The organism is Mesorhizobium sp. ES1-6 (genome assembly GCF_020164775.1).
Lineage (GTDB): Bacteria > Pseudomonadota > Alphaproteobacteria > Rhizobiales > Rhizobiaceae > Mesorhizobium.
Window position 1 is genome coordinate 1 of sequence record NZ_JAIUGU010000009.1, and the last position, 55,931, is coordinate 55,931.

Consider the following 55,931-nt stretch of genomic DNA (forward strand, 5'->3'; position numbering starts at 1 on the left):
CCCCTACTCCCCTACTCCCCTACTCCCCTACTCCCCTCCCTCCGAGCGGCCTCCCGCAGATCGGCAATAACCGCGCGCCGGTCCTGCCGCCGCCAGGCAAGGTGGATGGAAACCGTGCGCCCGAACCATGGCATGTCGCGGAACATGATCGAGGGCGGCGCGGCCGTGCGTAGGCTCGCCTGCACGGTGGCCAGACCAAGGCCGGCGCTGACAAGCCCGAGCGAGGTCAGCGGATCCGCCGTCTCGTAAGCGATGTCGGGCACGAAGCCAGCCTCGGCGCAAGCGGCGAGGAACTGGCCACGATTGGTATCGTCTGGCTGGCGCACCACTGTGATCCAGACGCGGCCATCGAGATGGCGCGGCTGGATGTCGGGCACACCGGCCAGCGGATCATCCTCGGGAATGGCTAGCACCAGCGGCTCGTGGCGCAGCGGCGTGCTGGCGATATCGGGATCATCGGCCGCCGCGGGCGCATAGACCAAACCCAGATCGAGCGAGCGCTGCCGAAGCGCCTCCATCTGCGCCGCCGAGCGCAGGCTTCTCAACTGCAGATGAAAATTCGGTCGGTCGCGGCGGAACTGGCGCAGCATGCCGGCGACAAGCCCGGCATGGACCGCACCCTCGACATAGCCGATGGCAAGGCGCCCGACAGAACCGCTGGCCAGGTTGCGGCCAAGCTCCTCTAACCGACGCGCATTCGACAGCAAGGCGCGGGCCTCGGTCAGGAAGGCGCGGCCCTCGGCATTGAGATGAACGCGCTGCTTTGCCCGCTCGAACAGGGCGACGCCAAGCTGTTGCTCCAACTGAATGATCTGCCGGCTGAGCGGCGACTGCGAGATATGCAGCAGTTCGGCGGCACGACCGACGCTGCCGGTTTCGGCGACGGTGACGAAATATCTGATCTGGCGCAGGTCGAACATTTTTTTCTCCTCGACACCAAGTCCTTCCAGGTCTTAACTTTAGCCTAATCAGTCTTGGACTGTCTGACCACCTGGCGCGATATCTCCTGTCATCAACCGCTGACAACAGGAGACCGAAAATGCAGTTCCTTGCCCTTCTCACCCGCAATACGGAAAAGTTCACCGATGCCGATTTCGCACCCGTTCTGCCTGGCGAGGCCGAGCAGCGCCGCACCCTTTATGCCGAAGGCGCGGTGCGCCAGATCTGGAATCGCGGTGACATTCCCGGCAGCGGCCTGATGTTCGAAGCCGGCAGCGATGCCGATGTGCGCGGCCATCTCGCCACTCTGCCGCTGGTCAAGGCCGGCATGATGGACATTGCGGCGATCGTGCCGCTCAACCCCTATCCAGGGTTTGGCCCGAAGCGCTGAGGCTGACGGAACCCGAGGCGCCATGGTGACAAGCGCCTTGCATGTCATCAAGCCATTCGGCAGGCTGGTGCCGCCGCTCGCGGAGGCTAGACCAGCCTTTCGCGCTGGCGAGCGACAAATCGCCAGCGATGAAGGTGCAAATTGCATTCGACTGACTATCTCGGCCGCCTGTTCGGCCTCGAAGGCAAGCATGCCTTCATCACCGGCGCCAGCCGCGGCCTGGGCCTTGCCTTCGCGGAGGCGCTTGCGAGCGCCGGCGCGCGCGTCACCATCGGCGGCCGCAAGGCCGACGAACTCAAAGCCGCCGGCGAGCGCCTGCGCGCCGAAGGTCACACCGTGGCTGAAGCGATGATCGACGTCACCGACACCCAGTCGGTCGACAAGGCGATCGCGGCGGCCGAAATCGGCACCGGACCGATCGACATCCTGGTCAACAATGCCGGCATCCAGCGACGGGCGCCGCTGGAGAGCTTTAGCGACGCCGACTGGGACGCACTGATGGCTACCAATCTGGACGGCGTGTTCAAGGTGAGCCGGGCCGTCGTCAAGAGCATGATCGCGCGCCAAAGGGGGTCGATCATCAATGTCTCCTCGGTGCAGAGCGTGCTCGCTCGCCCCTCGATCGCGCCTTACGCGGCAAGCAAGGGCGCCATCACCATGCTCACCAAGTCGATGGCCGGCGAATGGGGCCAGCACGGTGTGCGCGTCAACGCCATCGCGCCGGGCTATTTCAAGACCGAGCTCAACGACGCACTGGTCGCCGACGAGACATTCTCCGCCTGGCTGACCGGCCGCACGCCGATGCGGCGCTGGGGCGAGGTGCGGGAACTCGCGGGCGCCGCCGTATTCCTGGCGTCCGACGCCGCCAGCTTCGTGAGCGGACAGACCCTGCTGGTGGATGGCGGGATTACCAGCGTCCTGTAGAGACCCGTGCCCGCGATGCACATCGTCACGAAACAGTCACACTAAATCGGGGATGCCATGTTAGGAATCGCAGCTGGCCGCCCCAGCGACCCCGACCGCATCAGAGACCGGCGAAGCCGCCATGAACATCGCCCTCCCCGCCGAAGGCACCGACCTGTCGCCTTACCTGCCCGATGAGCACGGGTTGTTCTTCATCTACCACTTCACCACCGAAGGGGTGCGCACCAGGGATTCCGGTGCGGCGCACTGGACGTGGCGCAGCTACCAGCTTTCCGACATGCGCGCCCGCCACGAGATCGGAGCCGACCAGGCCTTGCCGGCGCCGGTGCGCGAAGCCTTCCTGACCGCCAGCCATGGCTGCCATATCGACCTCGAGGATGACTGGCTCTATGGCGATCTGCCGGACCTGCGCCATGACTATTCGGCGGAAGCCGGCGGGCTTGGCCATTTCCGCTTCGCCCTCAACGATACGATGCTGGTCGGCGCCCGCAAGCAGCCGCTGCAATCGGTCGACAACATCCGCAAGGCGATCGAGAACGGATCGCGCAAATTCCGTTCGCCGGCCGAGCTGATCGAGGCCGTCGTCGGACAGTCGTTCGACGGAATGGCGGCGGAACTGGCGACCCTCAGCGACAGTCTCGACGGTATCGAGGACCGTATCGTCTGCGACGCATGGCACAATGAGCGGCAGGCGCTGGTCGATGCGCGCCGGCACCTGGTGGTCATCCATCGGCAGATGGCGACGCTGACCAATCTGTTTCGCCATCTCGACCATTCGCATCGCAACGACCTGCCGGATTCGATCAACGACATGGCGGCGCGGCTCTCGCACCGCGCCCAGACGCTGCACTATGACGGCGAGCAGTTGCAGGCGCGCACGCGGCTGCTGCAGGACGAACTGATGGCCAAGCTGACGACGCAGTCGAACCGGCTGCTCTATGTGCTGTCGGTGATGACGGCGGTGCTGTTGCCGATGACCATCATCTCGGGCCTGTTCGGCATGAATGTCGGCGGCCTGCCGCTGGTCAACACGCCCATGGGCTTCTGGGTGGTGACGGCGGTATCCCTGCTGATCGCGGGCGTGACCTATCTTTTCGTCAGGCGGCTCGGACAGATGTAGCCCGGCGCCGTCGCCAGCATGGACCAGGAATAGACCGCGAGAGCCGCCCAGATCAGGGCAAAGGCGATGGCCTGCGTGGTGCCGAATGGCTCGTCGAAGATCAGCACGGCAATCAGGAACACCATGGTCGGCGCTATGTACTGCATGATGCCGATGGTGGAGAGGCGCAGCAGCTTGGCACCGAAGGCGAACAGCAGCAGCGGCACGGACGTCACCGGCCCGCAGCCGATGAGCAGCGCGGTGTCGGTGCCATTGCTGGAGACGAAATGGTCCTGCCCGGTGGCGATCAGGAAAATGATGTAGCCCAGCGCCGGCACCGACAGCAAAAGCACTTCGAGCAGGAAACCCTGGCTGGGGCCGATCGGCAGCGTCTTGCGGAAGAAGGCGTAGGCGGCGAAGGAAAAGGCCAGCGCCAGCGACACCCAGGGTAGTTTGCCGCCATCGATCGTCAGCACGGCGACGGCAACCGCGGCAAGCACCACCGCCGCGATCTGCAGCCGGTCGAGCCGTTCGCCAAGCAGCAGCGCGCCGACCACGACGTTGACGAGCGGATTGATGTAATAGCCCAGCGCTGTCTCGACGGTGCGGTCGACGGCGATCGCCCAGACATAGATGCCCCAGTTGACCGAGATCAGCGCCGCCGTCAGCGCGGCCATGGCGATGGTGCGGGGCGAGCGGATCGCCGCCTTGAAGTCCGCCGTGCGACCGGCCCAGATCAGGACCGCGGCTGCGATCGGCACCGACCAGACGATGCGGTGTGCAATCACCTCGGCAAGTGGCAAATGCGCCACCGCCTTCATGTAGAAAGGCAGCAAACCCCACAAGAGATAGGCACCCAGCGCCAGCAGGAAGCCGCGGCGGGCTTTTGAATCTGTGTCGGAGGCAATTGCTTCAGCGGCCATGGGCCAACGCTATGGCCCAGTAACCTTGGCAAGACCATCGCAAAGTTCTGATGGATCAATGGACTTTCGCTGATGGTTCAAACTTACTCCGCCGCCACCAGCCCCGCCATCTCGCGGTTCTTCATCAGCTTGTAGACGATCGAATCCATCAGCGCCTGGAAGGACGCGTCGATGATGTTTTCGGACACGCCGACCGTCCACCAGCGGGCGCCGGTGCCGTCATGCGATTCGATTAGCACGCGGGTGATGGCCTCGGTGCCGCCATTGAGGATACGCACCTTGAAGTCGGCAAGCTCGAGATCGGCGATCTCGTTCTGGTATCTGCCGAGATCCTTGCGCAGCGCGATGTCGAGCGCGTTGACCGGACCATGGCCCTCGGCCACCGACATCTTCTCCTCGCCCTCGACCAGCACCTTGACCACCGCTTCCGACACCGTCTTCAACTGGCCATTGGCATCGAAGCGCCGCTCGATCATGCAGCGGAACGAGGTGACGTGAAAGAATTCGGGCAGGCCGTGTAGCATCTTGCGCGCCAGGAGTTCGAAGGAGGCGTCGGCGCCCTCATAGGCATAGCCCGAGGCCTCACGCTCCTTGACCACCGATATCAGGGCGTCGAGGCGGTGATCGTCCTTCGGTACATCGATGCCGCGCCGCTTCAACTCGGCGAGGAAATTGGCCTTGCCGCCCTGGTCGGAGACCATGACGCGGCGGCGGTTGCCGACCGATTCCGGCGGCACATGCTCATAGGTCGCCGGCTCCTTGGCGAGCGCCGAGGCATGAATGCCGGCCTTGGTGGCAAAGGCGGACGAACCGACATAGGGCGCCTGCGCTTCCGGGGCGCGGTTCAACAATTCGTCGAACGCGCGAGACAAGCGCGAAATGCCGGTGAGCGCCTCGTATGAAATGCCGGTCTCGAAACGGTCGGCGAAAGCCGGCTTCAGCGCCAGTGTCGGCACGATCGAGATCAGATTGGCGTTGCCGCAACGTTCGCCGATCCCGTTCAGCGTGCCCTGGATCTGGCGCACGCCGGCCTCGACGGCGGCCAACGAATTGGCCACCGCCTGGCCGGTGTCGTCATGGGCGTGGATGCCGAGATGCGCGCCCGGAATGCCCGCGGCAATGACTTTTTCAACGATTGCCCGCACTTCCGAGGGCTGCGTGCCGCCATTGGTGTCGCAAAGCACCACCCAGCGCGCGCCGGCTTCATAGGCCGTCCTCGCGCAGGCCAGCGCGTAGTCCGGATTGGCCTTGAAGCCGTCGAAGAAATGCTCGCAATCGACCATCGCTTCCTTGCCCGAAGCGACTGATGCCTCGACCGAAGCCTTAATGGCGTCGAGGTTCTCCTCGTTTGTACAGCCGAGCGCGACGCGGACATGGTAGTCCCAGCTCTTGGCGACGAAGCAGATGGCGTCCGATTTCGACTGTACAAGTGCCGCCAGCCCCGGGTCGTTGGAGGCCGACACCCCAACCCGCTTGGTCATGCCGAAGGCGACGAATTTGGCGCGTGCCGTGCGCTTCTGCTGGAAGAAGGCCGTGTCGGTCGGGTTGGCACCGGGATAACCACCTTCGACATAGTCGAAGCCGAACTCGTCGAGCAGTTCGGCAATCGCGATCTTGTCCTCGACCGAAAAGTCGATGCCCGGCGTCTGCTGGCCGTCGCGGAGCGTGGTGTCGAAGAGGTAAAGGCGTTGTTTTGTCATGGCCATAGCTCGAAAAATCGTCGCGGAGCGCAAGCAGGAAAGGCTATTTTCCTGCAAACTTGTCCGTCGCCCGGATCAACTGATCGAGGATGCCCGGCTCGGAATAGGCATGGCCGGCGCCTTCGATCAGATGAAAGTCCGCCTTCGGCCAGGCCTTGTGCAACGCCCAGGCGTAGCGCGCCGGGCACGGCATGTCGTAGCGGCCGTGGACGATGGTGCCGGGGATATCCTTGAGCTTATGCGCGTCGCGCAGAAGCTGCCCTTCCTCCAGCCAACCGGCATGGACGAAATAATGGTTCTCGATGCGGGCAAAGGCGACGGCGTAGTCGTCCTGCCCAAACGGGCCGCTGGTTTCAGGCTCCGGCAGCAGCGTGATCGTCTCGCCTTCCCACAGGCTCCAGGCGCGGGCGGCCTCGATTTGCGCCTTGCGGTCGGACCCGACCAGCCGCTTGCGGTAAGCGCCCATCATGTCGCCGCGCTCGGCCTGCGGGATCGGTGCCAGGAAACGCTCCCACTTGTCGGGGAACATTTCCGAGACGCCGAACTGATAATACCATTCGAGTTCCGCGCGGGTCAGCGTGTAGATGCCACGCACCACCAGTTCGCTGACGCGGTTCGGGTGTGTCTCGGCATAGGCGAGCGCTAGCGTCGAGCCCCAGGAGCCACCGAACACCAGCCATTTGTCGAAGCCGGCCATTTCGCGCAGGCGCTCGATGTCGGCGACCAGATGCCAGGTCGTGTTGGCCTCCAGCGAGGCGTTGGGCGTCGACTTGCCGCAACCGCGCTGGTCGAACAGGATGACGTCGTAGAGCTTCGGGTCGAACAGCCGCCGGTGTTTTGGCGAAATGGTGCCGCCCGGCCCGCCGTGCAGGAAGACCGCCGGCTTGGCGCCCTTGGTGCCCGAACGCTCCCAATAGACCTGATGGCCGTCGCCGACATCGAGCATGCCGGAGTCAAACGGTTCGATTTCCGGATAGAGGGTGCGCAAGCTCATAGTTTCAGGCCCTGTTGCGGCCAGTTGGCCGTTTCGTGATCGGGATGCTGGAAGGAGATGATCTGCTCCTGCCTTGTGTAGAAATCGGGGTCGTCGTGGACAGGCTGGTCGAAGATCGTCTCCACCCAGGGCAGCCGCGCGGCGTAGTTGACCTGGATTTGCGGCGCCAGATCGGAGCGGTCGTCGAAGGCGCCGATGGCGATCTCGAGCCCGCCGGGCTGGCGATAGGTCAGCGGTGTGCCGCAGCGCGCGCAGAAGCCGCGATCGATGTTGACCGACGACTGGAAATAGCTCGGCTCCTCATGGGTCCATTCGACACCATCCTTGGGCACCGTCACCAGCGCGCCGAAGAATGAACCAAACTGCTTCTGGCACATCCGGCAATGGCAAATGGACGGGCGTCCCAGCGCGCCTTTGACGCGGAAGCGCACGGCGCCGCACTGGCAGCCGCCGGTTCGGACTTGATCGGTCATGGTCTTTCCTCCGGCGGCCATTGCTCGGTGTCGTGATCGGGATGCTGATAGGAGACAAGTTCGGCGAGATAGGGGGCCGAGCCCATATCCGCCATCGTGTCCTCGCCCGGCAATCGCGGAATGGAATCCACATAGGGCAGTTTCGCCTCCGTGCCCCATTGAATGGTCGGCGCGATGCCAGCCGGATCATCGAAGGCGGCGATCGCCAGAGCCATGCCGTCAGGCGCCTCGAAGGTCAGCGGCGTGCCGCATTCGGCGCAGAAGCCGCGCCAGGCGGCACTGGAGGACCGGAAACGCTTGGGCTCGCCGCGCGTCCAGTCGACCTTGGCGCCGCGCACCGAGACCAGCGGCAGGTAGAAATTGCCGCTCGCCTTCTGGCACATGCGGCAGTGGCAGATCGAGGCGTCGCCGAGCGTGCCTTCGACACGGAAGCGCACCGCGCCGCACTGGCAGCCACCCGAGTAGACCGGCCGGTTGTCGAGGCTCATGACCGCTCACTCCGGCGCATGGCAGACGGCCTCGACATTGTTGCCGTCGGGATCGAAGACGAAGGCGCCGTAATAGTTGGCGTGATAGTGCGGACGCAGGCCCGGCCCGCCATTGTCCTTGCCGCCGGCGGCAAGGGCCGCGGCATGGAAGGCCTCGACCTCGGCACGGTTGCGCGCGGTGAAGGCGACGTGCTGATGAGCCTTCTGGCCATCCTTGCCTTCCTGTAGCCAGAACACCGGGCGGTCGCGGCCATAACCGCCAACCTTGGCGCCACCGGTGTATTCCAGCGGCACCATGTAAAGCAGCGAGGCTCCCAGCGGCGCCATCGCCTTGTCATAGAAAGCCTTGGAGGCGTCGAAATCGGAAACGTCGATGCCGAGGTGGTCGATCATGGGACGAGTTCCTCCCTTGCTGGTTGCGGCACTTCGGCGTTGGCCAGGCCGGCCGAAATGACGATGTGCTGGCAGACATTGTCGATATCGCGGATCACGTCATCGTTCCAGAAGCGCAGGATGGTCCAGCCGAGCGCTTCGAGCTTCGCGGTTCGCACTGCATCCAATTCCGAGCCTTCGGCTGTTGCGTGTTGGGAGCCGTCGATTTCTATGATTAGTTTTTTGGTCGGACATACAAAGTCGACGATGTAGCCCGCTATGGGCATCTGCCGCCGAAAAGATAGCCCCATCAGCCTATGTGCACGTATCTCATTCCAGAGCTTCAGCTCGGCATCGGTCATTTGCTTGCGCATCTTGCGCGCATTGCCGCGACTGAGAGGAGATACGAGATGATGGGTCATCGCGAGGCGCCCCCCTCTGTCCTGCCGGACATCTCCCCCTCTAGGGGGGAGATCGGCCGTTTTGCCGCTTGCGCCCGATCTTCAACGGCGGAGATTAGCGAAGGCTGAAATGGCTTCCAATCTCCCCCCTTGAGGGGGAGATGCCCGGCAGGGCAGAGGGGGGCGCCTCGCACCAACCTCTCCACTCCGGTCATATGAGCGGCCATCCTCACCGCTTGATCTCCCACGTCGTCATGCGCTCGCCGGTGAGCGGGTCCTTGCCGTCCTTCAGCTGTACGCCTTGCGCCAGGAGTTCGTCGCGGACACGGTCGGCTTCGGCCCAGTTCTTGGCGGCGATCAGTTCCAGGCGGTGGGCGATAGCCTTGGCCACCGCCACCTCATCCACCTTGGCCGCGTCTACGTCGAAGCCGAGGAAGGCGAGTGCCGTTTTCAGCGAAGCAGCAGCAGCGTTCTCTCCGTCGCCGTCAAAGTCGGTCGCCTCGCCGGCTAGCTGGGTCAGTTGCTGGAAGGCCGCGTAGGTCGCGAGATCATCCGACAGCGCCTCCACGACCTCCGCCGGCAACCGGCCTCCCGCGACCGGCGCCAGGTCCGCCGCGCGCTTCCATTTGCGCAGCGTGTTTTCCGCCTCCTCCAGCTTGCGCACGGAAAAGTCGATCGGTTCGCGGTAATGCGTCATCAGCATTGCCAGCCGCAGCACGTCGCCCGGCCATTTGCGGCCACCGAAAGTGTCGGTCTCCAGCAATTCGTGGATCGAGTAGAAATTGCCGTGGCTCTTCGACATCTTCTGGCCCTCGACCTGCAGGAAGCCGTTGTGCATCCACACATTGGCCATGACATCGGTGCCGTGGGCGCAGCGCGACTGGGCAATCTCGTTCTCATGGTGCGGGAAGATCAGGTCGAGGCCGCCGCCATGGATATCGAAGACCTCGCCGAGATAGGCGGCCGACATGGCCGAGCATTCGATGTGCCAGCCGGGCCGTCCCCTGCCCCACGGGCTTTGCCAGCCGGGCTCCTCCGGCGACGACAGTTTCCACAGCACGAAATCGCCGGGATTCTTCTTATGGGCGTCGACGGCGATGCGGGCGCCGGCCTGCTGCTCGTCGAGATTGCGTTTCGACAACTGCCCATAGTCCGGCATCGACGCCGTATCGAACAGAACTTCACCCGCCGCGACATAGGCATGGCTGCGTCCGATCAAGCTTTGAATCAAGGTGATCATGTCGGCCTTGCCGTCGGCGCGGGGCTCGACGAATTCGGTGGCGCGCGGCTCGACCGTCGGCTCCAGGCAGCCAAGCGTGGCGACATCGCCGTGGAACTGGTCGGCCGTTTTTTCGGTAACCCGCCGTATCGCTTCGTTGAGCGACAGTGTGCCGGCTGATATCTCGCCGCCGAAATCGCGCAGCGCGCGCGCGTTGATCTTGTCGTCGACGTCGGTGATGTTGCGCACATAGGTGACATGCGTCTCGCCATAGAGATGGCGCAGCAGACGGAACAGCACGTCGAAGACGATCACCGGCCTGGCATTGCCGATATGGGCGAAATCGTAGACGGTCGGTCCGCAGACATACATGCGCACGTTCTGCGGATCGATCGGGACAAAATCCTCCTTCGTGCGCGTCAGCGTGTTGTAGAGGCGCAGACCCTGTGATGCGTCAGACATTCCCTGCCTTCCCGGTTTTCAGAACTTCTTGTCGGATGGAGCCAGCCAGCGCCGAGGCGCAAATCAAGCTCCAGCCTGCTGGCCGGGGCGTTTGTCCAATCTGGGGAAAGATGAGGCGAAAACGTCCGGACCAGCGCGAGGCTAGCCAATAATGCAAATGCCACAAATGGCGAAAGACGTTTTCATGGGCGGCTTTATCGCCCTGACCAGTGTTGCCGTCAAGTCGCTCATGCCGGGAAAAACATCGCCAAGACGGGCAAACGCATCGCCCGATGACGCGGAATCAGTCAGTGAAACATTTTATTAAACATGTCGGCACAGTCATGAAACATTCGCCGGCTAGATCACCACGCGTCACGATTTGGTCGGAATCAACCATCAAACGCAGACACGGAAATGTTACCAGGGAAGAGAAACATGCCTCGAAGCAAGCAGGAAGCCAACCGCGCGAAGCAACCGGCGCTGGCCAGCCACTATCGCGCGATCGGCCCGGCCGCCATCGTCGCCGCCCTTCTTCACACCGCCAAGAAGAACAAGCCGGCGCAGAAGATCGTATCGCCCCGCGCCGCCTGAAGCGGCGCCCCGGCCGACGCAATCGCCGGCACAGAGGGCGAACGGCGCCCTGGACATGAAGACCTCGACAGGCTTCGCTAGAACAGCGTCATCTGACTGTCGTCCGCGCCGGACTTCTGGCGCCTGACTTTCTCGGGCTCCGGCCCGATCTCACCCTTCTCTTGAATCTCCGGTCCAGTGTTGGCGACCTTGTTGACGAGGTCGGAGACAGGGATCGCCTCGAAGAAATCGGGCTGCGCCGGCCGCAGCAAATCGTCGACATCGCGCGGTTCGAGCGTGCGGCAATCCAGCCAACGAGCGAAATCCCTGGGGTCGATGACCACCGGCATCCGGTCATGGATGTGAGCGATGTCGGCATTGGCGTTGACTGTCAGGATCGCGCCGGTATCCATTTCCGAACCGCCCGGCTCGGCATACGTTTCGATCAGGCCGGCAAAGGCGATCAGTCGGCCATGCCTTGGCCGTATCCAATAAGGTTGCCCCTTCTTGCCGCCGGTCTGCCGCCATTCATAGAAGCCCGATGCCGGTACCAGCGCGCGGCGATGGCGCATGGCGGCCTTGAACGAGGCCTTCTCGATCGCCCCTTCCGAACGCGCGTTGAACAGCAGCGGAAACTCCCTGGTGTCCTTAACCCAGGCGGGAATGAGACCCCAGCGCACCAGCATTGCCTGCCGGTCCGGAAGATTGGAGCCCGGAGCTCGCGGCGCGCCCGATATCGCCATCAGGACCGGCTGTGTCGGCGCGATGTTATAGCGGGCCGGGAAATCCTCGAGCTCGGCAAGACCCAGCAAGGCCGCGGTCTGGTCCGGCGTGGCGGTCAGGGCGAAGCGTCCGCACATGATCGATCGTGTCTTTCGAATCGTTCGATGTTGAAAGTGGCGATCGAACCGGCGTTGCGCAACTGTTAAAGCTTGCCCATGCTGCCGGTCCACAAAAGACCTGCCTCAAATGAGTTGACTGGGCATCGATGAACACAACACGCAAGACACTCCCGGCGGTCTCTGTGGCCGTTGTGCGTGATGACACCGTACTCCTGGTCAAGCGGGCGCGCTCGCCGTCACAAGGGCTCTACGCATTTCCCGGCGGCAAGGTCGAAGCCGGCGAGACGCTGGAGGACGCGGCACGGCGCGAGCTGCTGGAAGAGACCGGCTTGCACGCTACGGGATTTCGCCCGCTTCGGGAGATCCACATCGACGGCAGGGACGACAGTCATCCGGTCGATTACCACCTCACCGTCTTCGGCGCCGCTTACGCCGGCGGCGAGGCGGTGGCCAGCGACGATGCCGAGACGGCCGCCTTCTACACACTGGAAGACATGACCCTGTTGCCGCTTGCCGGTTCGGTGTTCGAAGTCGCCGAAGAACTGCTAGTCCCGATTCGAATACGCTGACGCAGCACTGAAAAATCGCCTTGCAGGTGACAAATTGTTTCGCCACAAGGCTCATGTTGTCTCGCCAGCCGCGACGTTTGAGGCCGTTAGGCAGACCATAAAGGCTGAAGTCGTCAGGCAGAGCAGGCTTATGAACCGTCCGTCGATACTCCTCGCCATTTGCCTTGCCGTCAGCATGATCATCCCGGCTCGGCCTGCGTTCAGTGCCGACTCGCCGTTCGAGCCGGGACTGATGCGGCTGGCGGAGGTTCTGGGGTCACTGCATTTCTTGCGCAATCTGTGCGGGGAAAAGGGCGACCAGTGGCGGGGCGAGATGGAAAAGCTGCTCGATTCGGAAAATCCCGACCCGGAACGCCGCGCCCGCTTCATTGCCAGCTTCAACCGCGGCTATCGTTCCTTCGGCGGCACCTACACCCAGTGCACCGCTTCGGCTACCGAAGCCATCAGCCGCTATATGAAGGAAGGTGAGACGCTGTCGCGCGACATCGCCTCGCGTTATGGCAACTGAGCATCAATCAACAGATATTAGACCCAACGGCAGAGACTATCGCCATATCCGGCTTGTGCCTGTCTTTGTCTTGGTGCAATCCTGATGTTGCGCTTTTGCAACAGCGTTAATCAAACGTTACCGCACGAATGCGGAATTAACTCAAACTGAAGGTTTTCACCCCGCAGGCAGTCCTAATCGGCTAAGTTTGATCCGGGTTGAAACGCAGCTTCGCCAACACAGTTGCCCCCTGTAAATGACGATCAAAAAAATGTCGTATTTACAGATACTTACTTGGAGCCGCGTGTGAACGGAACAGATCAGGCCTGATCCACACTGATGGGTTGCCGCTTGAAAGGGTGGACATCGCTTATGGAACATGCTGCCAACGACATCGACGCGCTGGTCAGGGAAGAAAAGCGGCTGACGGCGGTTGAGAGCCACAGCGAAGCCTGGGCGGAAGGCCTTTCGGCCGGCATCGAGCCCGACATCATTGCCGAAGCGGCCCTCGAAACGGCATTCGGCGAGATGCTGCGCGCCAATGGCGAGACCTCGGCCCTTGCCCTGCTCGACCGCATGCGCGAGAAGGTCATTGCTGGCGCCTTCGAACCCGAGCGGCTGCGGCACTGAACCGGTATCCGGTTCTTTGACGGCGGAATACCGTTCGGGCGTCATGCCCGAAGCAAGGAGAAACGGGCAGTGAATTTTCCGATGTCAGGCGGGCCGAAGGTCTTGGTCCTCTACATCCGCCTCGCTGCTTGCTACGCCGCGATTTCCTTGGTGACGTGCCTGTCCAGCAGCCCGGCCTATGCGCTGAGTGAGATCAAACGCGAAGAGCTCCCCGCGCCAACCACACCGTCGACGGATGACGACACCTCGTCGCCTGGGAACACGATCCCCATGCCCGATCCGGTGGGAACACCGCCTTCAACTAGCCAGCCAGCCGCCCCGGACGCGGCCGAGCCGGACAAGTCGCCGGACGGCGGGAGCAACAGGCCGCGTGTCGATCCGGAGGCCCCCCTACCGGAGGTCGTCTACGACCTTGGCAGGCTGCCCGAGCCCGTGCGGCGCATGCATGACCTGATCATCGAAGCCTGCAAGAGCGGCGACATCGAGAAGCTCAGACCCTTAATCGGCAAGGGCGACAGCATGACCCAGCTGTCGCTGGCCGACATAGACGGCGATGCCATCGCCTTCCTCAAAGGGCTGTCCGGCGACCCTGACGGCCAAGAGATCCTGGCCATTCTCGAGGAGGTGCTTTCCGCCGGCTACGTCCATGTCGACGCAGGCACGCCGCAGGAACTCTATGTCTGGCCGTATTTCTTCGCGCTGCCGCTCGACAAGCTCGACGCCAAGCAGCGGGTCGAGCTGTTCAAGATCGTCACCGCCGGCGATTTCGACGACATGAAACAGTTCGGCGCCTACATCTTCTATCGCGTCGGCATCACCCCCGCCGGACAATGGACCTTCTTCGTCGCCGGCGACTGAAGCTGCCGCCTTCGCCTTGCGGGTCTAGACAAGCGCCTCGGAAAACTCCACCGCCCTGCCCTGGCCTGGCGTCGCGATCTCGCCTTCCCACATGACGCGCTGACCGCGAATGACGGTGCCGACAGGCCAGCCGGTCACTTGCTTGCCGTCATAAGGCGTCCAGCCCGCCTTCGAGCCGGCCTGCGCATTGGTGATGGTCTCGCGCCGCTTCATGTCGACAATGGTGAAGTCGGCGTCATAACCGGCTGCGATGCGGCCTTTCCCAGCCATGCCGAAGATGCGCTGCGGGCCATGGCTGGAGAGATCGACAAAGCGCTGCAGGGTCAACCGGCCGGCATTGACGTGGTCGAGCATGATCGGCACCAGAGTCTGCACGCCGGTCATGCCCGAGGGCGAGGCCGGATAGGATTTTGCTTTCTCGGCCAATGTGTGCGGCGCGTGGTCGGAGCCGAGCACGTCGACAATGCCCTGCGCAATGCCGTGCCAGACGCCGTCGCGGTGGCGCTTGTCGCGCACCGGCGGGTTCATCTGGATCAGCGTGCCGAGCCGCGCATAGTCGTCGGCGGTCAGCGTCAGATGGTGCGGCGTCGCCTCGCAGGTCGCGACATCCTTGTGCTGTTCGAGGAACAGGATTTCCTCCGCGGTCGAGATGTGCAGGACATGGATGCGGGCGCGGACGTCGCGCGCGATGCGGACCAGCCTTTCGGTGCAGCGCAAAGCGGCGATCTCGTCACGCCAGACCGGATGCGATGACGGATCGCCTTCGATGCGCTCGCCCAGGCGCTCGCGCAACCGGAACTCGTCCTCCGAATGAAAAGCGGCGCGGCGGCGGGTGTTTCGCAGGATCGAGGCGACACCTTCGTCGTCCTCGACCAGCAGATCGCCGGTGGACGAACCCATGAAGACCTTTATTCCCGCGGCGCCTGGCAGCCGCTCAAGTTCGCCTACATCCCTGGCGTTGTCGCGAGTACCGCCGACCCAAAAAGCAAAATCGCAATGCATGCGGCCGCTGCCGCGCCGGACCTTGTCGGCAAGCGTTGCCTCGCTTGTGGTCAGCGGGTTGGTGTTGGGCATTTCGAACACGGCGGTGACACCGCCCAGAACCGCCGCCCGCGAACCCGTTTCCAAATCTTCCTTGTGCTCCAGTCCGGGCTCGCGGAAATGCACCTGGCTGTCGACGACGCCCGGCAGGATATGCAGGCCCCGGCAGTCGATCGTCTCGCCGGCCGAGGCCTGGCGCAGATCGCCGATGGCGGCGATGCGCCCGCCCCTCACGCCGACGTCGCGCAGCCCCTCGCCGTCATGATTGACCACTGTGCCGCCTGTCAGGATGAGGTCGTAGGTCATGGTGATGCTCTCTTGCGGGGGGAGTGTCAGCGGCTTACGTAATGGCCAACCGTTTTGCAAGATCAGGCTTTTATACGCTCCATGCCCTTTGCCCCGCTGAAAGACCGCGCGCTCATCTCCGTCTCCGGCCCGGATGCCGAACACTTTCTGCAAAACATCCTGACCATCGATCTCGATGCGCTTGGCAACGGTGAGGCCAAGCCGGGCGCGCTGTTGACACCGCAAGGCAAGATCCTGTTCGACTTCCTGATCTCACGAGCGGGAGAAAACGCCTTCCGCATCGAATGCCATGCCGATGTTTCAGATGATTTCGTTCGCCGGCTGATGCTCTACAAGCTTCGCGCCAAGGTCGAGATTGCCAAGCCGGAACAGACGCTTGTCACTGTCGCCTGGGGAAAAGAGTCAATCGCCTCAGAAAGTGATTCAACCGCGGTCGCCGACAGGCGTTTTGGCGACGAAGGCGTCACGCGCTTCTATGCCGACACCGCGGATACCGGCGACGTCGCCGCGTGGCAGGCCTTTCGCATCGCCCATGGCGTCGCGGAGAGCGGTGCCGATTATGCGTTGGGCGACGCTTTCCCGCACGACGTGCTTCTCGACGAGATGGGCGGTGTCGGCTTCAGGAAGGGCTGTTATGTCGGCCAGGAGGTCGTCTCGCGCATGCAGCATCGGGGCACCGCCCGGCGGCGCGTGCTGATTGTCGAGGCCAATCTTGCCCTGCCCACCTCAGGCACCGAACTCACCGTCGAGGGGCGGCCGGTCGGCGTGCTCGGCTCGACCGCCACCCTGACCGGACTCGCCATCGCCCGCATCGACAGGGTTAAGGCGGCGCTCGATGCCGGCCAGCCGATCCTGGCAGGCGACGTACCGGTGACGCTCACTATCCCCAGCTGGGCCAAATTCAGTTTCCCGCAGGAAACCGTCGGCGCTGAGGAAGCCTGATGGCGGCGGACCGCACCGGCGCGCCATCACGAGCCTGGCAGCGCATGCTGTCCGGCCGCAGGCTCGACCTGCTCGACCCCTCGCCGCTCGACATCGAGATTTCGGACATTGCGCATGGGCTTGCCCGCGTCGCACGCTGGAACGGCCAGACCAGCGGCGAGCATGCCTTTTCGGTCGCCCAGCATTCACTGCTGGTCGAAGCGCTGTTCAATGAGCTGGTGCCCCAGGCTTCCGCCGACGACCAGTTGGCGGCACTGCTGCACGACGCGCCCGAATATGTCATCGGTGACATGATCTCGCCATTCAAGTCGGTGATGGGCGGCAGCTACAAGGATTGCGAATTGCGCCTGCAGCGCGCCATCCATCTGCGTTTCTCGCTGCCTCCCGAATCGACTGCCATCCTGCGCAGGGAGATCAAGCGCGCCGACCAGATCGCCGCCTATTTCGAAGCAACACTGCTTGCCGGCTTTTCGACCGCCGAGGCGACCGAGTTCTTCGGCCGCCCGCGCGGTTTTTCCGCCGGGCGTTTCGACTTCACGCCACGCTCGGTGACCTGGGCACAGGATGCGTTCCTGAAGCGGTTTTCGGCGATCGAGACGTCAAGACGCCACGTTGCGACATCCACGCTAGGGTAGAGAACGCTAAATTAACCGGAAGCGTCAACAGTGTGGTGTTCGATCAAGCACCGCAGGGGCGCCTCATGCCCGTCGTGGATGTCAAGGATGGTTCGGTCGTCCCGAAACGGGCGGCCGAAGGCATGGAACGCTCTCGCCGCATGCAAGATGAGCTGCGCGAACAAAACGAGCGCTTTTCGGCCGCCGTCGAGAACATGTCGCACGGCTTGTGCATGTTCGACGCCGACGAACGCATGATCATCTGCAACCGCAACTACATCGACATATTCCATCTCGACGCCACGGTGATGCGGCCTGGCATCGGCTTCATCGACATCCTGCGGCACAGCGTCGACCTCGGCGTCGCCTCGCAGAGCGCCGACGAGCTCTACGCCATCCGCAGGCCCTATATCGACCAGGCGAAACCTTCGACCTACGAAGAAATCCTGTCGGACGGCCATATCATTCTTATCTCGCACCGGCCGCTGGCTTCGGGCGGCTGGGTCTCGATCTACGAGGACATCACCGAACAGCGGCGCGCCGAGCAGGATCTCAAGGAGCAGCATCGCCGCTTCGACGCAGCGCTCGCCAACATGTCGCAAGGCCTGCTGATGTATGACGCCGACGGCAAGATGATCGTGCGCAACGGGCGTTTTCTGGAACTGTACAATGTCACGGCGGCCGACTTCCCGCTTGGAACGACACACCGCGAGGCGCTCGAACGATTGCTGGAACTCGGCATCTACACGAAGATCGACGTCGACAGCGAGGTCGCCAGGACCGAAGCCTGCCGGCGGGCGGGGAAAATGCACTCGACGTACCGCCATCTTGCCGACGGCAGGACGATCCTGGTCGTGCGCCAGCCGATGAGCGGCGGCGGTTGGGTGGCGACGTTCGACGACGTGACGGAACGCCGTCTGGCCGAAGAGCGCATGACCCATCTTGCGCATCACGACACGCTGACCGGGCTGCCCAACCGATCTATGTTTCGCGAACGGCTCGACCTCGCGCTGGAGGATGTGGGAGCCACGCCGCTGGCGATCTTCTCGCTCGACCTCGATCGCTTCAAGGCGGTCAACGACACCTGGGGACATCCCGCCGGTGACTGGCTGTTGAAGAGCGTGGCCGAACGACTTCAGCGTTGCCTGCGCAATGATGCGGACATGATCGCCCGTTTCGGCGGCGATGAGTTCGTCATCATCCAGTCGAACTTCAAGGGGATTGCCGATGCCGAGAAACTGGCGAAGCGCATCGTCGAAGCCATCGCAAAACCATTTCGCGACAAGAGCCGCGAGATGCATGTCGGCGTCAGCCTGGGCATCGCCGTTTTCCCCGCCGATGGCCGTGACGCCGACACGCTGCTGAAGAACGCCGACACGGCGCTCTACCGGGCGAAGAGCGAAGGGCGAAACCTCTATCGCTTCTTCGAACCTGGAATGGACGCCGTCGTGCAGGCCCGCAGAGCGCTTGAAGTCGACCTGGAGGCCGCGCTACGGCGCCACGAGTTCGATCTCGATTTCCAGCCCATCATGAACATCGCTTCGGGCGAGATCATCGGCGCGGAGGCCTTGATGCGCTGGCATTCCCCGGCGCGCGGTACTGTCGGGCCGGACAACTTCATTCCGGTCGCCGAAGAAACCGGGCTTATCGTGCCGCTTGGCGAGTGGGCACTGAGGAAAGCCTGTACGGCGGCGGCAAGCTGGCCGCCCGGTTTACGCATCGCCGTCAATGTTTCGGCGGTGCAGCTCAAAAGCAGCGGGTTTGCCCGCGACGTGATCTCGGCACTGGCTTTTTCCGGCGTGCCGGCAGGACAGCTGGAACTGGAGATCACCGAAACCGTACTGATGGACGAGAGCAAGGCCGTGCTGAAAACGCTGCGCCAGTTGCGTGAGCTCGGCATCCGCATCGCGCTTGACGATTTCGGTACCGGCTATTCCTCGCTCGGCTACCTCAGGCGTTTTCCAGTCGACAAGATCAAGATCGACCGATCATTCATTCGCGACATGGGCAACCGCGACACGGCGGCGATCGTCCGCTCCATCATCGGTCTTGCCAGCGAGCTTGGCATCGTCGTCACGGCCGAGGGTGTCGAGACCGAGAGGCAACTCGACATGCTGCGCGACAATGGCTGTGTCGAGGCGCAAGGCTATCTGATCGGCGTGCCGTCGAAGGCAGCGGATATCCAGCGCCTGTTGAAAGCGCGTGCGCCGCGCAGCCAGACCGGCTGACAGCATCGGAGCGAACTCAGTTCAGCGTTTCCAGGTATTTCTCGTGGAAGCTGACATAGCCGGGTTCGACCACCTTCAGGTGCCGCTCGATCAGCGCGTGAAACCGCGGCAGTTGATGAAAAGGCACGCCGGGATAGGCATGATGCTCGGCATGGAACGGCATGTTCCAGGCCAGCTTGCGCACCGCCCAGTTGGTCAGCGTCGTCCTGGTGTTTTCCAGCATGTTGGCGACGAACGGACAGCGGCCGTGCTCGGCAAGCAGATAGAGGCGCAGGAATGGCTGTCCCAACAGAGCGGGAATGATCCAGACATGGAGCAGCACCGTTGCGTGAAAACACACGGCAAGCGCCAGGATCACGACATAGAACGCGATCATCGCACGCGCCTCGGCGCGCACTTTGGGCAGGCCTTTTGGCGGCACATAGCTATCGTGGCAGTCCCCACGCGCGTTGATGTATAGCGTCTTGAAATGCCCCCACCACACCGGCAGGCCCGAGACGTGGACAATGTATTGCCGCAAGGTCTCAGGCTTCGGGAAGGCAAGCTCGGGGTCGTTTTCCGGATCCTGCGTGTACCGGTGGTGGGCGAAGTGGAAGTAACGGAACCAGTCGGCGGGCAGCGCGATGGCCAGGCTGCACAGCCGCGCCACGCCGTCGTTCAGCCGCTGCGTATTGAAAGCCGTGCGGTGAACCGTCTCGTGCAGCAGTGTGAACAGGAACACGATCAGGATGCCTTGCGGCAGCATCAGCAATGGCCAGAACGGCACCTTGGCCGCGATCAGCGATCCAATGATGACAATCGCGCCCAAGTGAGCGCCGAACTGGAACAGGCCCGCGACATCGGATTTGGCCGTCAGGCGATTGCGCTCTTCTGACGTCAGTGACGCGATGATGTCGCGATGGTCCATCGGCTTCGATCCAGGCTAGACAATGATGAAGATCACTCTAGTCCACGAAAAAGCTTTCCAAAAACGACGATACCTGCGATTTGGATAAGCTAAGCTTGTCTATCTGGCGATCATGGTCACATCCCCATCCCTGAAAGGCCTTCAGGCTTTCGAAGCCGCCGCACGTACGGGCAGCTTTGTCGCGGCGGCGGAAGAACTTTCGGTCTCGGCTGCCGCCGTCAGCCAGCTTATCCGCACCTTGGAGGAGCAGATGGGCCGCAAGCTGTTTCAGCGGGTCAACCGGCGCGTTGTCCTCACCGAGGCCGGCGTGGAAATGTTGCCGCGGCTGACCGTGGCTTTCCAGGAGATCGGCAGCGTCTCGCGCGAGCTGGGCGGCGATGCATTCCGCCCGCGCCTGGTGGTTTCGGTGCCGCCATCCATGGCCATGGGCTGGCTTTCGCAGCGTCTGGCCGGCTTCGTCGAAAGCCATGGCGCTGCTGACATATCGCTGCGTGGCGATGACGACCCGGTGCCTTTCGACCGCGAACTGATCGACATCAGGCTCTCCTACGGCCCGCACTATCGTGAACATCCGACCGAGGACATTGCCAGGGACGCCGTCTATCCGGTCTGCGCGCCAAAGCTTGTCGGCACCAACAAGGTAGACGGCGAGCCGCTCGCCGCCCTGCCGCTGATCCACACGGATTGGGGACCGACCGGCGCTTCGTTTCCGTCCTGGCGCAACTGGTTGGAGGCGACGAATGCCCAATCTGGCCGGGCAGTGCGGCGCGGCCTGTCGGCCAATTCATCGCGCGCGGCACTCGACCTGGCCATTTCCGGATTGGGCGTGACGCTGGCGCAAGGGATCTATTGCGCCGAAGCGGTGGAGGACGGCAGGCTGGTCCGGCCCGCCGCCGGGGCGATCGCGCTACGCCAGCCCTATTGCCTGACCATCCCGGAGCGCAGCGCCAAGCGCGATGTGGTGACCGCGTTTCGCGATTGGCTTATCGGCGAATGCCGGCGCGCTGTGGGTTCGCCGGCGCTGCGCTGACCTGTCAGCTCCCGTTTGTCAGAGGTGGCCGCTCAAGGCCGCCACCATGTCCTTGTTCGTCGCCACCGGCACGATCTCGAACTCGACCAGATCAGCCCATTCGATGACCCATCGCTGCAGCAGCGTGACGTCATCCGTCTCCACCAACAGGAAGCAGCGACTCATATCCGCCGCGATCCAGCTGTGGTGAACGACAAGCTCGTCCGGCTTCAGACGGCCTCGATCATGGAAGCGGCGGTAGATATCCTTGCGGTCGCAGCCGGTGAAATCCTCGATCACGATGAACTGCATCTTTGCCCTCGGTTGAATTACCGTCCCGGCCGGTCCAGCCGCTCCAGGAACCACTGCGTCAGCCGTACCCAGACCTCGTCCTTCTCGCCGGAATCCTCCCAGCCATGGTCGAGATTGGGGTTGTCGTTGACCTCGATGACGAACACGCCGTCCTTGGTCTCCTTGAGGTCGACGCCATAGAGGCCGTCGCCGATGCAGCGCGCCGCCTTGACAGCGGTTTCGACGACATGGGCCGGCGTCTCCTTCAGCGTGAAGGTCTTGATGCCGCCCTGGTCGGGCTTGCCATTGGCCTTGTGGTTGACGATCTGCCAGTGCTTCTTGGCCATCAGATAGTGTACGGCAAACAGTGGCTGGCCGCCGAGCACGCCGACACGCCAGTCATATTCGGTCGGAATGAATTTCTGCGCGATCAGGAGGTCGGAATCCTCCAGCCATTCGGTGGCAAGCGTCTTCAGCTCCTCGAAATTGGCGCATTTCTTGACGCCGCGCGAGAACGAGGAATCCGGGATCTTCAACACCAGCGGAAAACCCAGCGTCTGCGCCGCGAGCTCCAGATCCGAGGTGCCGGCGATCATCACCGTCGGCGGCACCGGCACCTTGTTGTAGGCCATCAGTTCGTTGAGATAGACCTTATTGGTGCAGCGGATCATCGACAGCGGGTCGTCGATGACCGGCATGCCTTCCTGCTGGGCGCGGCGGGCGAAACGGTAGGTGTGATTGGAGATCGAAGTGGTCTCGCGGATGAACAGCGCATCGTAGTTCGCCAGCTTGGCGAGGTCCTTCTTGGTGATGGGTTCGATTTCGACCCCCATCTTCTCGGCGATCTTGGCCCAGTAGCGCAGCGAGGAGATTTCCGAGGGCGGCAATTCCTCATGCGGATCGACCAGCGTGGCGAAGGTGTAGCGCGCCGGCGTGCGGCCCTTGGTGTCGCGCCACTCGCGGTTGGTGTAGGTCTCCAGGCACTGGATGAAGCTCTTTTCCTCGTCCTCGGTCATGCGCGCCAGCGGATGGAAGCCGATCTTGCGGATCGAAGCCCATTCGGCGCTGTCCTTGATGTGGACTTCGAGCGCCGGCGCCCGGAACCAGTCGAACAACAGCTTGGCAAAACGGTCCCAGACCTTGGACGGGCCGATGCCGAAGAAGATGCAGACCTTCGCCGGAAAGGTGCCGCCGAGATCCTTGCGGCATTTGTTGAGCGCCAGTTCCAGTTCCGGCAAGGCATGCTCGTAGAGCTTGCGCTCCGACAGGTCGATCATCGTCTCGACGGTCGGGATGACCTTGTGTCCGCGCGAACTCGCCAGCAGCGAGGCGTAATAGCCGCGGCTCTGGTAGCCGTAATTGTTCGACAGGTTGATAACCTTCGGCCGCTGTCCGCGGAACAGCGAGGGATGCGCGAGATAGTCGCGATTGGTGATGATCTTGTGCGGTGTCGCCACCTGGTCGAGATCGCTCTGCCTGCCGGTAAGAATGACCCAGGTCATTATCTCTTTCCCAAAGTGATGGCGGCGCGCAGTCCGTCGCGGCCGAACTGCGCCATGTTCATGAAGATGCCGTAAGGCACGGGAATGTTGGCGGCATCAAGGATGGTTTCCTGCCTTTCATCCTCGACCCACGGATCGTGGATCAGAATATGGTCGCCATCATCGCCGATGGCGAGCACCCAGTGCGGCACCTTCTTGCCGAACATCAGGAAGCCGCTGATCAGCACCAGCACCAGTTTTCCTCCGGCGAGAGCCGCCCTGATATCATCTATGGTGAACGGACGGTAATTCACCGGGATACCGTAAAGTTCCGCGCGGCGGCGAAAGTCGACCTGGGCGAGTTCCATGACCCGGCGTTTGTCCGCGCTGCGTACCGATTGCAGGAACAGCGCGCCGTAGAAGGAAACGTAGATCTCCGCCGCAAGCCCGCTTTCATAGCCCGAGACAGCCAGGCCGAATGGTTCGCAGCCGCCCGGTCCCGACATCATGAAGACGGTCGTCGCCTCGCGCCAGAGTCGGATTTCCATCACCGGGTCGGGTACGAAGCCACCATCGAAATTGGCCATGGCCATCATCAGGCAGCATGGCCCGCAGGTGAACTCGCAGGTCTGCTGGTAGAACGGCACCCTGGTGGCGACCGGAAGGTCGCCGCGCAGGGTTTTTTCGTAGCGCAGCGCCGTCGCACCGTCCTCGTAGTAACCCGGCTCGCGGCCAATCTTGCGGTAGCCGGCCTGCTCGTAGATGCGGATGGCACGGCCATTGTCCTCGCGCACTTCGAGACGCAGCATCATGCGGTCATGTTCGAAGGCGGCTTCTTCCGCCGCCGACAGCAATTGACGGCCTATGCCGAGCCTGCCGAAAAACGGGCCGACGGCTATGGAATAAAGCCGCGCCACACCACTGCCCTTGCGAAACAGCACGATCGCGTAACCGCCGACGCGGCCGTCGATTTCGGCGGCTAGCGTCTCGGCGGTCTCGCGCTCGATGAACTGACGGAAAGAGCGGCGGGAGATACGGTCGCTCGAGAACACAGCCTTCTCGATGGCGGCGAGATCATCGACGTCGGACGCGCGGGCCGTGCGGATCTCGGCAGGCATGCGGCTTGAGAAAACCTCGATTGCGTTGCGGAAACGGCCCCGGTCAAAAGCGTCGCGAACACCGGCCGAAACGCCGGCATTCATCAAGCGCTATCGCTCCTTGATTAGGGCCGAATTGTGACAGTTTCCCCGGCGGCAAGGAAGCCGGCAAGCTTTGCACGCAATCGCTGTTCTTCAAGCCAGCCGGCCGCGCAAGATCGCAACGTCTCAGCCGGCGAGACCGGCCAGAAGCTGGCCATAGGCATTCCTGGCCACGACCGCCAATTGCTCGCGCGGCAGCGAACCGACGACGGCGCAGCCATAGCCCTTGTCCAGCCAGTAGACGGCCTGCGGGCCGTCCTGCGCCGAGGCGTAGGTACCCTTGGCATTCTCGGCCGATTCCGCCGTCACGAAGAGGGATATACGCTCGCCCTTGTCGTCTTCGTAGAGCAGCATCGCCGCCTTGCTTTCACCGGCCGGCAGCAACCGGCCGCCGATCAGCTGAAAGCCGTTAGCGCTCAGATCCGGCGCCACCAGCTTCAGGCCGACCCGGTTGGACAGCCAGGTCTGCAAATGATCCTTGTCGCTGGCCGGCACTTCCACCGCATGCCGCTTCTCGGCGGCGTAGATGACATGGGCGGCGATCGCCTGTTCGGCCAGTTGATCCTCCGCCGGATCCTCCTGCCCGAAGCCGTCGATGCCGGCAAAGTAACCGCCAAATCCGCCCGTGGCGAGAAGCACGGCCGCAGCGGCGGCAAGCCACCAGCGTGAGCGTGGCACGACTGTCTTAACAGGCGCTTCGCCGAGCACCACCTTGCGCAAGCGCGCGGGAACAGGCTCATCCGGCACGCCAGCGAAGGCGGCACGCAATGCCTCGCGGTCGGCGGTGAAGCGGACGCTCCTCGCCTTCATCTCCGGATTGGCATCGAGCCATGCATCATAGGCGGCCCGCTCATCGGCCGGCAGTTCGCCGTCGAGCGCCATGTGGATGTCCCGTTCGGAAAAATCGCGGCGGATCATTTCTCGACGATCCTTATGGCGCGGCGGCGAGCCGTGTCGTCCAGCAGCCCGCGCAGTTCCTCACGCCCACGCGCGATGCGTGACATCAGCGTGCCCGCGGGCACACCCAGAATGTTGGCGGCTTCGGCATAGGAAAAGCCCTCGATGGCGACCATGACCAGGGCCGCGCGGCGATCAGGGCTGATCGCTTGCAATGCGTCGATGATCTCGCGCGAAGCAATGCCCTCCAACTGTTCGGCCGGCTGGGCAACCGCCTCGCCCGCCTCCAGCGGCAGCATCGCGGCTTCGCCGCGACGGTTCACCTTGCGCATCTGGTCGATGAACAAATGATGCATGATCGTAAACAGCCACCTCCTGGGGCTTTCTCCCGTCTGCCAGTTGTCAAGCCGCAACAGTGCACGCTCGAGGCAGTCCTGAACGAGGTCGTCGGCAGAATCACGGTCGCGCAGGAGCGAGCGTGCGTAGCGGCGCAGGCGCGGTATTTCGCCTAGGATTGCTGCCTTCTTTTCGTCCATGACCGCTGGTTCTGAGGTCGCCCTTGTTGATCCCGATAGAACGCGCCTTCCCGGCACGGCGCAAGCAGCCAGCGCGAAGCGGTCCACCGCTCCGGTCACCCAAGCAAGGAGATAACGCCGGCGGGTGCCGGTTTATTCCCGCCCGGCGATAAAACCAATGATTCGCCGGCGATTACCCTTTTTCCTTCGCCGCCCGCGTCAAAAGCCGCTGATAGAACAGGCCGATGCCGATGAGCACCGCGCCCAGGCCTATGAAGGACAGCGCCCTGAGCACGCCTTCCAGTTCCGACATGTCGAACAGGAAGACCTTCAGCACGGCAATCGCGATCAGCGCGGCCGAGGCAATGCGCAGCACCTGCGATTTCAGCCAGACGCCAGCCGTGAGCAGCGCCACGCCGATCGCCAGCCAGAGCGCCGAATAGGTATAGGTTTCCAGCTGGCCAAGGCCGCTCCACAAGCCGATGAACTCGCCCTTGAACAAGCGCCTCACCGAGAGCGTGGCATAGGCGAAGGCAAGCAACGCCGCCACCAGCGCCAGCATCGCCGAATACCATTTCGGCCGCTTGCCCCTGCTGTAGAGCGCCAGACCAGCGGCGGCGACCGCCGGCAGGAGATAGGCCAGGAACAACAGGTTGAGTACCGGGATCCGGCCGGTCGATTCGTCCGTGAACAACGGATTGAGCACCAGGAAATGCTGGATGGCGACGAAGGCGACCGAGACCACGCCCACGGCCATCGAACCATAGCGCAGCACCGAGCTTGGCGAGCGCCTGTCGATGGCGATCAGGATGGCGCCGGCGCCGAAGGCGATCAGCGTGTAGATCGCCTGTTCGGCGAGCGTCGGCGCATCGCTGTTGATGACGCCGCCATGCATGGCGTGGCGCACCAGCATGGCGAGCGTCAGCAGCGCAAACAGCGCGGCCGCCGCTTCCATGGCGAGGCGCGGCCGGCCACTGGTGGTGCGAGCGAGTTGCCAGGCCGCGAAGCCGAAGGCGAGCGCCGGCACGCCATAGCCCGGCAGCAACCAGTTGAAGACCGGGGTCGTCGATAGAAACTCGGCGCCGACGATCGTCGGGTCGAAGGCGACGCGGCCCAGCACCGCGACGACGGCGGCGACTGAAATCCAGCCGAGCACGGGATAAGAGCGCCAGCGCGTGGCGAGCGCCGGCACGATTGCGGCGGCACCGAGCAGGATGGTGGTCCAGCCAGAATCAAAAGCCATGTGCAACATCAGGAGGCCTGCGACCGCCGCGCCGCCCAGGGCGAACGACACCGCCATGCCGCCCTTGAGCGGCGGCTCCTCGGCGCGCGCGATCCACTCGCCACCGGCGGCAAAGACCACGACCGGCAGGGCCGCGACGGCGGCATAGGCAAAGTCGCGGTCGAGATTGCCGTAGGTGAACCAGAGCGCCAGCAGGATGACCAGCGGCGCGACGATACCCCACGCGGCCCAACATGCGGCGCGGATCCGCGCCGATGCGGCGAAGCGGCGCGCGGCCCACAAACCGGCGGCGATGAAGACAAGGCCGAGCCCAATACCGATGCGCAGCGTCAAGGCGTTTCCGGTCGCCACCGGCAGACCGTCAAAGCCCAAATTGCCTTGCGACAAATCGGAGCCAATGGTGGTGGGTGGAATGATGCCGAGATGGATCATCACGGTCACCAGCCCGGCGGCGTGCAGCAGCGGCACCGCGCGCGGCCGGTAGAGTGCGGTGGCCACAAGGGCGACGAGAAGCAAGGCGCCCGGCAAGGCATAGCCGGCGGCGACGAAGGTCGAGTCGACCGACAGGCCGAGCGCCGAAAACGCGACGAAAGCGCCCGGCACGATCGATGGCCAGTCGAAGCCATCTTTCGCAATCTCGCCTCGACTCCCCAGCCAGACAAAAGCGAGCACGGCCAGCGTGACGACGTCGATGAACAGGATAGCGGACAGGTTCGCGCCCGGTGCGTCGGTCATGTAGAGGATGGTCCAGATGCCGGTGCCGAAAAAGGCGGCCGCCATCAATGCTTTCCAGTCGCGCATGCGGGCGATGACGCCGGTGGCGGCGAGCACGATGGCGAGGTAGCCGAACAGCGCCCAGACATTTGGCGCGGTCGAGGCAACCAGCGCCGGCGTTGCCATGGCGCCGACGAGGCCGATGCCGGCAAGGGCCTGGCCGTGGACAAGAGCGGCGGCGAGCGTCGCGACGCCGATGGCGCCAAGCAGCGTGAAAGCGAGTGCTGGCCCGATGAAGCCGTAAATGCCATGTGCGGCATAGACGGTCCCGAACAGGATGAAGGCACCGGCCGCCGTCAGGATCGCCGGAATATAGGCGCCGGCAACACCTTGCACGGGCACCTTGAAGCCGGTGCGACGAATGAACTCGCCGCCGGCGACGAGCACAAGCCCGAGCACCGCCGCCATGGTGAGGCGCACGCCGGGCCCGAAAATGCCGGCCTCGATGGTGTAGCGGATGAGGAACAAGCCGCCCAATGCCAGCGCAATGCCGCCGACCCAGACCGCCCAACGTGTGCCCAGCGCGGTTTCGACGTCGGACTGGCGAGCGGCCTTGGCGACCGCAGCCGGCGCGGCCTCTGGCGTTGCCTCGGCTGCGCTCCATGGACCGGGCACACTCTCCTCGGCCGGAATTTGCGCCTCCGTGGCCTGTATCAGCGCGGGTACCGGCTCGCTGGTTGCAGGCTCGCTGACTACCGGTGGGGCAATATCGGCCGCAGGCGCCGTCACCGGCGTCGTGTCGGCCTTGCCCTCGGCCGCATCCTGTTCCGACTTGACCGTGGGCGGCATCGCGCCCGAAAGCACGAGACTGCGCAGCGCGCCAAGCTCGCGCTCGATCAGGCCGATGCGGCTCTGCTGACGCGAAATGATGACGAACAAGGCGATGATGGCGACAAGGCCGATCAGGCTTTCAAACATGGCGGTTCCCCCAAACCAGGCCATTTTTCACTGACGTTTCGTCTCACTGACATTCAAATGCGGCGGCCAAACGGCTGAAACTCAACGTGCCGCCAGATTGGCGGCTGGAAATATCGAACATGTCTCGGTGCCGAAAGCCAGCAGTTTGCCGCCGGTATCCTTCAGCGTTGCTTCCGAAACGGCAAGCGTGCGGCCCTTGTGGACCACCTTGCCTTCGCAAACGACTTCGCCGGTCCCGGGTGTGATCGGCCGCGTGAGGTTCACCTTGAACTCGGCCGTCGTGTAGGCCTCGCCCTTTTCGAGCAACGTCTGCACGGCGCAGGCCAAGGCCGAATCGAGCAGCGTCGCGGCCCAGCCGCCATGCACGCCCCCCAACGGGTTGAGATGACGTTCGTTGGGCATACCCCGGAACACGGCGCGGCCTTCCGATACTTCGGTCAGCGCGAAGCTGAGCTGGAAGGAGATCGGCGGTGCCGGATATTTGCCGTCGATGAGTCGCTGCAGCAATTCCAGGCCGGTGTATTCCAGGATGTCGGCATGAGGAATGGTGCCAAGACCGAGCGGCGAGACCCGGCCCGGATAGAGTTCGACCTCGCTCATCGGACGATTTCCCTGGCCGCGTCCTCCACGGCGATGGGCTGGTGTGTCGCGTGGTGCTTGCGCAGCGCCGCAAGAAAGCCGGCGCGGGCGTCGGGCTGCTCGATGCCGCGCGGCTCGTAGACGTGGCGGGTGAAGAAAAACCCGGTCAACCGGAAGGCGTCGGCGATCGCCGCCCGATCCGCGCGCAGGCCGGAGCCGCGCTGCAGGAAGGCCGGCAGCGCCAGCATCTTGTCGTGCCACGGCGCCCCGGCTTCACGCGACACCGCGCGTCCCGACTTCGGCGAGACGTAGGCCAAATCCTGTTTGGTGCCGGTCGCCGCGCATTGGCTGAGATCGAGGCCAAAGCCGAGTTCATCGAGAATCAGGAGTTCGAAACGTGCCACCAGTTCGCCGGCGGCGTCGGCATCGTCGAGATGGACGATCATCACCGAAAGCGCTTCGTAGAGGCCGCCATGGGCGTCGCGCTCGGGCAGCAGGCGCAGATGGGCCGCCATCGTCTGAAGGCCGTAGACGGCGACGGCACTTTCCATCAGCCGGGCGGCATTCATCTCGATCGCTTCGGCCTGGAAGGTGCCCAGATGCTCGTCAAGCCGCGCCCGCCACAAGAGATCGACGCGATTGCCGGGCTGGAGAACGGGCTGCTGCTTGCGCGAACGGCCACCGCGCACGAGGCCGAGATGGCGGCCATGGGCGCGCGTCATCACCTCGAGAATGGCGCTGGTTTCGCCATGCTTGCGGGTGCCGAGAATGATTCCCTCGTCGCGCCATTCCATGCCCAGAGCTTTTCACCGATCGGGTGGCGAAATCAAGGTATGGGCGGGCGCCCGTGCCAGCTCTCGCAACCACGCATAAAAAACCGCCCGCAGCCAATACGCTGCGGGCGGCCTGGTAGGGTCAGTCGATCGATTAGAAGTTGCGCTGGAAGCGGACGATGCCGCCCACGCTGTCCTTCTTGTCGGCCTTGGACCAGTTGCCGTAGACGGACGGGTTGCCGTAGTTGCCGTAGTGATCCCAGTCGACTTCGGTCGTGATCGTGAAGCCCGGGACGATGGTGTAGGCGACGTTCGCGGCAAGAGCGTAGTTCTTGTCGTCGTCAGCGGAAGCCTGGACGTTGAACGACGTCTTCTCGTTGAACTTGTAGGTACCGCCACCCCAGACGGCCCAGTTGCCGCCCCACGGCTTGTACTGGCTACGGCCCTTCGCGTTGATAGCATTTGTCGGGTCGGTGAGGTTGTCGTCGGTGCCATAGCCGCCCATGATGAACAGCGACAGTTCCTTGCTGACATTGACGTCGAGGCGAACCTTGCCGGCCACTTCCTCGTAGTTGCTGTCGTAGGCAACGACGCCGGTGATCGCACCCCAGTCGCCCTTGTACTTCAAGCCGCCGACGACATGCGGAACATAGCTGTCGATCGTGTTGGCACCAGTGCCTTCTTCGAGCGAGACCACACCCGTGAAGCCGCTGCCAGCGTCGAAATAGTACTGGACGACGTTGGTGTCCTTGATGCCGTACGGGATGATCGTGTCCTGGATGACGTTGCCGGCATAACCGATGAACTGGTCGTATGCCGTTTCATCCTTACCGACGCGCAGGCCACCGAGCTGGATCCAGGCGAAGTTGAGGCTGGTGTTCTTGTTTCCGGCCTGGTAGCCAGTGCCGCTATTGGCGACCGAATAGTCGGCTGAGGAGTTGCCGAACTGGAAGCGGGTCTCGGTGAAGGTCTTCAACGTGCCGAGTTCAGTTTCCTGGCCGGTATAGGTCCTCAGCGTGAAGCGCATGTTCTTGTAGTAGGTGTCGTGGTTGTCGCCGTTCATGTGGTCTGGAACGTTGTTGACACCATCTAGCGTGCCGGAATCGCCGACGCCGATGTCATAGCGGAGGTAGCCGCCGATGCGCAGGCAGGTCTCGGTGCCCGGGATGTAGAAGTAGCCAGCGCCGTAGACGTCGCAGATCTTGACGTATTCGGCCGGTTCCGGTTCGGCGACGACGACCGCGTCCGCGGCGCGCGCGCCGGACACCGCGATCAAAGCCGCGGCTGAGCCGAGAAGGAGGCTCTTGATGTTCATTTTCTGACCTCTCCAGTCAAGTTTGAAAAATGGCTTCTGAATTGTGGCTGGCGGATATGTTTTCCCGCCTCACCCCCACAATGAAAAAAGGCTCGCACCGCGTCCCGTTTTCGCGGCGAACATACCCACCAATCTTCCGCCTTCAATGACAATTCCACAAATATTCCGGATTCCGACCACAGATTAAATCCGTGTTGCACAAATAACACTAGCCTTACCTCCCTACCCGTCAAGCTGGCACAAATGGCACATCGTCATTTTTATGTAGCAATTTCAATGTTATTATACGAATTTTCTACAATAGTGTGATTTATTCTTGTATTTTAAAGCAATTATCGCGAAAATACCTGACATATTCCAGGAATTTGCTTATTCGTACATAAGATCTCTAAGATAAATACGGACGACCCTCGGCGGTCAACGCACCCCAGCGGGATCCCCAAAGGATTGCACCCAGCAGCAACTCTTGATCCGTCCGGAACTCAGCCCAATGCGGGCGGCGAACGCTTTGCCTCACGCCTCGCGCTCGATCAGCACCGCATCGATCACTCGTCACGCTTCCGCGGTCTCGGCTGGCGCGATCTCTATCTGTCCGGCGGCGGTGATCAGTGCCTTCCACAGCGCCCAGCCGCGTCCGCGCGCCCAGATCGCTCGATCTGCCGCCATGCTGGCGCGAAAAATGTTTCGGCTTTCGCCGTCGGACAGCGTCCAGGCAATTGCCAGGTCGCGGGAGGGATCACCGACACCGCAGGTGCCAAAATCGATCACCGCGCTCAACCTGCCTTTTCGTCCAAAAGGGTTGCCCTGGCTGACATCGCCATGGAACCAGACGGACGGACCTTTCCAAGCGGCGGCAAGGGCCGCCTCCCGGACCGCGGTGGCGGCGTCGGCATCGATGCGGTTGCCGAGTGTCGAGATCGCTTGCCTGGTCTCGCCGTCTTAGACGGTGAGCGGCCCGCCGCGAAAGAAATTGTGCTGCCCTGGCGCCGGCCCGTCTGTCGCGTCCATGCATTTCAACGCAACCAGGAACCGCGCCAGGTCCGCCGCGAATTCCGACAGATTTGCGATTCGTTCCCGTTTCGCGGTCTCGCCCTCGATCCAGCCATACACGGACCATTGCCAGGGATAGCCCTCGGCCGGAACGCCCATCGCCAGCGGTACCGGAATGGGCAATGGCAACAGCGGCGCCAATTTCGGCAGCCAGCGGTGTTCCTTTTCCACTTGCAGGGATAAGCAGCGGCGCTCGGCAACCGCACGGTCATCTCGTCGCCGAGATGAAAGGTCCTGTTGTCCCAGCCGCCAAAATCAACCGGCCTGACCGCAAGATTCTTCCAATGCGGGAATTGCGCGGCAATCAGGCGGCGCACCAAGGCGACATCAATCGCGACCTCAAGCATGATCTTTCCCGAAAACAGACCCTCTTGCTCGGGATCATGCCCTAATGCGGAAACTCCAGACCCATCTCGCGGTAGCGTTCGGGATCGTCACCCCAGTTCTCGCGCACTTTCACGAACAGGAACAGATGCACTTTCTGCTCCAATATGCCTGATATCTCCATCCGCGCCGCCTGGCCGATGGCACGGATGGTCTCGCCCTTGTGGCCGAGCACGATCTTTTTCTGGCTGTCGCGCTCGACATAGATGGTCTGGTCGATGCGCACCGAGCCGTCCTTCTTCTCTTCCCATTTCTCGGTCTCGATATGCGAGGAATAGGGCAATTCCTGATGCAGCCTGAGATAGAGTTTTTCGCGGGTGATTTCGGCCGCCAACTGGCGCATCGGCAGGTCGGAAATCTGGTCTTCCGGGTAATACCAGGGGCCGGCCGGCAGGGCCTGGGCCAGATAGTCGAGGAGATCCTTGCAGCCGGAACCGGTCAGCGCCGAGACCATGAAGGTGCGTTTGAACGGCACTTTCTCGTTGGCGGCCGCGGCCAGGGCCAGCAACGCCTCGTGCTTGACCCGATCGACCTTGTTGAGGATCAGCGCCATCGGCTGGCGCACGTCCTTCAGCCGTTCGAGGATGGCGTCGGCGTCGCCACGGATGCCGCGTTCGGCGTCGATCAGCAGCAGGACGATATCGGCATCCTTGGCGCCGCCCCAGGCGGTGGTCACCATCGCCGTGTCCAGCCGCCGCTTGGGCTTGAAGATGCCCGGCGTGTCGACGAAGACGATCTGCGCGTTGTCGTGCGTGGCGATGCCGCGCACGATGGCGCGTGTCGTCTGCACCTTGTGGGTGACGATCGAGACTTTGGCGCCGACCAGTTGGTTGACCAGCGTCGACTTGCCGGCGTTGGGCGCACCGATCAGCGCGACAAAGCCGGAATGCGTGGCAGGGGCTTCAGCAGTTTCAATATCTGTCATGCTGCGTTCCATACACCTTCGCGCAACAGAAGGGCAGCCGCGGCGGCCTGTTCGGCCTCGCGCTTGGAACGGCCGCTGCCGGTTGCCGGTTGAAACGCGCCGACCCTGACGCTGACGGTAAACAGCGGATCGTGATCGGGGCCTTCGCGGCCGTCGATCTGATAGGCGGGAACCGCACTCGCCGCCTGATGCGCCCATTCCTGCAATTCGGTCTTGGCGTCGCGGCGTGCCGCGCCCGAGGCCTGCGAACGCGGCCGCCAGTATTTGTGGATGAACGCGCGAGCCGCTTCCAGACCACCGTCGAGATAAAGCACGGCAATCAGCGATTCCAATGCATCGGCACGCAGGTTGACGCGCTTGCGCCCCTCGAGCCCGCGCACGTCCGATCCGGCCCGGATCAGGTCCGGCAGCCCGATATCCTCGGCGATTTCGGAAAGCGCCTCGGCGTTGACGAGCGCATTGAGCCGCAGCGACAACTCGCCTTCCGCGGCGTCGGGAAAAGCGGACAGCAGCATGTCGGCGACAACAAGACCAAGAACCCGGTCGCCGAGAAACTCGAACCGCTCATAATCGGTGCCGGCATTGGCGCCCCGCGCACTGGCATGGGTAAGAGCACGCTGCAGGCGCCGGCGATCGGCGAAGGCGTGGCCCGTGCGTTCCGCGAGCGCTTCGGCGAGCGCATCGGCGGTCAACCGTTTTGGTGCCGCCATGACCCTAGTTGACGAAATGGAATAGGCGCGAAGCGCGCATCAGCGACGGCCATTTCCAGATTTCGAGCGGGCTTGCCTTGCCGGCGATCGAGAAGAAGACCAGGTTGGCGCGGCCGACCAGGTTCTCGGCCGGAACATAGCCGACGGTGAAGCGGCTGTCGGCGGAATTGTCCCTGTTGTCGCCCATCATGAAATAATGGCCGGCGGGCACGTCGAATTCGCGGGTGTTGTCACCGATCGAGTTCGGCGACAGGTCCAGCGTGTCGTAGCTGACGCCATCGGGCAGCGTCTCGCGATAGACATCGATCGGATAATCCTTCTCCGTGATGTCGGGATTGTCGATCTGGCCGGTCTTGACGCGCGGCACGCCGACGCCGTTGATGAAGACTTGGCCATCCTTCATCTGGATCTTGTCGCCGGGCAGGCCAATGACGCGCTTGATGTAGTCAACGGACGGATCCGGCGGGAACTTGAACACCACCACGTCACCACGCTTGGGCTCGGAGCCCCAGATGCGGCCCGAGAAAATGTCCGGTCCAAAGGGCAGCGAATAGCGTGAATAGCCGTAGGACCATTTGGTGACGAACAGGTAGTCGCCTTCCAGAAGCGTCGGCCGCATCGAGCCCGACGGGATCGAGAACGGCTGGAACAGCAGCGTGCGAATGACCAGGGCGAGCAAAAGCGCCTGGACGATGACGCTGACGGTTTCGCCAAGCCCGCCGGATTTCTTCTGGGATTTTTCAGCCACGCTCATGTCGTCCTCGATTGTGCGTTGGATGGTATAGAGTCTCGGCGCGCGCTGGGCAACGTCAATGCCGGTCGTCAGATGCAATCAATGTGGCGCTTCTTCGACCGGGACCGCCTCTATGATCACAAAGGCTTGAGCGAGCGGGAAATCATCGGTGATGGTGAGGTGGATCGCTGCCCGATGGCCTCGGGGCAGGATCTTTTCCAGCCGCGCCAGCGCGCCACCGGTCAGCGCCATGGTCGGCGCGCCGCTGGGCAGGTTGACGACACCCATGTCGCGCCAGAACACGCCCTGTGCCAGACCGGTGCCCAGTGCCTTGGCGCAAGCCTCCTTGGCGGCAAAGCGCTTGGCGTAGGAAGCCGCACGGGCGCGCCGGTTCTCCGAACGTGCCTGTTCCAGTTCGGTGTAGATTCTGTGGATGAAGCGCTCGCCATGACGCTCGAGCGATTTCTCGATGCGTCTGATATCAATCAGGTCGCTGCCGATGCCGATGATCATTGGGCGGCGGAACCGACGCTTCCGCCGGGATGAGCGGAACCAACGCTTCCGCCGGGATGAGGCGAATGCTCACGGCGTCTCGCGCGCTCGGCCAGCCGCTTGCGCCTTTGCTCGCGGAAGACATTCATGCCCCAGCGGGTGATGCCGTAGAACACGAGGCCGAACACCAGCCCGAGCGGCACCGCCCCGATCAGCATCGGTTCCAGAACGGGATGCCAGAGTTTCGCGAAGGAAAGCGTGTGCAGCATCTCGCCCAGATGCGCCGGAGGGCCATGCGCGGGCAGGCGATCATGCAGGATAAGCTTGCCGGTTTCCCAGGAAGCGCCCCACAAGATCGGAAAGGTCAGCGGATTGCCGAAGAAAACAGCGCCGAGTGCCGCCGCCACGAGATTGCCGGCGATCACCCAGCACAGAACGGCGGCAATGATGAAGTGGAAACCCACGGGGAAGAAGGAAGCAAAGACACCCGCCGCGACACCCGCCGCCACCGCGTGTGGGGTGGCCTTCAGCCGCAGAATGCGCTTGGAGAAATATTGGAGCGAGCGCGAAAACGAACGGCGCGGCCACAGATAGGTGCGCACCCGCTCGAAAAGGCCATCAGGCTTGCGGCGACGAAAAAGCACTCTCTTCCTATTCCCGACAATTCACAGCTTGCACGCCGGCTTTTTCCGGCCAGGCTTCGCCACCATATCTTGCGCTTTACGGTCGCCGAAAGGCAATCGCGACTTTGATATAGCTATCCGCAACCCCGACAACAACCGAAGGCGGTCCGCGCAGCAGCCGCACCGCCAGATTTTGGCAGGTCCGTCTTCAACATCGGACAATCGCGGCGAATTTGAGAAGTGGTCTTCGGCTAATTGTCGCAGTCTGATGCTCGATATGCGGCCGCGGATACTGGCTGACTTCGACAAGGTTGCCATCCGGAGGCAGGTCCATGATGCCCTTCCAGGCACCGTGCCTTATTTCAGATATTCGCTGACCTCGACCAGATTTTCGTCGGGATCGCGGAAATAGACCGATATCATAGGCCCTCGCGCGCCGATGCGTTCGACCGGACCGACTTCGATGGCAACGCCGTTGGCCGCGAGGCTGGCCTGGATTTCGTCGAGAGGCTCCGCCGCCACGAGGCAGAAATCGCCAGAACCCGGCATCGGCGTCTTTGCCTTCGGCTCGAAAGTGCGGCCGACTTCGTGCAGGTTGATCTTCTGCGAGCCGAACAGAAGCGCCGTCGGCCGGTTCGGCTGATCCAGGCGCCGCATGCCAAGGACGCGTCGGTAAAAGTCGCAGGTTTGTTCAACCGAGCGGACCGTCAACACGAAATGGTCGATGCCGGCGATCATTCGACCCCTCCTCAGATGTTGCGGCTGCCGGGCTTGATGGCCGGGATGGCGGCAAGCTCCGGCGGCAACCTGTCCGGCGGATAGGCTGGAACCTCATATTCGGCAAGCGCGATCAGCGGCACGCCAACATGGGTCTTGCCAGCCGAGCGGTCGATGATGCAGGCGGCCGCGACCACCTCCGCGCCAAGCTCGCGCAGGCAATCGATGGTTTCGCGTATCGACAGGCCGGTGGTGACGATGTCCTCGACGATGACGACGCGCGCGCCTCTGTCGATCTCGAAGCGCCGCAAGCGGAACTCGCCCCCTTCCCGCTCCACCCAGATTGCCGGCACACCAAGATGGCGCGAGGTTTCGTAAGCCGGGATCAGCCCGCCAATCGCCGGGCCAACAATATAGTCGATCTTGCCTGGCACCGCGGCGCGGATCCTCTGCGCCAGCGCCCTGCACAGCCGCTCGGTCTTGTCGGCATGCATGAACACCCGTGCCTTCTGCAGGAAGACCGGACTGCGCAGGCCCGACGTCAGGATGAAATGACCCTCCAGAACAGCGCCAGCCTCACGGAATATGCCCAGCACTTCGTCGGTGTTCATCTCGTCCCCCATGGTCGGCTATCGCTAGCCATTGACGCGCCGTGCATCGCTGACGCTCGAATTGTCCTTGAGCTGCGACAGCAGCCGGTTGAGATGCTTCAGGTCCCAGACTTCGAGATCGATCAGCATCTCGGTGAAATCGGGCGCGGTGCGCACCATCGACAGCGTGTGGATGTTGGCGTCGTTGGAGGCAACGACCTGGGCGATGTCGGCGAGCGATCCCGGCGCGTTGATGGCGGTGACAGAGACCCGCGCGGGAAACCGCTCCTTGGTGCGCTCGTCAATGTCCCAACGGACGTCGATCCAGCGCTCCGGCTGGTCGTCGAAAGCCTGCAGCGCCGGCGACTGGATCGGATAGATGGTAATGCCCGTGCCCGGTTGAACGATGCCGACGATACGGTCGCCAGGGACCGCGCCTTCCGGCGCGAAGCGCACCGGCAGGTCGCCCCGCACGCCGCGGATCGGCACGGCGCCGGCGCCTGGCTGGTCCTTGTCCTTGCGCGCGGCCCGGCCAGGTATCTGGAACAGCATGCCGGCGGCGTTGCGGATCTTCGACCAGCCCTCCTCGCGCTGCTTGGGAGCCGCTGATGTGACGCGCTCGTCCTTGTAGTCGGGGAAGACCGCTTTCATGACATCGGTGGAAGCCAGTTCTCCGCGACCGACGGACGCCAGCACATCCTCGATGTCCTTGCGCGCCAGCCGGTGCAGGACGGGCTTCAGGCTTTCCTTGGCGAAGGTCTTGCCGGCCCGCTCGAAGGCACGCTCCAGGATACGCGCGCCGAGACCCGAATACTGCTTGCGGATGGCGTTCTTGGTGGCGCGGCGGATGGCGGCGCGCGCCTTGCCGGTGACGACGACCGATTCCCACGCGGCCGGAGGCACCTGCGCCTTGGAGCGGATGATCTCGACCTCGTCGCCATTCTTCAGTTCCGTCATCAGCGGCATGATGCGGCCATTGACCTTGGCGCCGACGCAAGTGTCGCCGACATCGGTGTGGACGGCATAGGCGAAATCGATCGGCGTGGCGCCACGCGGCAAGGCAATCAGCATGCCCTTTGGGGTGAAGCAGAACACCTGGTCCTGGAACAGCTCCAGCTTGGTGTTTTCGAGAAAATCTTCCGGGTTGTCGCCCTCGGCCAGTTGCTCGATGGTGCGCCGCAGCCAGGCGTAGGCGTTGGTTTCCTTCGAGATTGCATGGCCGGCGCCGTTCGTCTTGCCACCGGTGTCCTTGTAGATGGAATGAGCGGCGACGCCGTATTCGGCGATCTTGTTCATCTCGCGGGTGCGGATCTGCAATTCGACGCGCTGGCGCGAAGGACCGACGATGGTGGTGTGAATCGAACGGTAGTCGTTCTGCTTCGGCGTCGAGATGTAGTCCTTGAAACGGCCAGGCACCATCGACCAGGTGGTGTGGATGGCACCCAGCGCGCGATAGCAGTCCTCGACGGTGTCGACGACGACGCGGAAGCCGAAAATGTCGGACAGTTGCTCGAAGGACAGCGCCTTGGCCTCCATCTTGCGGAACACCGACCACGGCTTCTTCTGCCGGCTCTTCACACCAGCGTTGATGGCATGCTTCTCAAACAGTGCCGACAGCGCCTTTTCAATGTCGGTCAGCACGCCCTTGTTGCGCTCGAAGATCTCGGCCAGGCGGGCGGTGACGGCGCGGTAGGCTTCCGGATTGATGAAGCGGAAGGCGATCTCTTCCAGCTCCTCGCGCATGCCTTGCATGCCCATGCGCCCGGCCAGCGGCGCATAGATGTCCATCGTCTCCTCGGCGATGCGCAGGCGCTTGGCCTCGGGCATGTGATCGAGGGTGCGCATGTTGTGTAAACGGTCGGCGAGCTTGACCAGCAGCACGCGCACATCTTCCGAGATCGCCAGCAGAAGCTTGCGCAGGTTTTCCGCTTGCTCCGCCTTTTTCGAGACGAGGTCCAGCTTCTTGAGCTTGGTCAGGCCCTCGACCAGCTTGCCCATTTCGGGGCCGAACAGATCGTCGATCTCGGCCCGCGTCGCAGTGGTGTCCTCGATGGTGTCGTGCAGCAGGGCGACAGCGATGGTCGCCTCGTCCATGTGCATCTCGGTGAGGATGGCCGCGACCTCGAGCGGGTGCGAGAAATAGGGATCGCCGGAAGCGCGCTTCTGGTGGCCATGCTTCTGCATGGCATAGACATAGGCCTTGTTGAGCAGCGCCTCGTTGACGTCAGGCTTGTAGCGCTGGACGCGCTCGACAAGCTCATACTGACGCATCATGGGCACAATCTCGCGGTACTGAAATGATTGATGCGCCGCACTGGTGTGCGGCGCATTTCATAGATAGCCACGAAACTGACTGGACGGAAGTGCCGGAAACGTATTCCAGGCAGGTCCAGAGCGCTTGCTTAGTAGTCGTCGCTCTTTTCCGGCGGCACCAGACCCTCGATGCCGGCCAGCAGGTCTTCCTCGGTCATGCGATCGAAGGTGACGTTGTCCTCGGCGTCGTCGGTGTCGGCGGCGGCAACGGCACCGCCAGTCTGGTCGGCGATCACTTCGCCATCGGCTTCGGGCTCGTCGACCTCGACATGCTTCTGCAGCGAATGGATCAGATCTTCCTTGAGATCGTCGGGCGACAAAGTCTCGTCGGCAATCTCGCGCAGCGCAATGACCGGGTTCTTGTCGTTGTCGCGCGGGACGGTGATCTGCGCGCCCTGGCTGATCTGACGGGCGCGGTGGCCGGCCAGAAGCACCAGTTCGAAGCGGTTGTCGACCTTGTCGATGCAATCTTCAACGGTTACGCGGGCCATGGATTGCCCCTTTCATGCCTGGATGTGTCGGAAAACAGGCGCGGTCCATAACCCGAACGGCGCCAAAATACAAGCATCATGGCAATGCAGGCCCATCGGCACTCAATCTCTCCACCAAACTCCGGCTCTCCACCAAACTCCGGATTTGGCAAAACGGGCCGCGTCCACGGTTCGGCGCCACGATCACAATTGCTTGCAGTGCGCCGGACGCCCTTGGATTGCCACCAAACTGGCGTTATCTCGGTTGGTCCAAGGTCGGCCGGTTTATTATGAGCCCGACCAGTAGTCGCTACCGCATTTCGTTTAGACGGCGCTTATTTCGAAAAGGACTATTTCCATGTTCGACCCTCGTGAAAAAATCGCCCTGTTCATCGACGGCGCCAATCTCTACGCCACCTCGCGCGCGCTCGGGTTCGACATCGACTATCGCAAGCTTTTGGCGAGCTTCCACAAGCGTGGTTATCTGCTGCGCGCCTATTATTACACCGCGCTGGTGGAGGACCAGGAGTATTCCTCGATCCGGCCGCTGATCGACTGGCTCGACTATAACGGCTTCAAGGTGGTGACCAAGCCGGCCAAGGAATTCACCGACTCGACCGGCCGCCGCAAGATCAAGGGCAACATGGACATCGAGCTTACCGTCGATGCGCTGGAACTCGCCGACGTCGTCGACCACTATGTCATATTCTCCGGAGACGGCGATTTCCGCACGCTGGTCGAGGCGCTGCAACGGCGTGGCCGCAAGGTGTCGATCGTCTCGACCATGGCCTCGCAGCCGCCGATGATCTCGGATGACCTGCGCCGCCAAGCCGACCATTTCATCGACCTGGCGACGCTGAAGAACGAAGTCGGCCGCGATCCCTCCGAGCGGCCCGTAAGGCGGCCCGAACCGGCCGAGGTCGACGAGGACGACTACTGAGGCCGGTCGAGTTGACCGCCCTCTCCGCTTCCGAACCCGGCCGCGACTGCCCGCTCTGCCCGCGGCTGCATGGCTTCATCGCCGAATGGCGGCAGCGTGAACCGTCCTGGTTCAATGCGCCAGTGCCGACCTTCCTGCCGGGCGGCGAAGACACCGTCCGGCTTCTGATCGTCGGTCTGGCGCCTGGCCTGCGCGGCGCCAACCGCACCGGGCGCCCGTTCACCGGCGATTATGCCGGCGACCTGCTCTATTCGACGCTGATCGCGCACGGTTTTGCACGCGGCGAGTTCAAGGCGCGGCCCGATGACGGGCTGGAGCTCGTCGGCACGGCGATCACCAACGCGGTGCGCTGCGTGCCGCCGGAGAACAAGCCGGTGGGAGCCGAGATCACCACCTGCCGGACATTTTTGGTGCCGACGATCGCTCGCTTTCCCAATTTGCGCGCCGTGCTGGCGCTGGGATCGATCGCGCACCAGTCGACCGTGCGCGCATTGGGCGAACGCGTCGCCGCCTATCCGTTCAAACATGGCGGGCAATTGCCAGCCGGAGGCATTACGCTGTTTTCGAGCTATCATTGCTCGCGCTACAACACCAACACCGGTGTCTTGACGGAAGCCATGTTCGTCAAGGTCTTCAGCGACATCGCGGCATTCCTGGAGACCTGAGGTGCGGGACGTCTCGTTCGGTCTCCGGCAGCTAGTCACACCGGCAGCAGGGCGTCCGGCTTCACGTCGCCGATCGAGGCATAGGTATGTGTCTCCTTCACCCCCGGCAGCGGCAGGATGACGCGTTTGAGAAAGTCCTGATAGTCGGCCATCTCGGCAATGCGCGCCTTCACCAGATAGTCGAAGCCACCGACGACCATGTGGCATTCCAGAACCTCGGGCGCTTTTGCGACAGCCTCGGCGAAGCGGTCAAAGATATGCGGGGCCGTGTGATCGAGCCGCACCTCGATGAAGACAAGCATGCCGCGGCCAATCTTTGCCGGATTGAGAATCGCCCTGACAGCGATGATGAACCCGTCGCGAAACAGGCGCTTCACGCGCTGGCTGGCGCCGGTCGGCGACAGGCCGACGCGCGCGGCCAGGTCAAGCGTGGTGCGGCGTCCATCTTCCTGCAGCAGCCGCAGAAGACCGCGGTCGACGGCGTCGAGGTCGCCTGATTCAGGATTCACGTTCAAGCCACCTCATTTGCGTGAATTACACTTCAAGTTGTGAAAACAGCGTATTTTGTCGCGGCCATTTCCACAATAGGCTGCGCTTCATCGCAATGTCGGGATGTCTCCTCCCGGCGGCATGAATGTGACGGCGGAACTGACATGGCGGACGTACGAGGCGCGGGGAACACAAGGCTGGCGGTGATCGCCGGCCTCACCATGATTGCCATCTATGCCGCGCAGTTCGTGGCCGCCCGCTTCAGCCTCAGGGAGCATCTGACGGCCACCGACATGGCCGGCCTGCGCTTTGCCGGTGCCGGCGCGGTGTTCCTGCCGATCGTCTGGAGGCGCGGCCTGGCGACCATGACGGCGCTGGGTTGGCGGCGTGGATTGACCTTGGCGGTGCTGGCCGGATTGCCCTATCCGCTGATCATCAACTGGGGCCTGACCCATGCGCCCGCCGCCCATGCCGCAGCACTTTGCCCTGCCTCGATCGTCTTTTTCTCGTTCCTGTTATCGCTGCTGAGGGAAAGCGCGTCGCGCCGACGGATCATTGGCGTGGCCACAATCATCGCCGGCTTGTTGCTGTTCATAGCGCCGGCGCGCGCCGGCGCCGGTGATGTCCTGTTCGGGGACGTGCTGTTCATCGGATCGGGCGCGATGTTTTCCGCCTATGCCGTCCTTGTGCAGCGATGGCGTGTCGATCCGGTCACGGCGACCGCGAGCGTCGTGCTTTTGTCCTGCCTGCCGCTACCACTTCTCTATGTCTTCGCGCCAAGCGGCCTCCATGCCGCCGCGGGCGCCGAGATCGTCAGCCAGATCGTGATTCAAGGTCTGCTCGCGGGCGCTGCCGCAATGTTCCTCTACACTTACATTGTCGACCAATTGGGCTCGCAGGCGGCATCGCTGTTCCTGCCGGGTGTGCCGATCGCAACCGTGATGGTCGGCACGGTCGTGCTTGGCGAGACGCCGCTGGCGATCCAATGCGTGGCCATCGCCATCATGGCCGCCGGGATGGGTTATTCGGCGATGGGCCGACGCGGCGCCAGGGAAAATCTGGCTGCCCCGACATCGGCTGGATCGTGAATGGTGTCCAGAGGTGCGAAGGCTTTGGAAGAACCTGACCGGCACCAGATTGGATATGTCCATCAAGGCCTGGCGGCCAGCAGCGCCGCCAATTTCTCCTGCCCGCCCTGTAAGACGTTCAGGTCGACGTCCCCCTCAATGCCGTCGACGCGCCCCTTGTTGTGGTACTGCCAGTAGATCCAGTCATGGCGGTCCGGCTCCATGAGCAATGAGCGGAGCCAAAGTGGCCGAGCGGCGATTTGCCCGGCATAGGCAGCCTCGGCTTCGTCGGTCAGATAGACGATCGCCGGCTTGCCGAACGCAGCCTCGACAGGCCCGAGGAAAGCCTGGAGTTCGGCATTCAGTTGCTCGGGTGACGGGCGTTGCGGGCAGTTGCCGCCGAACTCGATATCGACCACGGGCGGCAGCAAGGGCTGATCGTGCGGCACCACCGAGATGAAATTCCTGGCCTGGTCGGCACCCGGACGGCAGAAGGTGAAGAAATGATAGGCGCCGACGGCGAGTCCGGCGGCGCGGGCCTCGCGCAGATTGCTGGCGAAAGCATCGTCGACATGATCGCCGCCCTCCGTCGCCTTGATGACGGCGAAGGCCACGTCGTTAGCGGCAACGCGCCGCCAGTCGATCTGGCCCTGATGATGGGAAACGTCGATGCCCCTGACCGGATATTTGTCCCGGTCGGGAGAGTAGGTGCGAAAATAGACCAATGCCCCCACCACAACGACACTTGCCAGAGCAAGGCTCGCCAAGCCCCAGAGAACAATCCGCTTCTTCAAGACCATCCCCTGTTGGACGCAGATTGGTCGACCTTTAAGTGGGAACCGATGGCTTTTTTCAGGCCGTTAGCTGGTCACCCACGTTCCTTCAGCAGCCGGCCCTTTTCGCGCGACCAGTCGCGCTGCTTCTCGGTCTCGCGCTTGTCGTGCAGTTTCTTGCCGCGGCCAACGGCAAGCAAGAGCTTGGCGCGCCCCTGGTCGTTGAAATAGATTTTCAGCGGCACCAGCGTCATGCCTTCGCGGTCGACGCTTTGCGACAGTTTTGCCATCTCGCGCTTGTTGAGCAACAGTTTGCGGCGCCGCCTGGGCTCGTGATTGAAGCGGTTGGCCTGCAGATATTCCGGCAGATAGGAGTTGATCAGCCAGATCTCGCCGCCTTCGACCGAGGCATAGCTGTCCTGGATGTTGGCTTGGCCCTGGCGCAGCGATTTGACCTCGGTGCCTGTCAGCACCAAGCCGGTCTCGATCGTGTCGAGCACCTCATAGGAAAACCGCGCCTTGCGGTTCTCCGCAACGGTTTTGTTGTTGGGATCGGCTTTTCTGACTTGATTCATGATGTGGAGAGGTGGCGCCTCATCCTTAATTAATCAAGCCGGCGTGCTTCATGGCCGCATCGATCTTCTCGGCCGTTGCCGGCTCGACGGTCACCAACGGCGAGCGCAGAACGTTCTCGACCTTGCCGAGCTTCGACAGCGCGTATTTGGCGCCGGAGACGCCCGGCTCCAGGAAGATCGCCTTATGCAGCGGCAACAGACGGTCCTGCAGGTCGAGCGCCTTGGCGCTGTCGCCGGACAACGTCGCTTCCTGGAACTCGGCGCAGAGCCGCGGCGCGACGTTCGATGTCACCGAGATGCAGCCGACGCCGCCATGCGCGTTGAAGCCGAGCGCGGAGGCATCCTCGCCCGAAAGCTGGATGAAATCCTTGCCGCAGGTCATGCGCTGCTCGGACACACGCTCGACCTTGCCGGTCGCGTCCTTGACGCCGACGATGTTCTTGAAGTCGTGCACCAGCCGGCCCATCGTTTCCGGTGTCATGTCGATCACCGAGCGCGGCGGGATGTTGTAGATGATGATCGGCAGCTTGGTCGCCCTGGCGACGGCGGCGAAATGCTCGTAGAGGCCGCGCTGTGTCGGCCTGTTGTAATAGGGCGTAACGACCAGGGCGGCATCGGCGCCAGCCTTCTCGGCATATTGCACGAGGCCAACAGCCTCCTCGGTGTTGTTGGAGCCGGCGCCGGCAACGACCGGTGCGCGGCCCTTGGCCACCTCGACACAGACCTGGACGACATGGCGATGCTCGTCATGAGAGAGCGTCGGCGACTCGCCGGTCGTGCCCACGGGAACCAGACCCGTCGTGCCTTCGCCCAGCTGCCATTCGACGAACGCGCGAAAGGCTTTCTCGTCGAAACGCCCGGTCTTTTCGAACGGTGTCACGAGCGCGGTAAGCGAGCCTCTCAGCATGTCGTCCAACTCCCTGGGACTTCTTGGTTCATGCATGTCGTTGCCCCAAAACCGGTATCCACTTTTGGGCGACATGGACTTTGTTGGTTATGCATGTCGTTGCCCCAAAACCGGTATCCACTTTTGGGCGACATGCATCGGTGTTTTGTCGTGCGCGCCTTCTAACCGAAAGCGAAGCCGCGCACCATAGTCTCGACATTGTTGCGCGGCAAGCATTGCCATGGTGCCAGCAAGCGTAATTCGAACGGCCTCGATAACCCTTTGTTTACGAGCCCTTCACGACCTAAGTTTAGGCTTCGAGGCTGCTTCGCCTGCTGGTAAAATGCTGGATTAAGGAAAGACACGCAGACCATGCCGACCGGTCGGCCCCATTTGTTCGCGCTTCTTGGCGCCATCGCCGCGCTGATGCCCGGCGTGGCGATCAGCGGCAGCGTCGATGTGCGGGTCACCTCGGCCATCCCGATGCCTGGTGTACAGGACAAGGTGCAACAACAGGCCCCCTCGCCCGGTGTCGCGCTCCTGAAAAGCGGACTGGATGCACTGGCGGCCGGCGATATTGCCAGCGCGCGCGGTGTGCGTGACGCTTTACCCGCACAATTGCTCGACCAGCACATATTGGCCTGGGCGATCGCCCTTTACGGCGGAGACAAGGTTCCGAGCGGGGATATCGCGGCGGCCGCGAAGATGCTGCCCAACTGGCCAGGCACCGTTGCGTTGCGCAAGAACAGCGAGCGCGCGCTCTATCGCGAGAACCCGGCGGCGGACATCGTCGTCAAGGCCTTCGACGGCAGCCAGCCGCAGACATTCGAAGGCGTGATGGTGCTTTCCCGCGCCTATGTAGCGCAAGGCGACGCCAAGGCGGCGCGGTCCGTGCTGGTGCCGTTCTGGCGGACCGCGCTCCTGGAAGCCAAGGACGAGACGGCTCTGATCAAGGAATTCGGCAGTCTTGTTCCTGCGGCCGATCACCGTTTTCGCATGGAGCGCATGTTCTATGCCGACCGGGTGAATTCCGCCTTGCGTGTCGCCGGCCTCGCAGGCGCCCAGTCGCTTGCCGACGCCTGGGCCGCGGCCGACAGAGGCGACAAGAATGCGGCCAAACTGCTGAAGGCGGTGCCGGTGGCGCAGCGTTCTGCCGGCTATTTCTTTGCGCAGGCCGAATATCTGCGCAAGCAGGAGGATTTCGCGGGCGCCGCGGCGGTTGTCATGAAGGCGCCGTCGGACCGAGACTCCCTGGTCGATCCGGATGCCTGGTGGGTCGAACGCCGGGTTCTGTCGCGCGAGCTGGTCGACCAGGGCGACATGAAAACCGCATACGGAATAGTCGCCATGCATGCCGCCGAAAGCGCGGCCAATGCGGCGGAAGCCGAGTTCCATGCCGGCTGGTATGCGCTGCGCGGCCTGAACGATCCCAAGCTCGCGGCGACGCATTTCGCGCGCATCGCCGACCTTGCGCAGGGGCCGATGACGCTGTCGCGTGCCTATTACTGGCTCGGCCGCGCGGCGGAAGTCGGCGGCCCCGGCAATGCCAAGGATTATTTTGGACGCGCGGCGACCTATGGCACGACGTTTTACGGCCAGTTGGCGGCCGAACGCGTCGGCCGGCAGGCGCTCAACATCGTCTATCCCCAGCCGAGTGCCGCCGACCGGCAGAACTTCGCGGCCCGCGAAGCCGTCAGCGCCATCAAGCGCCTGCAGGAGGCAGGCTACGACCGCTATGCCGAAACGCTCTATCGCGACCTTGCCGGGCAGTTGACCAGCCCGGGCGAATTGGCCCTGCTCGCAATCCTCGCGGAAAAGCAGGACAACCATTTCATGGCGCTGAAAATCGGCAAGATCGCCGGGGCGCGCGGCATCGATGTGGGCGCGCTGTCGCATCCGCTTGGCGTCATCCCCGATTCGGCCAATATTTCCGGTTCGGGCAAGGCGCTGGCCTATGCGATCGCCCGTCAGGAAAGCGAATTCAACATCGGCGCCGTATCCAGCGCCGGCGCGCGCGGGCTGCTGCAGCTGATGCCTGGGACCGCGAAGCAATTGGCCAAGAAGGCCGGATTGCAGTTTTCGCAGGCCAGGTTGACCACCGACGCCGGCTACAACGCAACGCTTGGTTCGGCGTTCCTCGGCGAACAGCTCGATCGCTTCAACGGCTCCTATGTGCTGACGTTCGCGGGCTACAATGCCGGCCCTACCCGCGCCAGCCAGTGGGTGGCGAAATATGGTGACCCGCGCGGCAAGGACATCGATGCGGTGGTGGACTGGATCGAGCGGATTCCCTACACGGAAACAAGAAGTTACGTTCAGCGCGTGATGGAGAATTACGAGGTCTACAAGATGCGTATTTCCGGCAGGTACGACATCGTCGGCGATCTCGTGAAGGGACGCGGCTGAGGCTCCTGCTTTCCCTCGCGGACCCAAGGAGAAGCCTTTCCCGTTTGACCCTCCGGCGCCGCGTCTATAGCAGTCGTGGACGATCCCGCGGCCAAGGCGTCCGTTCCATGACGAGCAATCCAGATTTCTCCGACTTCTTCTACGCCGCGCCAGATGGGCTGAGGCTTCACGCGCGTGTCTATGGCGAAGGCAATTCCGCGCACTGGCCGGTCGTCTGCCTGCCTGGCTTGACGCGCAACGCGCGGGATTTTCACGAACTGGCGCTCTATCTCTCGACGCGATCCGCCCTTCCCCGCAAGGTCATTGCTTTCGACTATCGCGGGCGCGGACAGTCAGCCTACGATCCCGATGTCAGCCACTATAATGTCGGCGTCGAGGCCGGCGACATCCTTGCCGGGCTGGCGGCCCTCGGCATCGAGCAGGCGGCCTTCACCGGCACCTCGCGCGGCGGGCTGATCATCCATGTGCTTGGCGCGATGCAACCGGCGGCACTGAAAGCCATCGTGCTCAACGATATCGGGCCGGTGATCGAACCCGCCGGCCTCGCCCACATCCAGGCCTATCTCGAACGCGTGCCGAAGCCGAAAACCCTCACCGAGGCGGTGGACGCCCAGCGTAAGGTTCATGGTCAGGATTTTTCAGCGCTCACCGATGCGGATTGGGAGCGAATGGTGCGCGCGCTCTATCGGGAAACGAATCAGGGGCTGTTGCCCGATTTCGATCCGAAGCTGGTCGATACGGTTGCCAATCTCGACCTGTCACAGCCATTGCCAACTCTTTGGCAGCAGTTCGACGCGTTGGCGGCAATTCCGCTGCTCGTCATACGCGGCGCCAATTCGAGGCTATTGTCGCCCGAAACGCTGGCGGAGATACGAAGGCGTCATCCCGGCGCCGACACAATCACCGTTCCAGGTCAGGGGCACGCACCTTTCCTGGAGACCGGCAGCCTGCCCAACGACATCGCGCGCTTTCTGGATCAAGCAGAGGAACAGCGGCAAATAACCCCAAGACCAAGCGGAGCCTTGGGGCAGTCACCATAGTATAGTCCAATCTCGACAGCCTATTTGGCTTTTGAATTCTTCCGAGGCGCTTTCGGCGAAATCTTCCGCGCATCGCCCTGTTTCCGCTCAGCCTTGCCGGGTGAAGGCGTTGTCACCGGAGAGGAAAATACAGAGGTTTCGGTGTCGCTTGCCGATTGCTCACACCGAGGCTTCTCCAGCACGACAACGCAACCATCGAGATCATTGGTGGCCAGATGCGCGTAGCGCATGGTCATCGACAAGGTCTGGTGACCGAGCCACATCTGCACCCGGCGGATGTCGATGCCGCCCTGGACAAGGCGCGAAGCGCAGGTGTGGCGCAGGATGTGCGGCACGACCTGGTCGTCGGCGCCAAGCCCGACTTCCGCCTTCGCATCGTTCCAGATCGCGCGATACTGCGCCTGGCTGAGCTTGGTGAACGGGCCCTTGGGTCGACGCCCTTCGGATGGAGGCAGCTTGATGACCTCCTTGACCCGCTCGGTCATCGGAATGGTGCGGCTGCGGCCGGACTTGGTGATCCAGAAGGAGACACGGTGTTCCTGGATGTCGTTCCAGATCAGCCCGAGCGCTTCGCCAAGACGGCATCCGGTGTCGACCAGGAAGACGGAAAGTCGGTAAGCATCCTCGCTGCGGCTCTTGATGGCGGCAAACAGCCTGGCCTCTTCGTCCCTCTCGAGGAAACGAATCCGTCCCGCCCGCTCCTTCTGGCGGCGAAACTCGGGCAGGCTGTGAACATCTCCCATCTTGTAAGCCTTGCGCAGCAGTTTGCTGAGGGCAGCCATCTTTCGATTGATGGTTGCGTTGCTGTTGCCGCGCTGGCGCAAGGTGCCGATAAGGTTGTCCAGGGTACTCTGGTCAAAGGCGCTGAAACGCTCCCCAAGGAGGATCTCGTCTATCTCGCCGATGAAGGAGCTCACATTATATTTATGCCGCCCATCATCCCACAGTATGTCTCGATAAGCTGAAAAAAGCTCTCCGACCCGGTATGACTTTACTTCTCTTATCTTGTTGTACGTGTAGTTGATCTTCGAATTCTGAGAAGAAAACGTCGAAAACTGATCAGAGGAGTATCCCTCTTGAATCGCTTCGTTGGTCATTATCCGTCACTCCCCCGAGTGGATGGGATCAGCCCTATCCGCTTGGGAGCGTCCTTTCAAGAGATTAAATCACACAGTCGTGATCTCACCCGCCCACCGCGGATCCCACGAAACCAACCCTGCGGATCTGTTCAGCTACCGATTCCCCCTCTTCCTTCGTTTGCGTTGACCCAGCCACGAAACAAAAACAGCCCGGGCGTTTGTGCGCCCGGGCTGGATTTCACCTGTAAGGAACCAGCCCTTAGAAGGAGCGCTGGAAGCGGAGGATACCGCCGATGTTGCTCTTCTTGGTCGCACCAACCCACACGTTGTCATGGTCGATAGCGTCCTGGCCAACGCGCTGGTAGTCGACTTCGGCCGTAACCGTGAAGCCGGGAACCACGTCGTAGGCAATGTTTGCCGCGATACCAATGTCCTGCCAGTCATCATACGAAGCCTGGAGATTGAACGAGGTCTTCTCGTTGAACTTGTAGGTGCCACCGCCCCACACTGCCCACTTGCCGCCCCACTGCTTGTAGAAGCCGCGACCGTCATTCCAGTCTTCGAGGTTGTCGTTGCTGCCGTAGCCGCCCATGATCCAGAGCGACAGCTCGTTGGAGACGTTGACATCCAAACGGACCTTGCCGGCAACTTCTTCGTAATTGCTGTCATAGGAAACGACGCCGGTGAGCGCGCCCCAACCCTGAGTCCACTTCACGCCGCCGACGACATGCGGGACATAGCTGTCAATCGTGTCGGAGCCCGAACCTTCTTCAAGCGAGACCACGGCCGAGAAGCCATTGCCCGCGTCGAAGTAGTACTGAACGACGTTGGTGTCGAAATTGCCGTAGGGGACGATCGTGTCGTTGATGACGTTACCGGCGTAGCCGATGAACGTATCGAAGGCCGATTCATCCTTACCAACGCGCAGACCACCGAGCTGGATCCAGGCGAAATTCAGCGAAACGCCGCTGTTGCGAGCCTGCCAGCTGGTAGAAGTCTTGGAACCACCACCATCCGGATCGCCGAATTCATAATCACCGTAGCTATTGCCGAAGTTGAAGCGGGTTTCCGTGTAGGTCTTCAAGGTGCCGAGTTCGGTTTCCTGGCCAGTCCAGGTCTTCAGCGTGAAGCGGGCCTGCTTCCAGTAGGTGTCATGGTTGCCATCGTCCATGTGGTCGGCAACGTTGTTGACGCCATCGAACGAGCCGGCATCGCCCACGCCGATGTCGTAACGGATATAGCCGCCGATGCGCAGGCAGGTTTCGGTGCCGGGGATGTAGAAGTAGCCAGCGCCGTAGACGTCGCAAATCTTGACGTATTCAGCGGGCTCCGGCTCGGCGACGACGACGGCGTCGGCGGCGCGCGCACCGGAAACTGCGATCAGGGCCGCAGCGGAGCCGAGAAGAAGGCTCTTGATGTTCATTTTCTGACCTCCAGTCAAAAGTTAAAAAACGGGTCTGGGTATTCTTTGCTGAAGGACAGCGTTCCCTGCCCCATCCCCACTACCGAAAAAGATGCGCACCGCGCCGCTTCCTCGAGACCGACATTACCCATGAGCCGGCGGCGTTCAACAACGATCGTACCAGCGAAAGGGCTGTTCGGCTGCTATCCCCCAGCGTTGTTGCACAAATGACACGATTTGGCCTCACTCAGAAAGCTCTCGTTAACCATCAGGCCCGCCGCAATCGGCTATTTCCCGCCGAATCCGACATTCGGCCGACGGAATCATGGCGAGGCCGCGAGTCACCGGCCAGGGATTTGCCGCATAACCGCCGCATCGCGGAAATCCGCGGCGCCGGCGCGGCGTTATTTTCCATATTAATGACGCGGGCTTGTTGATTGTGCCGGCGCTTTTCTTTATCCAGCGCCTCAACGGAGAGGTGGCCGAGTGGTCGAAGGCGCTCCCCTGCTAAGGGAGTAGAGGTCAAAAGCTTCTCGTGGGTTCGAATCCCATCCTCTCCGCCACCCTACGCCCTGCGGGCTTCGGGTGGCAGGCCACCAGGAACCGCATTTGGGCGTAGGAGTGTCGCGCGAAGCTACGAAGTAGCGTAGGGGGACCATGTGGTACGTCTATTTCCTGGAGCTCCGTAACGGCGATATCTATGTCGGATCGACAAACGACCTTCGACGCCGCACCGAATCGCACCGATTGGGCAATGTTCCATCGACAAAGGCCTACCTGCCCGTAGCCTTGAAGAGCTACATCGCGGTCGAAACCGAGGCCAACGCTCGCCAACTCGAGAGATATTTCAAGACCGGATCGGGCAAGGCTTTCGCAACCAAGCGTTTCTTGCAGACCGCGCCTCGCTGATTGTCACCATATTATCTAACTGAAATAAAAAGGAAAACGGCTCTCCTGGCAGCTTTTCGTCGGCCTTCGCTCGCGATTCTGACTGGAGGTCAGAAAATGAACATCAAGAGCCTTCTCCTCGGCTCCGCTGCGGCCCTGATCGCAGTTTCCGGTGCGCGCGCCGCCGACGCCGTCGTCGTCGCCGAGCCGGAGCCCGCTGAATACGTCAAGATCTGCGACGTCTACGGCGCTGGCTACTTCTACATCCCCGGCACCGAAACCTGCCTGCGCATCGGCGGTTATGTCCGCGAGGACATCGGCGTGGGCGATGCCGGCTCGTTCGATGGCGTCAATCACGTTCCGGACCACATGAACGCTGGCGACACCGACTCGACCTATTGGAAGAACACCCGCTTCACGCTGAAGACCTGGACCGGCCAGGAAACCGAACTCGGCACGTTGAAGACCTACACCGAATACCGCATCAACTTCGGCAACAATTACGGCGACTATGATGACGGCCGCACCATCTCCCAGAATGGACCAAATGGCTGGCGGGCAGGGAACAAGAGCAGTGCCTTGGAATTCGCCTGGATCCAGCTCGGTGGCCTGCGCGTAGGCGCTGACGAATCGGCCTTCGATACGTTCATCGGCTATGCCGGCAACGTCATCAACGACACGATCGTCCCTTACGGCGCTTTCCAGACCAACGTCGTCCAGTACTATTTCGATGCCGGCAACGGCTTCTCGGCCGTGGTCTCGCTCGAAGAGGGCTCCGGCTTCGATTCGATCGATAGCTACGTTCCGCATGTCGTCGGCGGCGTGAAGTGGACGCAGGGCTGGGGTGCGATCACCGGCGTTGTCGCCTATGACAGCAACTACGAAGAAGTTGCCGGCAAGGTTCGCCTGGACGTCAACGTCTCCAACGAATTGTCGCTGTTTGCCATGGTCGGATATGGTTCCGACAACAACCTCAACGATTCGAGCAACAACATCGACGCGCTCGGTCGCGGCTTCTACAAGCAGTGGGGCGGCAACTGGGCAGTGTGGGGCGGTGGCACCTACAAGTTCAACGAGAAGACCTCGTTCAACCTCCAGGCTTCGTATGACGACTGGAAGGACATCGGTGTAGCGGCGAACGTCGCCTACACCGTCGTTCCCGGCCTTACGGTTACGGCCGAAGTCGACTGGCAGCGCGTCGGTCAGGGCGCCATCGACAATGACTCCGTCTGGGTTCTGGCGACCAAGAAGGACAATGTCGGCGGTCTCCTCCGCTTCCAGCGCGACTTCTAATCAATTCGCCTTGGCGAAATCGAAAACCCGGCGGGCAACCGCCGGGTTTTTTCGTGGTAGCGGCAAAATGCAGCTTCGCCACGGGCCTGTGTGCAGCGGTTTTCCCAGCAGGTGAGTAGCGCTTTCCCTTAGGGATTGCGTTGGAACAAATAGATAGAACGTTTCCGCGAAACGCCGAACCGCTGGCGCTGAATCAGCCGCCGGCCAGATCACCCAAGGCATCGATCAGCGGCTGGATTGAACCTCCATAAGCCTTCCAGCGATTGACCGAGGAGGTGTAGATCGGTTGTCGAACCTGCCAGCGGCTGAACGTGTTCACCGAACCTGGCTTGTCGAAGAACCGCAGACAGGCATCGTCCCAGGGCAGACCCAGATGGTCGATCAAGTGGCGCGATTGCGCTTCCTGGTCGGAGACCATGTCCTCATAACGGTTCTCAAGGATTTGCCCTGGAAAAACCCCATCCCAGTGACGCATAAGCCGGTCGTATTCGCGATAATACAGTCCGAGTGTCCGGAGATCAGCGGTATAGTTATTGTCCTCATTGAAACTCAGGAAATAGCACGAGAGGCAGTTGTCGATAGCATCGCGACGGCAATGAATGATGCGTGCCTTGGGAAACAGAAGCCTTATAAGGCCGATAAGTTCAAAGTTATGCGGCAATTTGTCGACGATACACCGGGCGTTGGGGGATCGTTGCCGGATATGGGCAAGATAGTCTTCAGCCAAAGCCTTCGACTGATCCACCGTCATGGTCAGGATGGAGCTTCGCAATTCTTCCGGCGAGCGCGTTTTGGGCGCGAGACTGTTCGTGATGCGCCTGAGTTTTGTCAACTCGCCAGCGCCATAAGCATCCGGGTGGCTCGCACAGATTTGCTCGGTCAAAGTGGTGCCCGAACGTGGCATGCCAAGCACGAAGACAGGCACTTCCGAAGAGCTCCCATGTCCTGCCTTGGCGGCCAGCATCCCGGGGCTGAACAGTTCGATCAGGAAATCGACGCTGTTGCGATAAGCCTCCAGGTCAAAGCCGCGGGTCGAGCGCTTTGCCTGCTGAAAATGGCCCATCGCCTCGTCATAGCGCCTGATATCGTTGAGCACCTTCCCGGCCGCATAGTGGAGCTGTTGTATGCTTTTGTTATCAAGCGCCGGATTTTTCAGTTCGGCCAGAATGGATTTTAGCTCCGCCGGCTCTTCCTTGAATTTTCGTATGCTGACCAGGCCGTTGTAGGCAGCGGCGACATCCTGGCGACGGGCGATCGCCTCTTTCATGTAGTTTGCCGCCTCATCCATCCGGCCCAAGCTTACAAGCGCGTTGGCCAACCCTATTCGGATAGCGGAACGGCCGCCGTCGATCTTGAGCGCTTTCTCAAAGAGTGGGACCGCCACGTCGGCTTTACCGAATCCGGTGTAGGCGCGGCCCAGCGCGCAAAGCGCCTCGACCCAGTCGGCCTTCAGTTCGCAAGCACGCTCGAAATGCCTGATTGCATCCACATGCTCGCCGACTTTCAAATAGGTTTCACCCAGGGTCAGGTGGTAATGGGGATTTTGAGGTGCCTCCTTTACCGCTCGCTCAAAACAGCGAATGGCCATCTCGTCATCCAGCCCGAGCGCGAAGCTTCCCAGGAGATACAAGGCAAGAGGATGTCGCGGGGCATGAGCCAATACACGCTGACACAGCGCCTCCGCCTCCGGCAACCGATTTGCCCGATGAAGTTCTACCGCTCGCCTGAGCAGTGCGTCATCGGCCTGCGCGCGTGATAGCGGGCCTGCTTTGGGTTCGGCGATTTTCGGCTGCGGATTTTTCGGTCCGGACGGAGTTTTCAGATGCTTGGACCAGGCAGGCGGCAGACGATTGTTCATCGTGTCTGGCTATCAAAAAGAGACGGCCGAATCCAGCATGACAAATTGCTGCCTGCGAGCAACTTGCACCGAATAGGCCGGCACGTTAGCAAGAAGGCCCCTTCCAAGCGAGCTTCCGCCATGCGCCAACGCCCCCTTTTGACTCCAATCATCGCAGCACTTCCGTCGACCGTGCCGTTCGTTGGCCCCGAAGCGCAGGAGCGTGAGC

General features: G+C 62.4%; 57 protein-coding genes, 1 tRNA gene and 1 pseudogene (1 of these 59 running past the window's edge). 21 read left to right on the plus strand and 38 right to left on the minus strand.

Features of this window, described 5'->3' with window-relative positions; all coding sequences use genetic code 11:
- Window positions 1-11: 11 nt before the first annotated feature.
- The gene (locus LB564_RS20880) at window positions 12-920 is read right to left on the minus strand and encodes a LysR substrate-binding domain-containing protein (RefSeq protein WP_224540589.1); all 909 of its coding nucleotides are present in this window, start codon (window positions 918-920) and stop codon (window positions 12-14) included.
- Between the two features lie 119 nt (window positions 921-1,039).
- Between LB564_RS20880 and LB564_RS20885 the strand changes: the two genes are divergently transcribed.
- From LB564_RS20885 to LB564_RS20895, 3 genes are all read left to right on the plus strand, one after another.
- Window positions 1,040-1,330 carry a muconolactone Delta-isomerase family protein gene (locus LB564_RS20885; protein ID WP_140710960.1) on the plus strand — a complete coding sequence of 97 codons (291 nt, stop codon included), beginning with the start codon at window positions 1,040-1,042 and terminating at the stop codon, window positions 1,328-1,330.
- A 141-nt stretch (window positions 1,331-1,471) separates the two neighbouring features.
- The gene (locus tag LB564_RS20890) at window positions 1,472-2,254 is read left to right on the plus strand and encodes a glucose 1-dehydrogenase (RefSeq protein ID WP_224540592.1); all 783 of its coding nucleotides are present in this window, start codon (window positions 1,472-1,474) and stop codon (window positions 2,252-2,254) included.
- A gap of 121 nt (window positions 2,255-2,375) precedes the next feature.
- Complete coding sequence (locus LB564_RS20895; RefSeq protein ID WP_224540594.1) at window positions 2,376-3,374, plus strand: transporter; 999 nt, start codon at window positions 2,376-2,378, stop codon at window positions 3,372-3,374.
- Here the strand turns inward: LB564_RS20895 and rarD are convergent.
- The 8 genes from rarD to cysS all read right to left on the minus strand — a co-directional run bounded on the left by rarD (window position 3,341) and on the right by cysS (window position 10,385).
- Window positions 3,341-4,276: an EamA family transporter RarD gene (gene rarD, locus LB564_RS20900; RefSeq protein WP_224540596.1), complete on the minus strand. Its 936-nt coding sequence runs from the start codon at window positions 4,274-4,276 to the stop codon at window positions 3,341-3,343. The two genes, LB564_RS20895 and rarD, sit on opposite strands and share 34 nt — an antisense overlap.
- Window positions 4,277-4,359: 83 nt before the next feature.
- Complete coding sequence (cimA, locus tag LB564_RS20905; protein WP_224540598.1) at window positions 4,360-5,982, minus strand: citramalate synthase; 1,623 nt, start codon at window positions 5,980-5,982, stop codon at window positions 4,360-4,362.
- Between the two features lie 37 nt (window positions 5,983-6,019).
- The gene (pip, locus tag LB564_RS20910; RefSeq protein ID WP_224540600.1) at window positions 6,020-6,970 is read right to left on the minus strand and encodes a prolyl aminopeptidase; all 951 of its coding nucleotides are present in this window, start codon (window positions 6,968-6,970) and stop codon (window positions 6,020-6,022) included.
- Window positions 6,967-7,443, minus strand: coding sequence for a GFA family protein (locus LB564_RS20915; protein ID WP_224540602.1), 477 nt, complete (start codon window positions 7,441-7,443; stop codon window positions 6,967-6,969). The genes pip and LB564_RS20915 overlap by 4 nt, the downstream gene beginning before the upstream one ends.
- Window positions 7,440-7,931 carry a GFA family protein gene (locus LB564_RS20920; RefSeq protein ID WP_224540605.1) on the minus strand — a complete coding sequence of 164 codons (492 nt, stop codon included), beginning with the start codon at window positions 7,929-7,931 and terminating at the stop codon, window positions 7,440-7,442. Before LB564_RS20920 ends, LB564_RS20915 begins: the two co-directional genes overlap by 4 nt.
- A 6-nt stretch (window positions 7,932-7,937) precedes the next feature.
- Window positions 7,938-8,324 (minus strand): VOC family protein, encoded by a 387-nt coding sequence (locus LB564_RS20925; RefSeq protein ID WP_140710934.1) that lies wholly within the window; start codon window positions 8,322-8,324, stop codon window positions 7,938-7,940.
- The gene (locus LB564_RS20930) at window positions 8,321-8,725 is read right to left on the minus strand and encodes an endonuclease domain-containing protein (RefSeq protein ID WP_224540607.1); all 405 of its coding nucleotides are present in this window, start codon (window positions 8,723-8,725) and stop codon (window positions 8,321-8,323) included. The genes LB564_RS20925 and LB564_RS20930 overlap by 4 nt, the downstream gene beginning before the upstream one ends.
- A 208-nt stretch (window positions 8,726-8,933) precedes the next feature.
- Complete coding sequence (cysS, locus tag LB564_RS20935) at window positions 8,934-10,385, minus strand: cysteine--tRNA ligase (RefSeq protein WP_224540609.1); 1,452 nt, start codon at window positions 10,383-10,385, stop codon at window positions 8,934-8,936.
- Window positions 10,386-10,802: 417 nt separating this feature from the next.
- On the opposite strand from cysS, the gene LB564_RS20940 reads away from it, so the two are divergent.
- Window positions 10,803-10,958 (plus strand): hypothetical protein, encoded by a 156-nt coding sequence (locus tag LB564_RS20940; protein WP_140710940.1) that lies wholly within the window; start codon window positions 10,803-10,805, stop codon window positions 10,956-10,958.
- Between the two features lie 77 nt (window positions 10,959-11,035).
- On the opposite strand, the gene LB564_RS20945 is transcribed toward LB564_RS20940, so the two are convergent.
- Window positions 11,036-11,797 carry an SOS response-associated peptidase gene (locus LB564_RS20945; protein WP_224540611.1) on the minus strand — a complete coding sequence of 254 codons (762 nt, stop codon included), beginning with the start codon at window positions 11,795-11,797 and terminating at the stop codon, window positions 11,036-11,038.
- A 128-nt stretch (window positions 11,798-11,925) separates the two neighbouring features.
- Between LB564_RS20945 and LB564_RS20950 the strand changes: the two genes are divergently transcribed.
- From LB564_RS20950 to LB564_RS20965, 4 genes are all read left to right on the plus strand, one after another.
- Window positions 11,926-12,348 (plus strand): NUDIX hydrolase, encoded by a 423-nt coding sequence (locus LB564_RS20950; RefSeq protein ID WP_224540612.1) that lies wholly within the window; start codon window positions 11,926-11,928, stop codon window positions 12,346-12,348.
- Between the two features lie 130 nt (window positions 12,349-12,478).
- Window positions 12,479-12,856 (plus strand): TIGR02301 family protein, encoded by a 378-nt coding sequence (locus tag LB564_RS20955; RefSeq protein ID WP_140710946.1) that lies wholly within the window; start codon window positions 12,479-12,481, stop codon window positions 12,854-12,856.
- 351 nt (window positions 12,857-13,207) lie between these two features.
- Window positions 13,208-13,465: a hypothetical protein gene (locus LB564_RS20960; RefSeq protein WP_140710948.1), complete on the plus strand. Its 258-nt coding sequence runs from the start codon at window positions 13,208-13,210 to the stop codon at window positions 13,463-13,465.
- Window positions 13,466-13,534: 69 nt separating this feature from the next.
- The gene (locus LB564_RS20965; RefSeq protein WP_224540615.1) at window positions 13,535-14,323 is read left to right on the plus strand and encodes an alanine and proline-rich secreted protein Apa; all 789 of its coding nucleotides are present in this window, start codon (window positions 13,535-13,537) and stop codon (window positions 14,321-14,323) included.
- A gap of 24 nt (window positions 14,324-14,347) precedes the next feature.
- Here LB564_RS20965 and LB564_RS20970 read toward each other — a convergent pair whose 3' ends face one another.
- Window positions 14,348-15,670 (minus strand): dihydroorotase, encoded by a 1,323-nt coding sequence (locus LB564_RS20970; protein WP_224540617.1) that lies wholly within the window; start codon window positions 15,668-15,670, stop codon window positions 14,348-14,350.
- 81 nt (window positions 15,671-15,751) lie between these two features.
- Here LB564_RS20970 and LB564_RS20975 point away from each other — a divergent pair, with 81 nt between their 5' ends.
- From LB564_RS20975 to LB564_RS20985, 3 genes are all read left to right on the plus strand, one after another.
- Window positions 15,752-16,612, plus strand: coding sequence for a YgfZ/GcvT domain-containing protein (locus LB564_RS20975; protein ID WP_224540619.1), 861 nt, complete (start codon window positions 15,752-15,754; stop codon window positions 16,610-16,612).
- A complete protein-coding gene (locus tag LB564_RS20980; RefSeq protein ID WP_224540621.1) occupies window positions 16,612-17,247 on the plus strand; it encodes an HD family hydrolase in 636 nt (211 codons plus the stop codon). Before LB564_RS20975 ends, LB564_RS20980 begins: the two co-directional genes overlap by 1 nt.
- A gap of 65 nt (window positions 17,248-17,312) precedes the next feature.
- On the plus strand, window positions 17,313-19,454 hold the full coding sequence (locus LB564_RS20985; protein WP_140710672.1) for a putative bifunctional diguanylate cyclase/phosphodiesterase: 2,142 nt from the start codon (window positions 17,313-17,315) through the stop codon (window positions 19,452-19,454).
- A 16-nt stretch (window positions 19,455-19,470) separates the two neighbouring features.
- Here LB564_RS20985 and LB564_RS20990 read toward each other — a convergent pair whose 3' ends face one another.
- Complete coding sequence (locus LB564_RS20990) at window positions 19,471-20,361, minus strand: fatty acid desaturase family protein (RefSeq protein ID WP_140710670.1); 891 nt, start codon at window positions 20,359-20,361, stop codon at window positions 19,471-19,473.
- Between the two features lie 112 nt (window positions 20,362-20,473).
- On the opposite strand from LB564_RS20990, the gene LB564_RS20995 reads away from it, so the two are divergent.
- Entirely contained in the window at window positions 20,474-21,391 is a 918-nt protein-coding gene (locus LB564_RS20995) for a LysR substrate-binding domain-containing protein (protein WP_224540623.1), read from the plus strand.
- Window positions 21,392-21,409: 18 nt separating this feature from the next.
- On the opposite strand, the gene LB564_RS21000 is transcribed toward LB564_RS20995, so the two are convergent.
- From LB564_RS21000 to rpoZ, 19 genes and pseudogenes are all read right to left on the minus strand, one after another.
- The gene (locus tag LB564_RS21000; protein WP_224540625.1) at window positions 21,410-21,682 is read right to left on the minus strand and encodes a DUF3303 domain-containing protein; all 273 of its coding nucleotides are present in this window, start codon (window positions 21,680-21,682) and stop codon (window positions 21,410-21,412) included.
- A gap of 17 nt (window positions 21,683-21,699) precedes the next feature.
- The gene (locus LB564_RS21005) at window positions 21,700-23,163 is read right to left on the minus strand and encodes a RimK family protein (protein WP_140710664.1); all 1,464 of its coding nucleotides are present in this window, start codon (window positions 23,161-23,163) and stop codon (window positions 21,700-21,702) included.
- A complete protein-coding gene (locus LB564_RS21010) occupies window positions 23,163-24,260 on the minus strand; it encodes a GNAT family N-acetyltransferase/peptidase C39 family protein (protein ID WP_140710676.1) in 1,098 nt (365 codons plus the stop codon). Before LB564_RS21010 ends, LB564_RS21005 begins: the two co-directional genes overlap by 1 nt.
- 207 nt (window positions 24,261-24,467) lie before the next feature.
- Window positions 24,468-25,259, minus strand: coding sequence for an anti-sigma factor family protein (locus tag LB564_RS21015; protein WP_140710662.1), 792 nt, complete (start codon window positions 25,257-25,259; stop codon window positions 24,468-24,470).
- Window positions 25,256-25,774: an RNA polymerase sigma factor gene (locus LB564_RS21020; RefSeq protein WP_140710660.1), complete on the minus strand. Its 519-nt coding sequence runs from the start codon at window positions 25,772-25,774 to the stop codon at window positions 25,256-25,258. The genes LB564_RS21015 and LB564_RS21020 overlap by 4 nt, the downstream gene beginning before the upstream one ends.
- Window positions 25,775-25,946: 172 nt before the next feature.
- Entirely contained in the window at window positions 25,947-28,688 is a 2,742-nt protein-coding gene (locus tag LB564_RS21025) for a DUF2339 domain-containing protein (RefSeq protein ID WP_224540627.1), read from the minus strand.
- Between the two features lie 81 nt (window positions 28,689-28,769).
- Window positions 28,770-29,288: a PaaI family thioesterase gene (locus LB564_RS21030; protein WP_224540628.1), complete on the minus strand. Its 519-nt coding sequence runs from the start codon at window positions 29,286-29,288 to the stop codon at window positions 28,770-28,772.
- A complete protein-coding gene (gene recO / locus LB564_RS21035; RefSeq protein WP_224540630.1) occupies window positions 29,285-30,061 on the minus strand; it encodes a DNA repair protein RecO in 777 nt (258 codons plus the stop codon). The genes LB564_RS21030 and recO overlap by 4 nt, the downstream gene beginning before the upstream one ends.
- A gap of 133 nt (window positions 30,062-30,194) precedes the next feature.
- Entirely contained in the window at window positions 30,195-31,355 is a 1,161-nt protein-coding gene (locus LB564_RS21040) for a porin (RefSeq protein WP_224540632.1), read from the minus strand.
- A gap of 552 nt (window positions 31,356-31,907) precedes the next feature.
- Window positions 31,908-32,752, minus strand: a pseudogene (locus LB564_RS21045) (aminoglycoside phosphotransferase family protein).
- A gap of 41 nt (window positions 32,753-32,793) precedes the next feature.
- The gene (gene era / locus LB564_RS21050) at window positions 32,794-33,726 is read right to left on the minus strand and encodes a GTPase Era (RefSeq protein ID WP_224540634.1); all 933 of its coding nucleotides are present in this window, start codon (window positions 33,724-33,726) and stop codon (window positions 32,794-32,796) included.
- Window positions 33,711-34,424: a ribonuclease III gene (gene rnc / locus LB564_RS21055; protein ID WP_140710648.1), complete on the minus strand. Its 714-nt coding sequence runs from the start codon at window positions 34,422-34,424 to the stop codon at window positions 33,711-33,713. The genes era and rnc overlap by 16 nt, the downstream gene beginning before the upstream one ends.
- Window positions 34,425-34,428: 4 nt before the next feature.
- On the minus strand, window positions 34,429-35,178 hold the full coding sequence (gene lepB, locus LB564_RS21060; protein WP_224540635.1) for a signal peptidase I: 750 nt from the start codon (window positions 35,176-35,178) through the stop codon (window positions 34,429-34,431).
- A 78-nt stretch (window positions 35,179-35,256) separates the two neighbouring features.
- Window positions 35,257-35,670: a holo-ACP synthase gene (acpS, locus tag LB564_RS21065; RefSeq protein WP_224540638.1), complete on the minus strand. Its 414-nt coding sequence runs from the start codon at window positions 35,668-35,670 to the stop codon at window positions 35,257-35,259.
- On the minus strand, window positions 35,667-36,293 hold the full coding sequence (locus tag LB564_RS21070) for a DUF2062 domain-containing protein (protein WP_224540640.1): 627 nt from the start codon (window positions 36,291-36,293) through the stop codon (window positions 35,667-35,669). Before LB564_RS21070 ends, acpS begins: the two co-directional genes overlap by 4 nt.
- A gap of 336 nt (window positions 36,294-36,629) precedes the next feature.
- Complete coding sequence (locus LB564_RS21075) at window positions 36,630-37,010, minus strand: VOC family protein (RefSeq protein WP_224540642.1); 381 nt, start codon at window positions 37,008-37,010, stop codon at window positions 36,630-36,632.
- 11 nt (window positions 37,011-37,021) lie between these two features.
- On the minus strand, window positions 37,022-37,600 hold the full coding sequence (gene pyrE / locus LB564_RS21080) for an orotate phosphoribosyltransferase (RefSeq protein WP_140710639.1): 579 nt from the start codon (window positions 37,598-37,600) through the stop codon (window positions 37,022-37,024).
- Between the two features lie 24 nt (window positions 37,601-37,624).
- Window positions 37,625-39,853: a RelA/SpoT family protein gene (locus tag LB564_RS21085; RefSeq protein WP_140710637.1), complete on the minus strand. Its 2,229-nt coding sequence runs from the start codon at window positions 39,851-39,853 to the stop codon at window positions 37,625-37,627.
- Between the two features lie 128 nt (window positions 39,854-39,981).
- A complete protein-coding gene (gene rpoZ, locus LB564_RS21090) occupies window positions 39,982-40,383 on the minus strand; it encodes a DNA-directed RNA polymerase subunit omega (protein WP_127276203.1) in 402 nt (133 codons plus the stop codon).
- A gap of 337 nt (window positions 40,384-40,720) precedes the next feature.
- On the opposite strand from rpoZ, the gene LB564_RS21095 reads away from it, so the two are divergent.
- Both LB564_RS21095 and LB564_RS21100 read left to right on the plus strand, forming a co-directional pair.
- On the plus strand, window positions 40,721-41,302 hold the full coding sequence (locus LB564_RS21095) for an NYN domain-containing protein (protein WP_027144193.1): 582 nt from the start codon (window positions 40,721-40,723) through the stop codon (window positions 41,300-41,302).
- A gap of 11 nt (window positions 41,303-41,313) precedes the next feature.
- Window positions 41,314-41,967: a uracil-DNA glycosylase gene (locus LB564_RS21100; protein WP_224540644.1), complete on the plus strand. Its 654-nt coding sequence runs from the start codon at window positions 41,314-41,316 to the stop codon at window positions 41,965-41,967.
- 35 nt (window positions 41,968-42,002) lie between these two features.
- On the opposite strand, the gene LB564_RS21105 is transcribed toward LB564_RS21100, so the two are convergent.
- On the minus strand, window positions 42,003-42,476 hold the full coding sequence (locus LB564_RS21105; RefSeq protein ID WP_140710633.1) for an Lrp/AsnC family transcriptional regulator: 474 nt from the start codon (window positions 42,474-42,476) through the stop codon (window positions 42,003-42,005).
- Window positions 42,477-42,620: 144 nt separating this feature from the next.
- On the opposite strand from LB564_RS21105, the gene LB564_RS21110 reads away from it, so the two are divergent.
- Window positions 42,621-43,544 (plus strand): DMT family transporter, encoded by a 924-nt coding sequence (locus tag LB564_RS21110; protein ID WP_140710631.1) that lies wholly within the window; start codon window positions 42,621-42,623, stop codon window positions 43,542-43,544.
- 62 nt (window positions 43,545-43,606) lie between these two features.
- Here LB564_RS21110 and LB564_RS21115 read toward each other — a convergent pair whose 3' ends face one another.
- From LB564_RS21115 to dapA, 3 genes are all read right to left on the minus strand, one after another.
- A complete protein-coding gene (locus LB564_RS21115) occupies window positions 43,607-44,317 on the minus strand; it encodes a GH25 family lysozyme (protein WP_224540646.1) in 711 nt (236 codons plus the stop codon).
- A gap of 74 nt (window positions 44,318-44,391) precedes the next feature.
- Entirely contained in the window at window positions 44,392-44,871 is a 480-nt protein-coding gene (smpB, locus tag LB564_RS21120) for an SsrA-binding protein SmpB (protein WP_027144197.1), read from the minus strand.
- A gap of 25 nt (window positions 44,872-44,896) precedes the next feature.
- Complete coding sequence (gene dapA / locus LB564_RS21125) at window positions 44,897-45,778, minus strand: 4-hydroxy-tetrahydrodipicolinate synthase (RefSeq protein WP_224540648.1); 882 nt, start codon at window positions 45,776-45,778, stop codon at window positions 44,897-44,899.
- 351 nt (window positions 45,779-46,129) lie between these two features.
- On the opposite strand from dapA, the gene LB564_RS21130 reads away from it, so the two are divergent.
- Both LB564_RS21130 and LB564_RS21135 read left to right on the plus strand, forming a co-directional pair.
- Entirely contained in the window at window positions 46,130-48,163 is a 2,034-nt protein-coding gene (locus tag LB564_RS21130; protein WP_224540650.1) for a lytic transglycosylase domain-containing protein, read from the plus strand.
- Window positions 48,164-48,270: 107 nt separating this feature from the next.
- Window positions 48,271-49,203: an alpha/beta fold hydrolase gene (locus LB564_RS21135; RefSeq protein ID WP_224540651.1), complete on the plus strand. Its 933-nt coding sequence runs from the start codon at window positions 48,271-48,273 to the stop codon at window positions 49,201-49,203.
- A gap of 20 nt (window positions 49,204-49,223) precedes the next feature.
- On the opposite strand, the gene LB564_RS21140 is transcribed toward LB564_RS21135, so the two are convergent.
- On the minus strand, window positions 49,224-50,300 hold the full coding sequence (locus tag LB564_RS21140; protein ID WP_224540654.1) for a tyrosine-type recombinase/integrase: 1,077 nt from the start codon (window positions 50,298-50,300) through the stop codon (window positions 49,224-49,226).
- A 241-nt stretch (window positions 50,301-50,541) separates the two neighbouring features.
- A complete protein-coding gene (locus tag LB564_RS21145) occupies window positions 50,542-51,705 on the minus strand; it encodes a porin (RefSeq protein WP_224540656.1) in 1,164 nt (387 codons plus the stop codon).
- Between the two features lie 451 nt (window positions 51,706-52,156).
- Here LB564_RS21145 and LB564_RS21150 point away from each other — a divergent pair.
- The 3 genes from LB564_RS21150 (at window position 52,157) to LB564_RS21160 (ending at window position 53,865) form a co-directional block, all read left to right on the plus strand.
- Window positions 52,157-52,247: transfer RNA gene (locus LB564_RS21150), tRNA-Ser, on the plus strand.
- A gap of 94 nt (window positions 52,248-52,341) precedes the next feature.
- Window positions 52,342-52,593: a GIY-YIG nuclease family protein gene (locus LB564_RS21155; protein WP_140618505.1), complete on the plus strand. Its 252-nt coding sequence runs from the start codon at window positions 52,342-52,344 to the stop codon at window positions 52,591-52,593.
- Between the two features lie 96 nt (window positions 52,594-52,689).
- The gene (locus tag LB564_RS21160) at window positions 52,690-53,865 is read left to right on the plus strand and encodes a porin (RefSeq protein WP_224540658.1); all 1,176 of its coding nucleotides are present in this window, start codon (window positions 52,690-52,692) and stop codon (window positions 53,863-53,865) included.
- Window positions 53,866-54,058: 193 nt separating this feature from the next.
- Here the strand turns inward: LB564_RS21160 and LB564_RS21165 are convergent, their stop codons facing one another.
- A complete protein-coding gene (locus LB564_RS21165; protein WP_224540660.1) occupies window positions 54,059-55,723 on the minus strand; it encodes a tetratricopeptide repeat-containing sulfotransferase family protein in 1,665 nt (554 codons plus the stop codon).
- Window positions 55,724-55,843: 120 nt separating this feature from the next.
- On the opposite strand from LB564_RS21165, the gene LB564_RS21170 reads away from it, so the two are divergent.
- Window positions 55,844-55,931: the beginning of a pyridoxal phosphate-dependent aminotransferase gene (locus LB564_RS21170; protein ID WP_224540662.1), read on the plus strand. It continues 1,025 nt past the right edge of the window; only the first 88 of its 1,113 coding nucleotides appear in the window; the start codon lies at window positions 55,844-55,846; its stop codon lies off the right edge, out of view.

Coding starts and splice junctions, on each gene's coding strand:
- LB564_RS20880 (WP_224540589.1), bottom strand. CDS start 920: ATGTTCGACCTGCGCCAGATCAGATATTTCGTCACCGTCGCCGAAACC.
- LB564_RS20885 (WP_140710960.1), top strand. CDS start 1,040: ATGCAGTTCCTTGCCCTTCTCACCCGCAATACGGAAAAGTTCACCGAT.
- LB564_RS20895 (WP_224540594.1), top strand. CDS start 2,376: ATGAACATCGCCCTCCCCGCCGAAGGCACCGACCTGTCGCCTTACCTG.
- rarD (WP_224540596.1), bottom strand. CDS start 4,276: ATGGCCGCTGAAGCAATTGCCTCCGACACAGATTCAAAAGCCCGCCGC.
- cimA (WP_224540598.1), bottom strand. CDS start 5,982: ATGGCCATGACAAAACAACGCCTTTACCTCTTCGACACCACGCTCCGC.
- pip (WP_224540600.1), bottom strand. CDS start 6,970: ATGAGCTTGCGCACCCTCTATCCGGAAATCGAACCGTTTGACTCCGGC.
- LB564_RS20915 (WP_224540602.1), bottom strand. CDS start 7,443: ATGACCGATCAAGTCCGAACCGGCGGCTGCCAGTGCGGCGCCGTGCGC.
- LB564_RS20920 (WP_224540605.1), bottom strand. CDS start 7,931: ATGAGCCTCGACAACCGGCCGGTCTACTCGGGTGGCTGCCAGTGCGGC.
- LB564_RS20925 (WP_140710934.1), bottom strand. CDS start 8,324: ATGATCGACCACCTCGGCATCGACGTTTCCGATTTCGACGCCTCCAAG.
- LB564_RS20930 (WP_224540607.1), bottom strand. CDS start 8,725: ATGACCCATCATCTCGTATCTCCTCTCAGTCGCGGCAATGCGCGCAAG.
- cysS (WP_224540609.1), bottom strand. CDS start 10,385: ATGTCTGACGCATCACAGGGTCTGCGCCTCTACAACACGCTGACGCGC.
- LB564_RS20940 (WP_140710940.1), top strand. CDS start 10,803: ATGCCTCGAAGCAAGCAGGAAGCCAACCGCGCGAAGCAACCGGCGCTG.
- LB564_RS20945 (WP_224540611.1), bottom strand. CDS start 11,797: ATGTGCGGACGCTTCGCCCTGACCGCCACGCCGGACCAGACCGCGGCC.
- LB564_RS20950 (WP_224540612.1), top strand. CDS start 11,926: ATGAACACAACACGCAAGACACTCCCGGCGGTCTCTGTGGCCGTTGTG.
- LB564_RS20955 (WP_140710946.1), top strand. CDS start 12,479: ATGAACCGTCCGTCGATACTCCTCGCCATTTGCCTTGCCGTCAGCATG.
- LB564_RS20960 (WP_140710948.1), top strand. CDS start 13,208: ATGGAACATGCTGCCAACGACATCGACGCGCTGGTCAGGGAAGAAAAG.
- LB564_RS20970 (WP_224540617.1), bottom strand. CDS start 15,670: ATGACCTACGACCTCATCCTGACAGGCGGCACAGTGGTCAATCATGAC.
- LB564_RS20975 (WP_224540619.1), top strand. CDS start 15,752: ATGCCCTTTGCCCCGCTGAAAGACCGCGCGCTCATCTCCGTCTCCGGC.
- LB564_RS20980 (WP_224540621.1), top strand. CDS start 16,612: ATGGCGGCGGACCGCACCGGCGCGCCATCACGAGCCTGGCAGCGCATG.
- LB564_RS20985 (WP_140710672.1), top strand. CDS start 17,313: ATGCCCGTCGTGGATGTCAAGGATGGTTCGGTCGTCCCGAAACGGGCG.
- LB564_RS20990 (WP_140710670.1), bottom strand. CDS start 20,361: ATGGACCATCGCGACATCATCGCGTCACTGACGTCAGAAGAGCGCAAT.
- LB564_RS20995 (WP_224540623.1), top strand. CDS start 20,474: ATGGTCACATCCCCATCCCTGAAAGGCCTTCAGGCTTTCGAAGCCGCC.
- LB564_RS21000 (WP_224540625.1), bottom strand. CDS start 21,682: ATGCAGTTCATCGTGATCGAGGATTTCACCGGCTGCGACCGCAAGGAT.
- LB564_RS21005 (WP_140710664.1), bottom strand. CDS start 23,163: ATGACCTGGGTCATTCTTACCGGCAGGCAGAGCGATCTCGACCAGGTG.
- LB564_RS21010 (WP_140710676.1), bottom strand. CDS start 24,260: ATGCCTGCCGAGATCCGCACGGCCCGCGCGTCCGACGTCGATGATCTC.
- LB564_RS21015 (WP_140710662.1), bottom strand. CDS start 25,259: ATGATCCGCCGCGATTTTTCCGAACGGGACATCCACATGGCGCTCGAC.
- LB564_RS21020 (WP_140710660.1), bottom strand. CDS start 25,774: ATGGACGAAAAGAAGGCAGCAATCCTAGGCGAAATACCGCGCCTGCGC.
- LB564_RS21025 (WP_224540627.1), bottom strand. CDS start 28,688: ATGTTTGAAAGCCTGATCGGCCTTGTCGCCATCATCGCCTTGTTCGTC.
- LB564_RS21030 (WP_224540628.1), bottom strand. CDS start 29,288: ATGAGCGAGGTCGAACTCTATCCGGGCCGGGTCTCGCCGCTCGGTCTT.
- recO (WP_224540630.1), bottom strand. CDS start 30,061: ATGGAATGGCGCGACGAGGGAATCATTCTCGGCACCCGCAAGCATGGC.
- LB564_RS21040 (WP_224540632.1), bottom strand. CDS start 31,355: ATGAACATCAAGAGCCTCCTTCTCGGCTCAGCCGCGGCTTTGATCGCG.
- era (WP_224540634.1), bottom strand. CDS start 33,726: ATGGAACGCAGCATGACAGATATTGAAACTGCTGAAGCCCCTGCCACG.
- rnc (WP_140710648.1), bottom strand. CDS start 34,424: ATGGCGGCACCAAAACGGTTGACCGCCGATGCGCTCGCCGAAGCGCTC.
- lepB (WP_224540635.1), bottom strand. CDS start 35,178: ATGAGCGTGGCTGAAAAATCCCAGAAGAAATCCGGCGGGCTTGGCGAA.
- acpS (WP_224540638.1), bottom strand. CDS start 35,670: ATGATCATCGGCATCGGCAGCGACCTGATTGATATCAGACGCATCGAG.
- LB564_RS21075 (WP_224540642.1), bottom strand. CDS start 37,010: ATGATCGCCGGCATCGACCATTTCGTGTTGACGGTCCGCTCGGTTGAA.
- pyrE (WP_140710639.1), bottom strand. CDS start 37,600: ATGAACACCGACGAAGTGCTGGGCATATTCCGTGAGGCTGGCGCTGTT.
- LB564_RS21085 (WP_140710637.1), bottom strand. CDS start 39,853: ATGATGCGTCAGTATGAGCTTGTCGAGCGCGTCCAGCGCTACAAGCCT.
- rpoZ (WP_127276203.1), bottom strand. CDS start 40,383: ATGGCCCGCGTAACCGTTGAAGATTGCATCGACAAGGTCGACAACCGC.
- LB564_RS21095 (WP_027144193.1), top strand. CDS start 40,721: ATGTTCGACCCTCGTGAAAAAATCGCCCTGTTCATCGACGGCGCCAAT.
- LB564_RS21110 (WP_140710631.1), top strand. CDS start 42,621: ATGGCGGACGTACGAGGCGCGGGGAACACAAGGCTGGCGGTGATCGCC.
- smpB (WP_027144197.1), bottom strand. CDS start 44,871: ATGAATCAAGTCAGAAAAGCCGATCCCAACAACAAAACCGTTGCGGAG.
- dapA (WP_224540648.1), bottom strand. CDS start 45,778: ATGCTGAGAGGCTCGCTTACCGCGCTCGTGACACCGTTCGAAAAGACC.
- LB564_RS21130 (WP_224540650.1), top strand. CDS start 46,130: ATGCCGACCGGTCGGCCCCATTTGTTCGCGCTTCTTGGCGCCATCGCC.
- LB564_RS21135 (WP_224540651.1), top strand. CDS start 48,271: ATGACGAGCAATCCAGATTTCTCCGACTTCTTCTACGCCGCGCCAGAT.
- LB564_RS21140 (WP_224540654.1), bottom strand. CDS start 50,300: ATGACCAACGAAGCGATTCAAGAGGGATACTCCTCTGATCAGTTTTCG.
- LB564_RS21145 (WP_224540656.1), bottom strand. CDS start 51,705: ATGAACATCAAGAGCCTTCTTCTCGGCTCCGCTGCGGCCCTGATCGCA.
- LB564_RS21155 (WP_140618505.1), top strand. CDS start 52,342: ATGTGGTACGTCTATTTCCTGGAGCTCCGTAACGGCGATATCTATGTC.
- LB564_RS21160 (WP_224540658.1), top strand. CDS start 52,690: ATGAACATCAAGAGCCTTCTCCTCGGCTCCGCTGCGGCCCTGATCGCA.
- LB564_RS21165 (WP_224540660.1), bottom strand. CDS start 55,723: ATGAACAATCGTCTGCCGCCTGCCTGGTCCAAGCATCTGAAAACTCCG.